50 protein-coding genes (2 of these 50 cut by a window edge) are annotated in these 57,671 nt (G+C 45.3%); 26 read left to right on the plus strand and 24 right to left on the minus strand.

Translation table 11 applies throughout. The features are described from left to right. A protein-coding gene (locus AC4IFB_RS10375) for an NAD(P)/FAD-dependent oxidoreductase (RefSeq protein WP_490778422.1) crosses the window boundary here: on the minus strand, positions 1 to 477 show its start. 873 nt of this gene lie to the left of the window's left edge; the window shows 477 of its 1,350 coding nt (coding positions 1–477); its start codon is at positions 475 to 477; the stop codon falls past the left edge of the window. Positions 478 to 675: 198 nt separating this feature from the next. Here AC4IFB_RS10375 and AC4IFB_RS10380 point away from each other — a divergent pair, with 198 nt between their 5' ends. The 3 genes from AC4IFB_RS10380 to AC4IFB_RS10390 all read left to right on the plus strand — a co-directional run bounded on the left by AC4IFB_RS10380 (position 676) and on the right by AC4IFB_RS10390 (position 2,496). Further along, the gene (locus tag AC4IFB_RS10380) at positions 676 to 1,452 is read left to right on the plus strand and encodes an SDR family NAD(P)-dependent oxidoreductase (RefSeq protein ID WP_490780134.1); all 777 of its coding nucleotides are present in this window, start codon (positions 676 to 678) and stop codon (positions 1,450 to 1,452) included. Further along, positions 1,449 to 1,886: a nuclear transport factor 2 family protein gene (locus AC4IFB_RS10385; protein WP_490778424.1), complete on the plus strand. Its 438-nt coding sequence runs from the start codon at positions 1,449 to 1,451 to the stop codon at positions 1,884 to 1,886. The genes AC4IFB_RS10380 and AC4IFB_RS10385 overlap by 4 nt, the downstream gene beginning before the upstream one ends. A 106-nt stretch (positions 1,887 to 1,992) precedes the next feature. Beyond that, positions 1,993 to 2,496, plus strand: coding sequence for a Crp/Fnr family transcriptional regulator (locus AC4IFB_RS10390; RefSeq protein ID WP_490778425.1), 504 nt, complete (start codon positions 1,993 to 1,995; stop codon positions 2,494 to 2,496). Between the two features lie 486 nt (positions 2,497 to 2,982). On the opposite strand, the gene AC4IFB_RS10395 is transcribed toward AC4IFB_RS10390, so the two are convergent. From AC4IFB_RS10395 to AC4IFB_RS10405, 3 genes are read right to left on the minus strand one after another with little or no spacing between them, the layout of a single operon-like run. Continuing rightward, positions 2,983 to 3,945: a YbgA family protein gene (locus tag AC4IFB_RS10395; RefSeq protein ID WP_490778426.1), complete on the minus strand. Its 963-nt coding sequence runs from the start codon at positions 3,943 to 3,945 to the stop codon at positions 2,983 to 2,985. Then, complete coding sequence (locus tag AC4IFB_RS10400) at positions 3,942 to 5,420, minus strand: cryptochrome/photolyase family protein (protein ID WP_490780135.1); 1,479 nt, start codon at positions 5,418 to 5,420, stop codon at positions 3,942 to 3,944. Before AC4IFB_RS10400 ends, AC4IFB_RS10395 begins: the two co-directional genes overlap by 4 nt. After that, entirely contained in the window at positions 5,417 to 6,349 is a 933-nt protein-coding gene (locus tag AC4IFB_RS10405) for a MerR family transcriptional regulator (RefSeq protein ID WP_490778428.1), read from the minus strand. The genes AC4IFB_RS10400 and AC4IFB_RS10405 overlap by 4 nt, the downstream gene beginning before the upstream one ends. A 333-nt stretch (positions 6,350 to 6,682) precedes the next feature. On the opposite strand from AC4IFB_RS10405, the gene AC4IFB_RS10410 reads away from it, so the two are divergent. Then, positions 6,683 to 7,072, plus strand: a complete 390-nt coding sequence (locus AC4IFB_RS10410) for a group II truncated hemoglobin (RefSeq protein ID WP_490778429.1) — start codon at positions 6,683 to 6,685, stop codon at positions 7,070 to 7,072. Between the two features lie 65 nt (positions 7,073 to 7,137). On the opposite strand, the gene AC4IFB_RS10415 is transcribed toward AC4IFB_RS10410, so the two are convergent. The 3 genes from AC4IFB_RS10415 to AC4IFB_RS10425 all read right to left on the minus strand — a co-directional run bounded on the left by AC4IFB_RS10415 (position 7,138) and on the right by AC4IFB_RS10425 (position 11,103). Then, positions 7,138 to 7,560, minus strand: a complete 423-nt coding sequence (locus tag AC4IFB_RS10415; RefSeq protein WP_490780136.1) for a hypothetical protein — start codon at positions 7,558 to 7,560, stop codon at positions 7,138 to 7,140. Positions 7,561 to 8,225: 665 nt separating this feature from the next. Beyond that, complete coding sequence (locus tag AC4IFB_RS10420) at positions 8,226 to 9,137, minus strand: sulfurtransferase (RefSeq protein WP_490780137.1); 912 nt, start codon at positions 9,135 to 9,137, stop codon at positions 8,226 to 8,228. 424 nt (positions 9,138 to 9,561) lie between these two features. Further along, positions 9,562 to 11,103, minus strand: a complete 1,542-nt coding sequence (locus AC4IFB_RS10425) for an SPOR domain-containing protein (protein ID WP_490778433.1) — start codon at positions 11,101 to 11,103, stop codon at positions 9,562 to 9,564. Positions 11,104 to 11,689: 586 nt separating this feature from the next. Between AC4IFB_RS10425 and AC4IFB_RS10430 the strand changes: the two genes are divergently transcribed. Next, on the plus strand, positions 11,690 to 13,744 hold the full coding sequence (locus tag AC4IFB_RS10430; protein ID WP_490780138.1) for a hypothetical protein: 2,055 nt from the start codon (positions 11,690 to 11,692) through the stop codon (positions 13,742 to 13,744). 89 nt (positions 13,745 to 13,833) lie between these two features. Further along, positions 13,834 to 14,481 carry a YdbL family probable chaperone protein gene (locus AC4IFB_RS10435; RefSeq protein ID WP_490780139.1) on the plus strand — a complete coding sequence of 216 codons (648 nt, stop codon included), beginning with the start codon at positions 13,834 to 13,836 and terminating at the stop codon, positions 14,479 to 14,481. A 251-nt stretch (positions 14,482 to 14,732) separates the two neighbouring features. On the opposite strand, the gene AC4IFB_RS10440 is transcribed toward AC4IFB_RS10435, so the two are convergent. Further along, positions 14,733 to 15,806, minus strand: a complete 1,074-nt coding sequence (locus tag AC4IFB_RS10440) for a PQQ-dependent sugar dehydrogenase (protein WP_490780140.1) — start codon at positions 15,804 to 15,806, stop codon at positions 14,733 to 14,735. Positions 15,807 to 16,060: 254 nt separating this feature from the next. Between AC4IFB_RS10440 and arfB the strand changes: the two genes are divergently transcribed. The 7 genes from arfB to AC4IFB_RS10475 all read left to right on the plus strand — a co-directional run bounded on the left by arfB (position 16,061) and on the right by AC4IFB_RS10475 (position 22,350). Continuing rightward, a complete protein-coding gene (gene arfB, locus AC4IFB_RS10445; protein ID WP_490778437.1) occupies positions 16,061 to 16,477 on the plus strand; it encodes an alternative ribosome rescue aminoacyl-tRNA hydrolase ArfB in 417 nt (138 codons plus the stop codon). A 150-nt stretch (positions 16,478 to 16,627) separates the two neighbouring features. Next, positions 16,628 to 17,164, plus strand: coding sequence for a YaeQ family protein (locus AC4IFB_RS10450; RefSeq protein ID WP_490778438.1), 537 nt, complete (start codon positions 16,628 to 16,630; stop codon positions 17,162 to 17,164). A gap of 227 nt (positions 17,165 to 17,391) precedes the next feature. After that, positions 17,392 to 17,745, plus strand: coding sequence for a metalloregulator ArsR/SmtB family transcription factor (locus AC4IFB_RS10455; RefSeq protein WP_490780141.1), 354 nt, complete (start codon positions 17,392 to 17,394; stop codon positions 17,743 to 17,745). An 87-nt stretch (positions 17,746 to 17,832) separates the two neighbouring features. Continuing rightward, positions 17,833 to 18,759 carry an MBL fold metallo-hydrolase gene (locus tag AC4IFB_RS10460; protein ID WP_490778440.1) on the plus strand — a complete coding sequence of 309 codons (927 nt, stop codon included), beginning with the start codon at positions 17,833 to 17,835 and terminating at the stop codon, positions 18,757 to 18,759. Between the two features lie 3 nt (positions 18,760 to 18,762). Continuing rightward, positions 18,763 to 18,999: a thioredoxin family protein gene (locus AC4IFB_RS10465; protein WP_490778441.1), complete on the plus strand. Its 237-nt coding sequence runs from the start codon at positions 18,763 to 18,765 to the stop codon at positions 18,997 to 18,999. A gap of 72 nt (positions 19,000 to 19,071) precedes the next feature. Beyond that, positions 19,072 to 20,025 carry a permease gene (locus AC4IFB_RS10470; protein ID WP_490778442.1) on the plus strand — a complete coding sequence of 318 codons (954 nt, stop codon included), beginning with the start codon at positions 19,072 to 19,074 and terminating at the stop codon, positions 20,023 to 20,025. 438 nt (positions 20,026 to 20,463) lie between these two features. After that, positions 20,464 to 22,350, plus strand: coding sequence for an ammonium transporter (locus AC4IFB_RS10475; protein WP_490780142.1), 1,887 nt, complete (start codon positions 20,464 to 20,466; stop codon positions 22,348 to 22,350). Positions 22,351 to 22,840: 490 nt separating this feature from the next. Here AC4IFB_RS10475 and AC4IFB_RS10480 read toward each other — a convergent pair whose 3' ends face one another. From AC4IFB_RS10480 to AC4IFB_RS10500, 5 genes are all read right to left on the minus strand, one after another. Further along, a complete protein-coding gene (locus AC4IFB_RS10480; RefSeq protein ID WP_490780143.1) occupies positions 22,841 to 23,479 on the minus strand; it encodes a hypothetical protein in 639 nt (212 codons plus the stop codon). A gap of 557 nt (positions 23,480 to 24,036) precedes the next feature. Then, complete coding sequence (locus AC4IFB_RS10485; RefSeq protein WP_490778445.1) at positions 24,037 to 25,221, minus strand: extracellular solute-binding protein; 1,185 nt, start codon at positions 25,219 to 25,221, stop codon at positions 24,037 to 24,039. Positions 25,222 to 25,300: 79 nt separating this feature from the next. Next, positions 25,301 to 27,829, minus strand: coding sequence for a bifunctional diguanylate cyclase/phosphodiesterase (locus AC4IFB_RS10490; RefSeq protein ID WP_490780144.1), 2,529 nt, complete (start codon positions 27,827 to 27,829; stop codon positions 25,301 to 25,303). A 736-nt stretch (positions 27,830 to 28,565) separates the two neighbouring features. Beyond that, a complete protein-coding gene (locus AC4IFB_RS10495; protein WP_490780145.1) occupies positions 28,566 to 29,030 on the minus strand; it encodes a hypothetical protein in 465 nt (154 codons plus the stop codon). 530 nt (positions 29,031 to 29,560) lie between these two features. Beyond that, complete coding sequence (locus AC4IFB_RS10500) at positions 29,561 to 30,253, minus strand: thiopurine S-methyltransferase (RefSeq protein ID WP_490780146.1); 693 nt, start codon at positions 30,251 to 30,253, stop codon at positions 29,561 to 29,563. A 265-nt stretch (positions 30,254 to 30,518) separates the two neighbouring features. Here AC4IFB_RS10500 and AC4IFB_RS10505 point away from each other — a divergent pair, with 265 nt between their 5' ends. Both AC4IFB_RS10505 and AC4IFB_RS10510 read left to right on the plus strand, forming a co-directional pair. Beyond that, positions 30,519 to 31,433 carry a class I SAM-dependent methyltransferase gene (locus tag AC4IFB_RS10505; protein ID WP_490778449.1) on the plus strand — a complete coding sequence of 305 codons (915 nt, stop codon included), beginning with the start codon at positions 30,519 to 30,521 and terminating at the stop codon, positions 31,431 to 31,433. A gap of 253 nt (positions 31,434 to 31,686) precedes the next feature. Further along, a complete protein-coding gene (locus AC4IFB_RS10510; RefSeq protein WP_490778450.1) occupies positions 31,687 to 32,685 on the plus strand; it encodes a serine/threonine protein kinase in 999 nt (332 codons plus the stop codon). 128 nt (positions 32,686 to 32,813) lie between these two features. Here AC4IFB_RS10510 and AC4IFB_RS10515 read toward each other — a convergent pair whose 3' ends face one another. Then, entirely contained in the window at positions 32,814 to 33,431 is a 618-nt protein-coding gene (locus AC4IFB_RS10515) for a TetR/AcrR family transcriptional regulator (protein ID WP_490778451.1), read from the minus strand. Between the two features lie 301 nt (positions 33,432 to 33,732). Here AC4IFB_RS10515 and mtoX point away from each other — a divergent pair, with 301 nt between their 5' ends. The 4 genes from mtoX to AC4IFB_RS10535 all read left to right on the plus strand — a co-directional run bounded on the left by mtoX (position 33,733) and on the right by AC4IFB_RS10535 (position 38,593). Then, the gene (gene mtoX, locus AC4IFB_RS10520; protein ID WP_490778452.1) at positions 33,733 to 35,121 is read left to right on the plus strand and encodes a methanethiol oxidase; all 1,389 of its coding nucleotides are present in this window, start codon (positions 33,733 to 33,735) and stop codon (positions 35,119 to 35,121) included. 94 nt (positions 35,122 to 35,215) lie between these two features. Continuing rightward, complete coding sequence (locus AC4IFB_RS10525; protein ID WP_490780147.1) at positions 35,216 to 37,174, plus strand: cytochrome c peroxidase; 1,959 nt, start codon at positions 35,216 to 35,218, stop codon at positions 37,172 to 37,174. Positions 37,175 to 37,351: 177 nt separating this feature from the next. Beyond that, positions 37,352 to 37,903, plus strand: coding sequence for an SCO family protein (locus AC4IFB_RS10530; protein ID WP_490780148.1), 552 nt, complete (start codon positions 37,352 to 37,354; stop codon positions 37,901 to 37,903). Between the two features lie 114 nt (positions 37,904 to 38,017). Then, on the plus strand, positions 38,018 to 38,593 hold the full coding sequence (locus tag AC4IFB_RS10535; protein WP_490778455.1) for a TlpA disulfide reductase family protein: 576 nt from the start codon (positions 38,018 to 38,020) through the stop codon (positions 38,591 to 38,593). A 125-nt stretch (positions 38,594 to 38,718) separates the two neighbouring features. Here AC4IFB_RS10535 and greB read toward each other — a convergent pair whose 3' ends face one another. Then, positions 38,719 to 39,282: a transcription elongation factor GreB gene (greB, locus tag AC4IFB_RS10540; protein ID WP_490780149.1), complete on the minus strand. Its 564-nt coding sequence runs from the start codon at positions 39,280 to 39,282 to the stop codon at positions 38,719 to 38,721. Between the two features lie 158 nt (positions 39,283 to 39,440). Here greB and AC4IFB_RS10545 point away from each other — a divergent pair, with 158 nt between their 5' ends. The 4 genes from AC4IFB_RS10545 to AC4IFB_RS10560 all read left to right on the plus strand — a co-directional run bounded on the left by AC4IFB_RS10545 (position 39,441) and on the right by AC4IFB_RS10560 (position 43,766). Further along, entirely contained in the window at positions 39,441 to 42,032 is a 2,592-nt protein-coding gene (locus tag AC4IFB_RS10545; RefSeq protein WP_490780150.1) for a S8 family serine peptidase, read from the plus strand. Between the two features lie 67 nt (positions 42,033 to 42,099). Then, the gene (locus AC4IFB_RS10550) at positions 42,100 to 42,537 is read left to right on the plus strand and encodes a protease complex subunit PrcB family protein (protein ID WP_490778458.1); all 438 of its coding nucleotides are present in this window, start codon (positions 42,100 to 42,102) and stop codon (positions 42,535 to 42,537) included. A gap of 182 nt (positions 42,538 to 42,719) precedes the next feature. Continuing rightward, positions 42,720 to 43,178 carry a GNAT family N-acetyltransferase gene (locus AC4IFB_RS10555; protein ID WP_490780151.1) on the plus strand — a complete coding sequence of 153 codons (459 nt, stop codon included), beginning with the start codon at positions 42,720 to 42,722 and terminating at the stop codon, positions 43,176 to 43,178. 189 nt (positions 43,179 to 43,367) lie between these two features. Further along, the gene (locus AC4IFB_RS10560; protein WP_490780152.1) at positions 43,368 to 43,766 is read left to right on the plus strand and encodes a hypothetical protein; all 399 of its coding nucleotides are present in this window, start codon (positions 43,368 to 43,370) and stop codon (positions 43,764 to 43,766) included. A 525-nt stretch (positions 43,767 to 44,291) separates the two neighbouring features. Here AC4IFB_RS10560 and AC4IFB_RS10565 read toward each other — a convergent pair. After that, complete coding sequence (locus tag AC4IFB_RS10565) at positions 44,292 to 45,758, minus strand: GGDEF domain-containing protein (protein WP_490780153.1); 1,467 nt, start codon at positions 45,756 to 45,758, stop codon at positions 44,292 to 44,294. Positions 45,759 to 46,175: 417 nt separating this feature from the next. Beyond that, complete coding sequence (locus tag AC4IFB_RS10570) at positions 46,176 to 46,760, minus strand: DUF1521 domain-containing protein (protein WP_490778462.1); 585 nt, start codon at positions 46,758 to 46,760, stop codon at positions 46,176 to 46,178. Between the two features lie 23 nt (positions 46,761 to 46,783). Here AC4IFB_RS10570 and AC4IFB_RS10575 point away from each other — a divergent pair, with 23 nt between their 5' ends. Further along, positions 46,784 to 47,002 (plus strand): hypothetical protein, encoded by a 219-nt coding sequence (locus AC4IFB_RS10575; protein WP_490778463.1) that lies wholly within the window; start codon positions 46,784 to 46,786, stop codon positions 47,000 to 47,002. 408 nt (positions 47,003 to 47,410) lie between these two features. Here AC4IFB_RS10575 and AC4IFB_RS10580 read toward each other — a convergent pair whose 3' ends face one another. The 6 genes from AC4IFB_RS10580 to AC4IFB_RS10605 all read right to left on the minus strand — a co-directional run bounded on the left by AC4IFB_RS10580 (position 47,411) and on the right by AC4IFB_RS10605 (position 54,912). Next, entirely contained in the window at positions 47,411 to 47,980 is a 570-nt protein-coding gene (locus AC4IFB_RS10580) for a hypothetical protein (RefSeq protein WP_490778464.1), read from the minus strand. Between the two features lie 89 nt (positions 47,981 to 48,069). Next, positions 48,070 to 50,016 carry an acetate--CoA ligase gene (gene acs / locus AC4IFB_RS10585; RefSeq protein WP_490778465.1) on the minus strand — a complete coding sequence of 649 codons (1,947 nt, stop codon included), beginning with the start codon at positions 50,014 to 50,016 and terminating at the stop codon, positions 48,070 to 48,072. 120 nt (positions 50,017 to 50,136) lie between these two features. Continuing rightward, positions 50,137 to 50,829 carry an exonuclease domain-containing protein gene (locus AC4IFB_RS10590; RefSeq protein ID WP_490780154.1) on the minus strand — a complete coding sequence of 231 codons (693 nt, stop codon included), beginning with the start codon at positions 50,827 to 50,829 and terminating at the stop codon, positions 50,137 to 50,139. Between the two features lie 2 nt (positions 50,830 to 50,831). After that, entirely contained in the window at positions 50,832 to 52,700 is a 1,869-nt protein-coding gene (locus tag AC4IFB_RS10595) for a putative nucleotidyltransferase substrate binding domain-containing protein (RefSeq protein WP_490780155.1), read from the minus strand. Between the two features lie 156 nt (positions 52,701 to 52,856). Beyond that, positions 52,857 to 54,641, minus strand: coding sequence for a sodium:solute symporter family protein (locus AC4IFB_RS10600; RefSeq protein WP_490780156.1), 1,785 nt, complete (start codon positions 54,639 to 54,641; stop codon positions 52,857 to 52,859). Positions 54,642 to 54,657: 16 nt separating this feature from the next. Next, positions 54,658 to 54,912 carry a DUF4212 domain-containing protein gene (locus tag AC4IFB_RS10605; protein ID WP_068995522.1) on the minus strand — a complete coding sequence of 85 codons (255 nt, stop codon included), beginning with the start codon at positions 54,910 to 54,912 and terminating at the stop codon, positions 54,658 to 54,660. Positions 54,913 to 55,426: 514 nt separating this feature from the next. Between AC4IFB_RS10605 and AC4IFB_RS10610 the strand changes: the two genes are divergently transcribed. Both AC4IFB_RS10610 and AC4IFB_RS10615 read left to right on the plus strand, forming a co-directional pair. Beyond that, positions 55,427 to 55,888, plus strand: a complete 462-nt coding sequence (locus AC4IFB_RS10610) for a tellurite resistance TerB family protein (protein WP_490780157.1) — start codon at positions 55,427 to 55,429, stop codon at positions 55,886 to 55,888. Positions 55,889 to 55,999: 111 nt separating this feature from the next. Next, a complete protein-coding gene (locus AC4IFB_RS10615) occupies positions 56,000 to 57,394 on the plus strand; it encodes a response regulator (RefSeq protein WP_490780158.1) in 1,395 nt (464 codons plus the stop codon). Positions 57,395 to 57,404: 10 nt separating this feature from the next. Here AC4IFB_RS10615 and AC4IFB_RS10620 read toward each other — a convergent pair whose 3' ends face one another. Beyond that, positions 57,405 to 57,671 carry the end of a sigma-54-dependent transcriptional regulator gene (locus AC4IFB_RS10620; RefSeq protein WP_490778471.1) on the minus strand. The gene runs 1,071 nt beyond the window's last position, so only the last 267 of its 1,338 coding nucleotides appear in the window; the start codon falls outside the window, past its right edge; it ends in the stop codon at positions 57,405 to 57,407.

A 57,671-nucleotide genomic window follows, 5' to 3' on the forward strand; every position in this document is an offset into this window, starting at 1 on the left:
GTTGTAACCGTTCTGGTCGAGAAAATCTCCGAGACTCAAGTCGTGATTGTTATCTTCAATGTATGCCAGACAATCACGATTAAAACGCACTATCTCCCTTAACATTGATAAAAATTTAATATCGATGATATTCCGTTTCTGAGCAAACAATTTACCAAGATTGTCTCCTGCATACTCTAGTCTTCCTTTGTCGACTGAAACGGCAAATGACATATCAGTGTTTTGGGTTTCAACATCCATATATCTGAAAAGTTGTGTTAGCAGAGGATAGTTGGGTTCGTTGTAGACTATAAAACCGGTATCAACAGGTATGATCTTTCCATCCTCTTCTACTTCGACTGTGTGAGTATGCCCCCCGACATAATCATTCTGCTCATATAGATCAACTTGATACTTGTTTCTGAGCAGCCAGGCTGCACTTAATCCTGCAATCCCGCTACCTACAATGCCTATTCGATGAGTGGTTGTCTGAGTCACGTCTGTCATCCCGATTTGTATTTGTGTACAAGTGTTGTACAAAAAAAGTCAATTATCAACTACAATAGTTGTACAAGAGTGATATTGGCGGGTGACTTTAAGTGATAAAAACAATAAATATTCTGTAAAAACAAATATATAAGATTAATCCCACTGATAATTTGTAGTTTTAGTTGTATCGAAAGCTGAGGTTAAGTTATGCAAGGTAGTCCTGAATACAGCAGATCAACACCTAAAGTTGCCTGGGTCACCGGGGGGGGGAGTGGTATTGGTCGTTCCCTTGCTTTTGCATTGAAAGATTTAGGATGGGAGGTGGTGATCTCAGGGAGAAATAGTGAGCGGCTAATTGAAACAGTCAAGGAGTCAGGTGGAGACAATATGCATCTAATTCCTCTAGATGTAACCAACAAGGGTGCAGTCAAGCAAGTTGTTGACTCTATCCAGAAAGAGTATGGGCAGATTGATCTAGCCTTTCTGAATGCAGGTGACTATTCGCCCATGAAGCTTGAAGATTTTGATTTGGATCTTTTTCATAAGCTAATCAATGTCAACTATCTTGGTGTGGTAAATTGTCTTTCAGCGCTGCTGCCTGATATGCGCAGGCAACATAGAGGTGAAATACTGATTACCGCAAGCTTGTCAGGCTATTGCGGTCTGCCGGGGGCAGCTCCCTATGGAGCCAGTAAGGCAGCATTGATCAGTTTAGCTGAATCTCTTCATCCGGAATTGATCAGGGAAGGTGTCTCTTTACGTTTGATAAATCCGGGGTTTGTGGCCACCGAGTTAACAGACAAGAATCGTTTTAAAATGCCATTTTTGATTACTCCTGAAGAAGCAGCAAAGGCGATTATGAAAAACCTTCCATCAGGTAACTTTGAAATCAGATTTCCTACTGGTTTTGCACTTATTATGAATTTTTTAAAGTTTCTACCCTATTCACTCTATTTTCTGCTTATGCGGAGGCTCTTGAAATGAGTGACATTGAAGATTGGCTTTCTCGATATAAGGAATTCTTTGAACATATAGACAATGATGGATTGAAGGACTGTGATCGCCTGTTCAGTGATCAGGTAAGATTTAAAGATCCATTCAATGATGTCAGAGGAGTTGCAGGTGTAAAAAGAGTATTTCAACACATGTTTAATGTTTGTGAAACGAGCCGTTTCGAAATTCATAACTATTGCGGACATGGTGATGTGGGTTATATCTCCTGGACTTTTCACTACCTTGTGAAAGGCAAATTGGTGCAGCAAAGAATTGAAGGTCTGAGTGAGGTGAAATTCAATCCTAAGGGAGAGGTGATTGAACATATAGATTATTGGGATTCGGGTGAGTATGTGTATGAAAACCTCCCTGTTATCGGTTGGGTGCTGAATAAGTTGCGTAATCGTTATCTTCGTGCTTCTTGAATTCAGTCATTTTTTTACTTTGATGCCTTATATTAAGGTGCCGGGTTAATAGTTTATCTAATTCCATCTAAACTAATGATATATTGTCAAAGCAATGGGGCGGCATATGCATCAATCGAGAATCAGCATGCTTCAGAGTATGCCTATCTTTGGTGGGGTTAGTGAGTCCACGCTGGATTTTTTACTTAAAAACGCCTCTCTAATTGAGCTCGAAAAAGAGCACTATTTTTTCGAAGAGGGAGATCTCGATAATTCGATCTATATCCTGGAGCAGGGACGTGTTGCTATCTATAGAACCTGGCGAGATAAGCTCTATATGCTGAGAGAGCTTAGTTTGGGTGACTGTTTTGGTGAAATGGCATTGATGGATTGCAAACCACGCAGCGCTGCCGTCAAGGCCTTGGAAAGTTGCCGTGCGATTCAGATCAAGGCAGCTCAACTGGCTGAGCTTTACGGTATGGATCATGAACAGTATCTGTTGATCTATATGAATCTGGGGCGTGAGGTGTGCCGCCGTTTGAGTGAAGCGGACCACAGGCTTTTTATCAATCGATTCTCACTTGATTCGTGTAGCGATGCCAAGCCCGATCAAGCCCAGGGCCATCAGTAACAGCAATAGAGGTTGCACCAAAGCACCGTTATTTTTATCTCGGAAAAGAGTTATACACTTTTTGTCTGCTTGGAGGGGTGTTTTGCATTCGCTACTCTTTAGTGCGGTCTTTGAAAGGATTGAAAAATACTGAATTGTACCCTCATACAGCAGGGATGGATCTGCTTGCGGGATAGGTTGATTGTCTATTAGATGGCCGCTCTGTGCCATGCCAGAAGCACTGGTTATTAAGATGAGAAATAAGATGAAATTGCGAAAGTAGCCCATATTAGACGTTTAGGCCTCTCTAGTGTGACGCACCACACTAGGTTAACGATGTCTCGATACGCTTCTCTTAGAAATTAGCTGCAAGTAAAGTGCCACAGAATATATCTGTCTGGAAATCAATAACCTGTGCAGCGTTTAATAAGGCATAAAACTACAATGTGTAAAATTTCCCGACGAGAAATCAGTCACAACGGGTTCAGGGTGGTTTTAAAAGAGTCTCTACAATCCATTTCGCAATCCAAGTTTTTCAGGATGTGGCTGCAGATAGACTTGTCTCGACATATAGTTGTCGGGATGTAATCTGAAATAGTGCTTAAACAGAGTCATCGGTACGATCAATGGGGTTTCTTGCCGACGATAAGCTTCAATACAAGCAATAAGCTCAACTTTATCCTCAGAACTGATACGCTTTTTCAGATATCCCATGATATGTTGCAAAACATTCACATGGCGACTTCGATTGACCCGCCGTTTCAGGGTTTGCATCAACTCTTCGATATACAATTCTGCAATATTATTCAGTTCATTGTCAGCGAAATTCGATAGTAGTTGTCCGAGCCTCTGATATGAAGCTTGTGAATGGGCCATAACCAGATATTTATGGTCGGTATGAAAAGCAATCAGTTCAGCAGCAGTGAGTCCCTTTTGGCGTAGTAATTGCCAATGGTGATAGACATAGATTCGATTGATAAAGTTTTCGCGTAGAACCGGGTCATTAAGCCGACCCTCTTCTTCAACTGGTAACAATGGTAATTCGTCGATCAGAACTTTTGCAAAGATACCGACGCCTTTACTAACTGAGTGCGTTCCTTTTTCTGCATAGACCTTAACCCGAGACATTCCGCAACTCGGTGAGCTCTTTTTTAGAACATAGCCACTCAAATGGTGAAGGTGCCTGGTCTGTTCCAGGGCATAAACTTGCATCTTATCAGTCAATTCTATACTTGGGTCTTTAACCCCGACAAGGCGAGGGTTTTCAGGTTCACCTACCAAGCGAATTGTGGGGCGTGGGACACCAAGACCAATTCCTGTTTCTGGGCAAATAGGTAGATAATCGACATGTTCCTGTAGATTGCTAACAATGAAATTATCTCGTTTGTGGCCACCATCATAGCGGACTTGATGTCCCAATAAGCAGGCGCTTACACCGATAGTCGGTTTTTTTGGTATCGGCTCATTCATTTTCGTGCATATCTCTTGCTGCTGAGATTTTTAATCGTTTCCCAACGTTGTAAAGCCTCTTTTCTGGATAGTTGTAAGTCAACTATAGGCTTAGGGTAGGTTTTGCCAAGTCGGATCTCTGCATTGAGTAGTACTGACATATCTGCCTCCCAAGGCGCATTTAAATATTTATTAGGTAATAAACTCAATTCAGGGAGCCAACGCCGTATGTACTCTCCCTGGGGATCGAAACGTTGTGACTGACGCACCGGGTTGAATATTCGAAAATAGGGTGCGGCATCTGTGCCAGACCCTGCGCACCATTGCCACCCAAAGGAGTTATTCGCGCAATCAGCATCCACCAGTGTATCCCAGAACCACCTTGCGCCTTGCAGCCAGTGTATGCCTAAATTTTTAGTCAGAAACGAGGCAACGATCATGCGAACCCGATTGTGCATCCAGCCTGTTTGCCAAAGTTCACGCATACCTGCGTCCACAATGGGGATGCCGGTCTTTCCCTGCTGCCAGTACTGTAATAATTTTTCGGCTCGCTTGCCCTTTGGCCACGGGTAGTTTTGGAAGCGTGGATCAAAAGGGTGTAGATCGGTATCAGGGAAGTGTATAAGCAGGTTTTGAGCGAATTCACGCCATACCAGCTGACGAATATATTGTCCGGGGCTACTATCAGCGTGGCTTGTAGGGTCAGTTTCAAATCTGCTTTCTATCCCATTGATGATCTGTAGTGGGCCAATTTCACCGAAATGGAGATGGGGTGAGAGGCGGGACGTCTCTTCAAGGTCTGGCCTGTTACGTCCCTCAGCGTAGCTGTTGATCGACTTATCAAGGAAGTGCTGAATCTGCTTCAAGGCCCCGTGTTCACCGGGTTCCCAATAATCCTTGAAATGCTCATACCATTGAACTTCAGGCAAAAGCCCCAAGCTTTGCAGTGATATTGACTTAATCAGCTTTGGTGGGGGTGGGATCTTTTTTGGGGCTGGTAATGGAGCTCTTGTCGACAATCCCTGTTTCAGAACAGCACGCCAGAATGGAGTGAAAAGACGATAGCAGCCTCCATCGAGACGACGTATCGGAGGGCCATCTGTCAGTTGGCTATTATTGAAGATATTGCAGTTAATCCCTGATTTAGATAGATGCTTACTGACCCGGTTGTCCCGTTGTATAGCTATCGGCTCAGGTAAGCTATTGAAGAAGATCTCTTTAGAAGCATGGGTAATAGCCAGTTTTTTTAAGACGGTTTGGCTCTTTCCCCGTGCGATTATCAGATTTGAACCTCGCTGTCGAAGTGATGAGTCGAGTGCAGTAAGACTTTCATGCAACCACCAGTTTGAAGCAGCACCAGGGCTCCAGGGAGCCTCTTCACCAGGGGTATGTATATAGACCGGTATCAACTCGTTGGCGTGTTCTAATGCTGCTTGTAAAGCTGGATTGTCTGTCAGTCTAAGATCCCTTCTGAACCAGAGTATGGCAACGGTCATGAGGATGGTTCTTCTGGCACTCTATCGCTGATCTGATTAACGGCTGCCGCTAAATCTGCTACCAAAGGTATAGCGCCAGCCTCTAGAATTTCAGTTTGATGCGTTTGAGCAATAGTTCCCCCGACAAACACCGGTTCAGCCAATTTTTGAACCAACCCAGGCAAATCTGTTTGTAATAGAGCGGATGGTGGTTCTAAACTGCCGTAGAGGACCAATGCACTACAATGAGACCGGTCTACTACAAGCGGTATCTGCTCCAGGGCCATGTTGGGGCCAAGCAGTATTGGCCTATAACCCTGAGTCATTGCTTTTAAACTGAACAGCAGTAATTCGACTTCGCTGAATTCGTTCGGCAAGCAGGCACCAAGCACCCTTTTTCCATGGCTATTTGTCACCTGGTGATGAAAACGCGCCCCCAGCTTATTGCGTAAATAGGTTTCAAAAAAGCGAATTTCCACCTCTCCTAAGGGCTCACTGTTTCGTCTTTGGCGAAGTTCGTGAAGTAGTGGCTGAATAAGCAGTCGCGTTACCAGTTCGATTGGGTAGAGGGAGAGGGCATCGTTGTAACTGTTATCCAATACGATCTCATCAAACTCAGCAATAGCCTGAAGCATTCTGCTGCGATAACTGCTCCACGCATCACGCTCTTCAGTTTTTACGGGCTCCAGGGCTAGAAGAGGAGAGGTGCTATCAGCAAGCATGTGCCTGACCTGACCTATTGATATGCCCTTGTCGATAAGACCTATAATCCGGCGTATCAGCTGGATATGTTCATCCGTATAGAGCCTGTGACCTTTCGGGGTTCTTTCTGGCTTTATCAATCCATAGCGACGCTCCCATGCTCGAAGAGTCACTGGATTGATGCCCGTAAGTTCGGACACCTTGCGAATTGGGTAATAACCGCTGGTATATGAGGGTTGTTCTTTCATGAACATTACACATTATCTAAAATAGTTGTACATAGTGTACAATATTATTTGTGGAATAGTAGCTAAATAATTACACTAAGAAATAGGGGCTTTGTTCAGGCAGATAAAGAACCACTACTTTTTATTAATCATTGCCAGGGATTAGCTCATAACCCGATAATGGTCCTTTCAAGACGTATAAACTATTCATCAGGCATCACTATCACAAGATGTCATTGAATCAAAATTGATGATTCTTCTTGTATCAGTTTGGCTTCTCTGTTCTATTTGCCACTCCGGCCAATGTGGCTGGAAATGTTTCTTTTGGGATATTTTTAGAAGGTGTTTTAAGTCATGCATTCCGTAACAACGCCCTATGAAAAAATAGGTGGTGAAAAAGCCGTGCGTGAACTGGTAGATCGATTCTATGACATTATGGATGAGCAGGAGGATCTCACTACATTGCGTGAACTGCATGCTAAAAGTCTTAGAATGTCGAGGGAGAAACTGTTTCTTTTCCTGTCAGGCTGGCTCGGTGGGCCTAATCTCTATGTTCAGAAATATGGCCACCCCAGGCTCAGGGCAAGGCATCTGCCTTTTAGTATTGGTATAGTGGAGAGGGATCAGTGGCTCAACTGCATGAAATCAGCCATGGCGCAGATGGGACTGGATGAGAAGTTCCAAAAGGAGTTGTTCCAGGCATTTTCAAACACTGCAGACTTTATGCGGAATCGTTCTGAATAGAGTCGTATCTACTGATACTTTGAATCTCAGTGTCATATATTAATAGCAGGATCTTTAAATCCTAATCAATTTATCCAGACACCTTTTTGAGAGTACCATGCTTTATCGATACGCCAAGTGACCTTGTCTATGTCATCACGACTGAGCACTAACTTACGAACCTTGCCTTGAATGGCTCCCAGTCGCTTTTGCGCCGCAATCATTTCCGGATCCTGCTCACTTTTCTGACTGAGACCTGGATTGATCATTGCCAGAAATTTTACCGCAGGTACAGCGTTGGTTCTTGGCGTGGATATAATGGCAGTAGTCCCTCGGATCTCAAATGCTTTGAAGCGGTAGGGATAGGCGGAAAGTTCAGCATCCTTTTCCAGCATAGAATCAATCTCACTTAAACGAAAATCGAGGGTAGATACCCATGCAAGTAGTCCTAATGCTACTACACTGCCAAGAATACCGGCATAGATTTTTGTACCTCTATCTAGACTCATTGTGCCACTCCTGAAAGTGACAGAATACGAAGGGTAAAAAGGAGTATCAATGATAATCCTCATACAAATCTGAGCATATTCAGTGGTTAATAGATATTAGTGTTAACAGGCCCTAACAGGTGGTCTGCCGGTATGGTTTATCTGCAATCTTGGTTGGCGTGGCTATAGATGCTGGCGGGTTGGCCCGAAGAGAGCCCCACTACGGGGCCAATGCTGCATTGCACTTCTTGAAAAGGGCATGCCATTCCCCACGAAGTGCGCCTTGCCTTGGCCCCGTAGCGGGGTACCGAACTTACCGCGCGGCCCACTAGGGTAATTTCGTATATACACTCTACTGGATTTTGCGTAGAAATAGGTTGTGTCCGCGATAAAGTCGCCAGGTTAGTAAGTGCGACAACTTAATATATCGGGTTCAGGGTTTAAAAGTGATTTCTGATCGAGGCTGGTATGCCGCCAAGGATAGGCAAAATGGCATCACCAGCATCATCATAATTTCACAGAAACCCCTCAATGATTTGTAATGAGGACGCAGTAAACAGGCCAATCAGTTACATAAACTAGGCGGAGGAGGGTAGGGTGACTACTCGATCCCTTGCTATGGGCCATAATGCTACGGCTGGACCCGATATATTAAGTTTTCATGCTATAAATCAGCGTTCCACTGTTTACAGTGCATAGTCTCCGCCGTAAGCCTCTTCACCCTCAACAACGGGAAGCGTCAAGCGATTCCCCCAGTGTGACCAGCCTCCATTATAGAGCCTGATATCTTTGTAGCCGAGATATTTCAGCTGCAAGTAGGCAAGGCTCATACGAAAGCCATCATGACAATATACATAAATTGTCTTATCTTTTGCTATCTCATTGTAAAGATCTGAAAGCTCTGATTCAGAACGCCATTTCTGTGCACTGGTTCCATCCAGGCTTACAATATTAATTGCTCCAGGGATGTGGCCAGCTGATATGGAGTGTTTGACTTCCTTTCCTGTATACATGGCATGGGGCCGGGCATCGAGTAATATTATATTCGGGTCCCGTCGGGAGACAACGTCGTCATAAACATCAGTCCATTCTACAAACATCTCAGGGTTTGCAGGTTTTAGGGTCACTTTGCCTGGTTTTGGTTGAGGTGTGGCGTCAGTGGTCATCTCTTCGAACGCGCTCCACTCTACTGTTCCGCCGTTAAGAATCTTTATCTGTTGTGTTTTAAAGCCATAAAGCTCCAATAGATAGTAGATGCGTGTAGTCAGAGCAGTGTTAGAGTCATCGTATAAAACCAATGTTGAGTCATTGTTGACACCCCATTCACGAAGTTTTGACTGGAATTGTTCACGTGATGGAAATCGCATTAAAGGATAACCCTGATTATCTCCCAAGTCCTTAAAGCGTTGTACTTGTATTGCCCCGGGTATATGGCCAATAGTGTAGTAGCGATGGGGATGATAGCGCACTTCGAGTATGACCAGATTATCATCATCAATGTGTTCAGATAACCAGTCGGATTCGACAAGGAATTCTGCTTCAGCCAGACAGTTGGTGGTAATAAGGTAGAGTATTATGAGCAGTATAGTTTTTTTCATATTCAAATATGGCTTTAATAAAGTTTGTTGTATATTTTGGATTTGGATCGAAAATTGAATCCATAGTATAGACATAACCTATGGAAATTAAACTTATCAGAAAGGATTTGTGGTTTAAGAAAGGGTAAAAACCTGAATTGGGTGGTCTATACCCTGAAATATGTCTCCAGTTCTTAGGGCGTCCAGGTAATAGAGAGGGGGCTTGGATAGCTGAGCGCTACCGAATTTATAGCATGGCCCAATGGTTGATGTGCAACGCAGTGAATAGAGTGCATACCCAGCAGATGCATGCTTCAGGTCGCGCCCGACGGGGCTTTACGACCCGTTCAGACTCTGCGTTGCACTTTTTCGACAGGCAACAAGCGCGCCTTGAATCTAAACGGGGTGTAAAGCTAGAGGGCACAAGCAGTTATTAGAGGTGCCCTTAATTTGCTATATAGGATTGAACCTGTTGCATTGAGTGAACTGTTGGCATTTTACGCTCGACATATCTTGGAAGAGCACTCAGATTACGATCAGCTTCCTCACGGGAAGAGTAGTTACCATATACCAATGCATATTGTCGGCTCTGGTTAACGGTGACCGGAAGATACGCCAGTTCGTCCTGTAATTGATTATGATAACGCCCAGCTATTTTATAGAGCTGCTTTTTTTCTTTCACAGTGGTCAAGTGGATCGTATAGTTTTTGGCAGGTTGCTGTGATAGCCATTGATCACTGTGAATCACATTTCCTTTACCAAATGTTGTGTTGGGGCGTATGTTGCTGACCCTGCCATCCAAGCTTTCGACCTGATCTTCTATTTGTGTCAACTGCTTGTTGAGGGTTGTGATCTCTTTCTGAATAATCTTATCTGTTTGTAAGCTTTTACTACCAAGCTCTACCATTTGCTCCTGACTATCGGCGATCTGTTGTGCGTTGTTGCTAACTCCACTTTGTAATTGCAGATTTTGTTGCTCTTCTGCTCTCCAGTTTGCATTGTCGTAGAGAAAAAAACCTAACATTCCTATGAGTAGTAATGCTGTGGCTATACCCAAGGTGCGATAGTGTTTCTTTTCCACCATAATCAGGCTGAAGAGCGCCCTGTCGGTGTGCTCAGAGCGGTCTTGTAGATCAGTGATCAAACCACTGTGTTCTTCAGTTTTATTTCTCAACTCTTCGATTGCTGAGGATAGTTCGGAAGTGCGTTTGTTCAGCGTGGTTGTAGAGCGGGAGAGTTCGCGACTTTTTTTTGTCAATTCATCAGCGGTTACGTCAATATTCGCAACGCGTTTTTCCAAGGCCTGGTCGACTGCCTGCATCTTAATTAAACGAGCCTGGCTGGATTTGATCTCCTCTTCAGCCCTTACAAGGTCACTACCGATCTTATCGGTCTTGTTGTCCAGAGTCTCATCCCGTTGCTGACTATCTGCAGCCAAGGCGTTTATCTCTGTTAATAACTGGCTCTCCAGTTCTCTTAATACTTTTGCATTATCTTTTATGCTTTTATTTAAGACTCTAGTTGTCTGTCTTGATTTTTCAGAGAGTTCCTCGGTGCGTTCAATCAGGGTTTGCACGTCACTATTCAGGGAGCCCATTTCAGACTCTGTTTTATCTGTTACCTCAACCAACTGCTTTGAAACTGTTTTGATCTCTTTGCTGATCAGAGATGATTTTTTTACCAGAGATTGATATGCCTGGTCTAAATCACCAAGTTGTTGGTAGGCTTCAGATACCCGACTCGTGAGGTCACTCTCTTTTTCGCTGAGATCCTGCAGTTTTGTTTTTACACCCTTGTTGGCTTCTCTTAAATCTGTTTTGAGATCATCGAGATCTGCATCGATCAGACCGATTTTTCGGTTAAGTTCAGTAGGTAAGGCTGTCGATGAACTAGCAGATTCAAAATTAACCAGGTTTTTTTTGTCGCTGGAAATTGTTACCTCATCCGGGTGATTGGATCGACTCTTTGCTTGTTTGGAATTGGACATGATAAAACCCCTCACTACTCTCTTGCGCCCAGGAACTGTCGTAGCGCAAATTATTATAAGAATAAGAATCCCCAGAGGCGTAAATTAGCAAATAGTAATATACAAATATAATTGTATTTATTTGAGGCTTTTACACAGGTCTATAAAAGTAACAATAAGGTGCTGTTTTTATGGGAATAATAATTATTTGAGGGGCAGTGTTCTTTTGTGAAAGTGTGACATTCAGCCACTTCATCTTATCAAGTGATTGCGAGGCTTGTGGTTTTCCTTGGTTTTATCGAAGCCTGGGTACTGATCTATGCGCCAGCGTTGCTCCTGGTGGTCACCAGGATCGACGAATCTGAGCTTGGACCAGAAGGCCAATGCGGTGATCAAGATCAATATTAAAATAACACTAACAGTTTTGGGTGTGATCATATGGCGTAGTATATAAAGAAGCTATGAATATTTCAGGATATAACCTTTCGGTAAACACCAGTTGGCATTCAGCCGATACTTAATTAAAAGAATGATTTACCTGTATACCATCATGCCCCAAATGAATTCGTTTTGTCGATTTCCAAAACCTGCTTTTTTTAAAGGTTGCTTGAAGCAGTTTAAATCCAATGCTCGATTATTGCTGTCGGTATATTTTCTATTGATAACCCTGAGCGCAGCAGCAGTAACTGAGATTACTCTGACTGCCGATAAGATATCTTCAGATGACTGGTCAGCGAAAGGGATCAGATTATCCATGAATCCAACAGAGCAGGGGCTTGAACTGAAACTCAATATCACTAGATTTGAGCATGAATCTTTGTCTGCAGTCTTAGGTGGTATTGATTTTCACTGCCCTCAGTTACAGGATGATATAGATGCCTATCATTGCGGTCAGGGGCGTCTACTGATCGCAGATTCTCCCTACGGTCCCCTGCGCGGGGTGGTCAGACTAAGCTACTATGACGCGGAAAACTTTTCACTCAGTATAGAAGATCTTAGAGTTGCAGAAGGTGTGCTGAGTCTATCGTTAGAAATGGACTCTGGGGCATGGCAGTTAAAAATGGATGCAAAACAAGTCGCCCTGAAAACAGTAAGAGAAAATCTTGATCTCGATATTCCACCGAAAGATTGGCAATTGACAGGCGAGTTATCCCTTATGGCTGAGCTGTCAGGTTCTGATCAGGGTCTTCAACGCATTGACATGACAGCTGATATTGCACACCTCAATTATGCGGATCAAGAGGGGCTGCAGGTTGCTGAAGATGGCACTGGTGACTTTGATGTGTCTGCCAGGCAAAAGGAGGGGATGTGGTTCGGTACGGTCACAGCTAATATGAAAAGTGGCCAGTTTTACTCCGACCCCTACTACCTGGATCTTAATCCAACACCACTTCATCTAAAGCTCAATGGTAAATGGTCGCCAGAAAAAAATATAGTTCTTCTAGAGCACATCCGGTTAGATCTGCCACCTGCACTTGAAGTTGAAGGAGAGGCCTTGATTGACCTGTCCGGGTTTGTATTGAAACAGGCCAAGCTAAGAGCTGAAACTGCCCGACTAGATACACTATACGAAACACTCCTACAATCAATTCTGATTGGCACTATGGTGGATGAGCTGACTGTGTCTGGCGAGGTGCAGGCTGAAATCGAGTTGACAGATGGAAAACTGGATCAGCTTCAGGCAATCCTGAAATCTGTTAGCCTCGATGACAAGCGAGGTCTCTTCGCAATGCATGGATTGTCTGGATCGTTGTCCTGGTCAAATCATGGTGAAGTGGAAGCCAGTCAAATAGAGATAAATAGGGGCCATATCTATCAAATACCCTACGCTTCAATTTCCGTTCATGCGCAAGCACAAGAGAGTGGGGTAGTGCTTCTCAAGCCAATCGATATACCACTGTTGGGTGGATATATTCAAATCGCACAGTTCGAGAGCCAAAACTTACTCGCTGCCGCACCAGTTTGGGAGACCAGTGCCAAGGTAAACAACCTATCCTTGCAGGAACTCGCCACGGCTTTTGAATGGCCTGTTATGTCTGGAGAACTCAATGGTGAGCTTCCTACCATGCGCTACCAGGATCAAACATTGAATCTCGATGGTGCTCTGCTGATTGATATTTTCGGTGGTCGTATCAGGGTGGGTCAGTTAATGGTCAAGCAACCGCTGGGAAGAGTTCCAGAGATGTTTGCTGCTGCTGAATTAAATAATCTGGATCTTGAGCAGATCACTCAAACATTCTCTTTCGGACATATTGAGGGTGGATTGGATGGCTGGGTCAGAGGGCTTCATTTGCTTAACTGGGAACCAGTTGCGTTTGATGCACTTTTTCACTCTCCGGAAGATGATGATCTGCCTCATCGAATCAGTCAGCGGGCTGTGGACAACCTCACCTCGATCGGTAATGGTATGGGAAGTGGATTGCAGAATACCTTTTTAGGGATATTTAAGGAGTTTCGCTACAATCGTATACAACTGAGTGCGAAGTTAGAAGGAACCTTGGCCGAGCTGGATGGTATAGATCATCCGGATGGAGGCTATTATCTGGTAAAGGGTGCTGGCCTGCCTAGAATTGATGTCATTGCGCGCAATCGTCGTGTAGCCTGGAAGAGTCTGGTGGAACGCCTGAAAAATATACGTGTCGAAGGCATGGAAGTACGTTGAGTATATTGCAATGCTACATCCAATATTGCCTTTAATAACAGTTAAATTGATTTGCATAGTAACAAAGCAAAAGATGAGGATAATCTTTCATGATTAAGGAATCTGGTATGTTGAAATCTTTTCTGGGATATTCATTGATGGTGTTGACACTGGCAGCTTGTGTGACCATCAATATATATTTTCCTGCTGCCGCAGCAGAAGACGCTGCGAGAACAATTGTGAGGGATGTTCTTGGTGAAGAGGCTGCACCACCTGAGAACCAAACGCCTCCTGCAGAGACTCAAGAGGGGGATGATCAATCCTCTCACGACTCAACTTTAAATAAGTTTTCGTACGTTGCTGAGGCTATGTTGAATTTTGTAGTGCCTGTAGCCAGAGCGGAACAACCTAATATAGATATTTCCTCACCATCCATTCGCAAATTACGCGCTGCTATGTCAGACAGGCAGTCTAACTTGACCTCCTACTACCGTTCTGGCGCACTGGGGTTTACCAATAGTGGCTTGGTATCTGTGCGCGAATTGAAAAAAATACCCTTGCGCGATAGAAACAAGGTAAAGAAGTTGGTTGTTGATGAGAACGGGGATCGTAAAGCGCTCTATGCTGAGATTGCCAGGGCGAATGGCCACCCTGAATGGGAGAAGAGTATTCGAGATATATTTGCCCGGGTCTGGGTTGAAGAGGCACCGAAAGGTTATTGGTATCAGAACAGTAAGGGTAGTTGGGTGAATAAGTAAATATTACAGTAGTGTGAGTCAAGCACTATTGGCCTCTCAGGCTCTGGGGCGTGGGGGATATAATGAATACTGAATTAGTCTAGGGCAGGCAGCTTATATCTCTTTTCCTGCAGAGTTCGTTATCAAAACTTGTGAGGGGGCTGCAGCGGCGCTTTGATGCTTTGCTGCAGGCCAGCACACCGTGGTTGAATGAGACATACTTAGTCGCCAGGTTAATTGCAGTCTATGTTACTGCTGGGGAAGTAGAGAACTTAGTCACTGCCACTGGCCATAATCTTGACTAATTTGCCTTGTTGCTCATCGATCAGCAAATAGATCGATCCATCATGGCCCTGGCGCACATCCCTTACTCTTCCCAGTTTGTTAGTCAATATTCTCTCTTCATGGACAATTTTGTCACCCTCCAGCTCCAATCTGACTAATTGCTGAAATTTCAAAGAGCCTACTAACAGATTGCCCTGCCAAGGTGGAAGTTGTTTACCGGTATAAAAGGCCATGCCTGATGGTGCTATCGATGGTATCCAGGTGTGTAGAGGCTGTTCCATTCCTGCTTTATGAGTGCCTTCGCCTATTTTTGTTCCAATCACATAGTTGACGCCATAGGTGATAGTAGGCCAGCCATAGTTGTGACCTGCTTTTGGGATGTTTATCTCATCACCACCCTGAGGGCCATGTTCATGGGTCCATAACAGACCGGTCGAAGGGTGAAGTGCAGCGCCCTGGATATTTCTGTGCCCATAACTGTAGATCTCGGGTCTCGCGTTTTTATGCGCTACAAAAGGATTGTCTTTGGGGATGCTGCCATCATCATGCAAGCGGATCACAGAGCCAGCATGATCCGACAGATCTTGTGCTCTGGATTTATCGCCCCGGTCACCGAGGGTGATAAACAGCTCGCCTCTTTTGTTAAAAACCAGGCGCGAGCCAAAATGGTGCCTGGAGTTATTCTTGTTCGATAATCGAAAAATTATCTCTATCTCATTAAGGCGGTGATTATTCAATTTCCCCCTGGCTACTGCAGTACCATAGCCATCATCAGACTTTTCGGCAAAAGAGAAGTAGATATATCGATTCTTTTCGAATTGTGGATGAAGCACTAAATCGAGTAGGCCACCCTGCCCATGTTGACGAATAGCCGGGAGACCGCCGATTGGGTTGGGATCGAGATTGCCATTGACGTCTAAGTAACGCAATTTTCCTGACCGCTCTGTGATCAGCATGTCACCCTCAGGCAGGAAAGCCAGGGACCAGGGGTGGGAGAGCTCCTCAGTGAGGATCTCATAACGAATACTGAGCTTTTCTGTCTCGATGACTTGCGAGGCCACTACTATCTGACAGGAAAACAACACTATAAGTGCTAACGAATATATGGTTCTTTTACTGATTGTCTTGTGCACATCAAGCTCCTTCGCAGTGTTGATTCAGCTAAGGGTTAACTGTTTTGGCATAATTAATAGCGGTGTCCTTAATTAGAGGCTTTTAAAGAAAACCTCTATATCAAGATGAATCTATCGAAGCAGATCTGCAACCCTGGTATATTTAAGGAAGCTCTGATTCCTACTGTATGAAATATAGTTCAATGTCTCTATCGATAACCAAACAGATATCAATTCCAGAAAATGAGGTTGAATTTAATGCAATCCGAGCCCAAGGTGCGGGGGGGCAAAATGTCAATAAAGTCTCATCGGCTATCCATCTACGCTTTGATATCCATGCTTCATCCTTGCCAGGGCTGATAAAAGAGCGTCTTCTTAAGCTGTCAGACAACAGAATCAGTCGAGACGGCATCATTGTGATTAAGGCTCAACGTTACCGGGATCAGGATAAAAATCGCCATGACGCACTGCAGAGGCTTCGCTCAATGGTGGAACTCGCTGTTGTTGCTCAGAAAAAACGTAAACCAACCCGGCCAACAAAATCGTCAGTACGGCGTCGGCTCGATGCAAAGAACCGGCGTGCTCAGCAGAAGACGTTGCGACGAAAAGTAATAGACTGACACTCAATCTGTTCAGTACAGACCATTTCTTAGCAAAATCTTTGCGGTTTTTGGCAATCAGGCAGCAAGGTTCGTATCATTGCGGCATTTATCAGGGATTTCCCTGGTCCATTGTAAGATCACTAACCAATCACGAGGTAGACTACTGTTGTGGCTTTAAAAGCAACCATCTTCAAGGCGGAGCTGCAGGTCTCCAATATGGATCAGCAACATTACGCTACCTATAACCTGACTCTGGCAAGGCACCCTTCAGAAACTGATCAACGTATGATGCTGCGTTTGGTTGCATTTGCCCTGAATGCAGATGAGCTATTGAGTTTTACCAAGGGCATCAGCACTGAAGATGAGCCTGATCTCTGGTTGAAAAGCCTGAGTGACGAGATAGAGCTTTGGATCGAGTTAGGACAACCCGATGAAAAAAGGATTCGCCGAGCGTGCGGTCGTGCCAGGAAGGTGACGGTATATCCCTATGCCGAGCGTAGTGCAGGTGTCTGGTGGGAGCAGATGCGAGACGTAGTAAGTCGTTTCACCAATTTGTCTGTTCTCAGGCTATCTGCGGTCGATGATGGTCTACTGCAAGATCTGGCTCAGCGTAATATGCATCTGCATGTCACCATTCAGGAAGGGCAGGTGTGGCTGGGTGATGAGCAACAAACGGTTATGGTTGAGCTTCATCAGTTGCAGTAGTGGCTGGTTACTACTGATTTCATCTCTTTTCAGGGGTGATCTACCGACTTCAGTCGATAGATCTTTTCCACCTTTTTGCTAACTCCATGTTCACGGTATCGATCACTCTTTGAGCAGATCAAGTGTATGCAATAAGTTGACGGTGTAGTGCGGCTCGAATAGTGCTCTGAGACCACCTCAACTATATATGCTTGATCGTATATACCGTTTTCCGTATATTATGTTGCATGAATATAAATCCAAAAGAGTTATTTTCCAGTCTCTCTCACGAGACCAGAATACGTTGCATCTCTTTACTACTTCAACACGAAGAGCTATGTGTCTGTGAGTTAACCCATGCAATTGGTGCTGCACAGCCCCATATCTCCCGTCATCTGGCACAGCTACGAGAAGCCGGAGTGATCCTTGACCGCCGAGATGGGCTTTGGATTCACTACCGGATCAACCCCGATCTTCCCTCTTGGGTTATGGGTGTTCTGTCTGAAACCCTGCACGGCATTAAGCAGGAACCGCCTTTTAAGCAAGATGCTGACACGCTCGCCGTGATGCCCAACAGGCCGGGCTCACCCAGATGTGCATAACCCTCATCTGCAAACATCAAATATTCAATCAAGAGATACAGCCATGATGTACAAGGCCAACAAACCATCCATGGTGGAGTTTGATTTATGATTCGCTCTACCCTGTTTATCTGGCTCGTTCTCATCTCTTTCGGGACAGATGCCTTTGAGCTGGCAGTTGAACCTGTCAGTAAAAATAGTTACGCAATAGTCGGTGAGATTGGCCCCCGCACACCCGAAAACCATGCCCTGAACAATACACTTGGTTTTGTGGTGACCAGTGACGGTGTTGTCCTTGTTGGCTCAGGCGCATTGCCTGCAGGTGCAGAGTTGATCGAAAAGGCGGTCGCAAGTGTGACCAATAAACCGATTCGACTGGTCGTTAATATTGGGGTTCAAGATCATCACTGGCTGGGTAACAGCTACTTTGCTGACAAAGGAATCACCATCAAGGCGCTTAGAAGGACTGTAGAGAGTCAGCAGCAGCAAGTTGATGCACAACTCGCACGACTTAAAGCCCAGGTTGGTGATAGGACCGACACCGTTACACCAGTGTTTGCCTCAGAGGTAGTGGATGCCGACCAGCAGGTTTTCACAATTGGCGAGGTTACTTTCAATCTGATTTGGCCAGGTGACGGTCATTTTACTGGCGATGCCGTGTTGTGGATTGCTGAGACAAGCACCCTGTTCAGCGGCGATTTTGTATTCAATGACCGTATGCTAGGTATCCATCCCTCCACACCTGTTGCCAAATGGCAGAATTCGTTCCATGTCATTGAACAACTGGAGCCTCTGCATGTTGTGCCTGGCCATGGCCATCCCGCAGATCTCGACAAAGCTCGTCGCGATACCGGTAACTATCTTGACTGGCTTGTAGTGCAGGTTGGCAAAGCGCTGGATGAGTGGCAGGAACTGAGCGACACGTTGGAAGTATTGGCGAATGCGCCTGATTTTACCCACCTGAAATTCTACAAAAGCTGGCACAAACGAAATATCCACCAGACTTACTTACAATTTGAAGCCATGAGGGAATAAGAGATGAAAGTCATTAAAGTACTGGGGACAGGATGCAAGAACTGTGAGACCACTGCCAAATTGATCACCCTTGCTGCAGAACAGGCAGGTGTAGAGATTGAACTGGAAAAAGTCACCGATATGGCTCAAATCATGAGCTACGGTGTGATGTCCACACCCGGCGTGGTAGTCGATGGTGAGGTCGTCCACGCAGGAGGATTGCCTGGGCCTGACCTGGTGCGTCAATGGGTTTCAGATTAAAAAACCTAATTCGATCCCACTATGAACTGATAAGGAGATCAGGTTCTTGCCAGGAATTAGGAGAGAATCCCGTTGTTCGATGCTTTTGCTAAAATAGTCGTTTTTCAGCTGCTCAACGTATCAGCGGATACACAGCTTGGAGCCGCTTTGCATTTTTTCGTCATGGATGTGGCGAAAATCTTTTTTCTCCTGGTTGTCATCATCTATGTAATGGGACTGTTGCGTGCATTTCTTTCACCTGAGCGGGTGCGAGAATATGTACAAAATCGGCCGGATTGGCAGGCAAGAGGGATGGCCGTCACTTTAGGTGCGGTTACACCCTTTTGCTCCTGTTCATCTGTGCCCCTGTTTATCGGTTTTGTTGAAGCAGGTATTCCCCTTGGGGTCACATTCTCGTTTCTAATCGCTTCACCAATGATCAATGAAGTCGCCGTTGTGATTCTTATCGGTATTCTTGGCTGGAAACTCACCCTGCTCTATGTGACTGCTGGATTGCTGGTGGCGTGGTTTGGCGGATTGGCAATGAAGTGGCTGAAAACCGAGCGCTGGGTAGAGGAGTACGTGTGGGATATCCAAATGGGCAAAGTGGCCCAGCCCAGAATCAATACCTCTCTCAAGGGGCGACACCAATACGCAATGGGGGAAGTTAGAGAGATTGTCAGAAGAATCTGGAAGTGGGTACTGCTTGGTGTAGGCGTGGGTGCTCTTTTCCATGGCTTTGTTCCCGAGGGTTGGGTTAGTTCCCATCTTGCTTCCGGTAATTGGTATGACGTACCTACAGCCGTTCTGCTGGGGATACCGCTCTATTCCAATGCCACCGGCATAATCCCCGTAGCTGAGGCTATGCTTGGGAAAGGCGTTGCTATAGGTACGACACTGGCACTGATGATGAGCGTTGCAGCCTTGTCACTGCCTGAGATACTCATCCTGAGAAAGGTAATCAAATGGCAGGCACTGGCGATATTCGCACTCGTTCTGGCGGTTTCATTTATTTTTGTCGGCTGGCTCTTTAACGGGATTGTGTGAAAGGTTTTTAAAACAATATCTATATTCTGCATGTCGTGGTTGCTGCTTATCCCTCCATAATTTATGCCCGACACAAATAGATATGTGGTAAGGCGATGTTACTTACCACATCAAAGTCTGAAGTTGCCTGTTGTTTTTAGGTGCATGCTTAGCTCTTTTCTCCACACCCAGAACAGACCGAGATAACCGGTAAGATTCTAATTCTTGGTATTTTTCAGAAATTCTTTGGTGGCTGCATTGTTGGGGATTGTGGTAATACACTCGAAATGTTCGAAACATGACAACGGGGGCGTTACTCAATAGCAAAAAAAGACGAAGAAATACAGTGAGATATGTTTACCCATGATTATGGAATATAAATTGCACAGTGTTCAGGCTCGGTTGTTTTGACCAGTTACACACTTAACCAAACTTGTTTGAATCGGAGAGCAGAACGAAGTGGATGCAATTAGCAGTGACATGTTATGGATCTTGACCTGTGGGTTTTTAGTTACCTTGATGCAGGGAGGATTTACCTGCCTTGAAAGTGGACTGGTCCGCTCTAAAAACAGCATCAATGTCGCCATCAAAAATCTGGTCGATTTCTGTATTTCCCTATCGCTATATGCCCTGTTTGGTTTTGGCCTCATGTTCGGTACCAGCCAATGGGGTTTGTTGGGTACTGATCATTTTATGATTGGAAATGGTACAGGTGGACATGACTTAAGCTTTTTCTTCTTCGAGGCGGTTTTTTGTGGAACGGCAGCAACCATCGTTTCCGGTGCTGTGGCGGAACGTATGCGCTTTCTTGGGTATATCCTTACAACAGTCGTTCTGGCCGGCACTATATATCCTATTGTCGGCCATTGGGCATGGGCCATGAATGAGGCTGGAGAGATGACAGGGTGGCTTGGTCAAATGGGCTTCAAGGATTTTGCCGGATCCTCTGTGGTTCACTCTGTCGGTGGTTGGATTGCTCTGGCTGCGCTGATTATTATCGGCCCCAGGATCGGCCGATTCGGTGAAAATGGACGACCTGTAGAGGGTCACTCTCTGCCAATCGCCACTGTTGGGGTTTTTCTGCTCTGGTTCGGCTGGTTTGGATTCAATGGCGGTTCCACCCTGCGCCTGTCAAACGATATACCGCTGATCATAGTCAACACTGCGATGGCAGGTGCTGTGGGTGGTATCAGTGCATTGACTGCCAGTTGGCTACGTGATGGGCAACCCTTGGTGGACCGGGTAATGAATGGGGTTATTGCCGGATTGGTCGGTATAACGGCAGGTTGTAATCTGGTGGAACCGGTCAGTGCTATGCTCATCGGCTTAATTAGTGGTTTTATCGTTGTCTATAGCACACCCATGCTGGAGCGTTGGAAAATCGACGATGCCATAGGTGCGGTCTCTGTTCATCTGGTAGCCGGTATCTGGGGTACCTTGGCTGTAGCCCTGTTTGCTCCGGATGGTAGTTGGGGCAGTGAGTTGACTCGATTGGATTTTTTCTGGATTCAACTGCTTGGAGTTACTTCCATCGGTCTCTACAGTTTTGGTTTCGGTTTCTCCCTGTTGTGGTTACTGAACAAGCTGGTGCCTCTGCGAGTTAGTGCTATGGATGAACGGATCGGATTGAATATTTCCGAGCATGGGGCCGGTACCTCAATTTTGGATCTAATTACTCAGATGGATGAACAAGCCCGTAGCGGTAATTTTTCCAGACCTGTCGATATTGAACCAGAAACTGATGCTGCACCTATTGCCGCCTTTTATAATGCGGTGCTTGAGAAATTCATGATGGAGACAAGTCGTCGGCAGACGGCGATGCAGAAGCTCAATCAGATGGCCAATTATGACCCTCTTACCGGTTTGGTTAATCGTAGATTTTTTTATGAGTCAGTGAGGCGTGCATTAATTCGAGCCCGTCGAAACAAGTCCAGTGGTGCAGTGTTATATTTTGATCTGGATGGTTTTAAAATCATCAACGACAGCTTCGGTCATGAAGCCGGAGATCGGATTTTGAAAGAGACCGCATTGAGACTTGCCCAGAGTGTTAGGGAAAACGATATTTTAGGGCGTCTGGGTGGTGATGAGTTTGCGCTACTCATTGAAGACGCAAAGCTTCCCAGAGAAAATGCTATTCAGGTGGCCAGTAAAATCCTTGAGCGTGTTGAAGAGTCCTATGACTGCCAAGGCGAGACCTGTTTTATTGGTATCTCTATTGGTATTGCAGTTTATCACTATGATAATTATCTGGAAGTCAAGACACTGATTAGAAATGCAGACCATGCTATGTATGAGGCGAAGATGGCGGGTAAGGGTACCTATCGAGTTTATGAATCTATTGACTAAATCAAACTGTGTCAGCGGCCTCTGATGAGGGGCTTCGGCTTAGTATGACCCTATGGATTAAATTATGACTAGTATAGAGGCTCTGCCCTGACCAATGCAGCGGTAGTTCGACCAGCGGTAATGCCAGGGTGAATCCACCATCTCAGCACACACTGGATTCCACTCGATATAGCGCATGCGGGTCAACTGCCGCGCTGGTGCCCAAGTCAAGAGTAAACCTGACTCAATTTGCTCATATCGTCACTGATACTCTACAGCTTCGCGAGCCAGCTAAAGCTGTTAAAACCCGGTGACCCCAATGACTTCTCGAGCTGCTGATTCCGCAGGCAGCTGATGCTGCCCCTCGACCACCCACCTGTTTTAGTATGGCCGTGTCAAAATGTTAGCCCGGTATATTGAATATGATACCGAGATATACTAAACCCTGATAGCCATCAACATCAGTATATATAAGAACCCTTTCAACTACCGGGCCAACATCGTCGATTACCTAGCTGGTCATTAACGTTTTAGCGCTCGAAAAAGAGAGATTACTTCGCCACAGCAACATGATGAGAGAAGAAGCCATCAAGTAAAATGTAGGAGGTAGAGGAACTGGAGCAACATCAGAAACATCGGAAACCAGAAAATCACTTCCAATGTTTATTGTCGTTTCCCCAATAAGAGGATTGGAGTCAGTGGTTGTGACACTTCCACCAAGAAAACTGTCGTTATAGATACTGAAGTCATCAGATAAGTCAGTGATTAAATCAAGCCCACTGAACGTCAGCTCTATCTGTGCAGGTTGAGGACCAGTTGCGGCCCCTATAGTCCAGACAGTGTTTAGACCATTACTACTCGTGCTTGTCGTAATAGGTACAGCGTCGGTCAGCTCATAGCTGGCTGGACCATTCAGATCAACCACATCGATATGCCCACCATTGACTGCACTATCAAACAGACCAGCCCCTGCGGTAGATGATGTATTTACCACTGTAGTGTCAATTAAAAAATAGCTTCCCGGTTGAACGCCTACATTATTACCAAAAATATCCTGTGTTGCACTGAAGTCAAATTGTAAAGTTGCTGCATTTACCATGCAGGGTGTTATAAACGCTAGCGAAAGAAATGATAGCCGAGACGAAATCATTTTTTATAAATCTCCATACTGATTATTAATTATTCCTGAGGCTACTGTAATATAAATCAACAGCGACCTCGTCCCTTGTGACATAATCTGATCACTCAGATTACGCGCAAGACTGCGACGTTTTAGATAGTATGTAATTGAAGGTAAAGTCTTAGTTGATACTATTTCAGCACAACAAAATTTGTATTATTCTAAATTGTAATTTAGTTCCGAAAGTCGGTTGTTAACAATCTGTCATAAATAATAGAGATCAGGGTAGTAACTATCTCTTCCATTACAGACATCCATTATGAATACATCACAGACCTTTACGCTTAGCCTAAGCCCTAAGATCAAAACCACTCTTTAGTAGTTTAGTTCCTAGCGCACTGCATTGTATTTGAATAAGCAGCACGGTCAATAGGATTTATATTCTTTTTTTGGAAAAAACTATTTATACAAAGTGTAATTAAATTGACTGTTTTTTAGTTGAAAGCGTGAGATACAGCCTTAATATGGTAATAACCTTATTGTATGCGTATATAGATCCATCTTTTGTTCTTGTATTCTAATACTTCCTACCTGTAGGGCGTAATATAGTTTTGATGTCTATCAAAAGCGGCGTTAATATTCTCAACAGCCAGATCCAGGGCGATAGCTGGTGGCATACCATTTACGATATCACTCATGGCTTTTATGTAGCTGGAGGATATAACTGAATACGCAGGAGTCGCTGGCCTAAATCTGGCGGTACGGGTCGACAATTCATAAAGAATTCGCCATTTACCTTGTACGCCATAATCTTCGCTCAAATCAGCAGTATGGCTGTTAGTCGGAAATATCCCCATTACACTGGAGCTTGCAAGGGTTTCCTCTGCTGTCATTAAAAAAGTAATTAACTCGACAGCCGCTTCTGGATGTTGGCAACTTTCCGTTATTGCCCAGTGCCAGGTGCCACCACCGACAAAAGATCCATTTCCAAAATCTGGAACTGGCAATACTGCTAAATCCTCTTTAAAAGCATTGTAGTAACTACTTAAAGCCCAGGAACCACCATATTGAACAGCAATAGTTCCTCTAATGAAGCCTTCGTCATTTGGGGGGGTAGGGTCAATATATTGTTCCTGTACCAAATATTGTATCCATTCCCCAAACTTAATTGCATTGTCTGAGTTCAAAAAGCCATCTACTGTTATATTATTGCTGCGATCTATTAGATCCGCTCCCCAGGAAAGCATCATAGGAGCCCATGCATAAGGAATCCATTCCGTTGTGTCATGTGCTCTTATATCAAATGGATATTTATATTCTCCTGTTGCTTTCACAGCCTTTAGGATCGCCATAAATTCATCTCTACTCCATGGATGCTCTAGAGTCGGATAGCGAGCTTTTATTTGATTGATTAGCGACTTTCTTGTGAACAGAGCTAATGAGACATCTAGTGGACCGATTGAATAGACTTTACCATTGTAAATCCCTTTTGCAGTTGTATTTACTGACTGCAACATCTCCTCATCAATGAGCTCATCTAAAGGTCGTATATATCCCTTCCAGGCAAAACTTGGTACTAGAGGCTGGTCTATTTCAATCACGCAAGGAAGTAGACCAGCTTGTGCTGCGGCCGTAGTAGATAAGGTATAGGAAGCCTCGGGAATAAGATCAGGTACGATTTTCCATTGACTTTGACTCTCATTAAATCTTTTTATTGAGGCAAACGACGCTGTAATTTCAATCTCTCTCGCGTCATGACGCCAAAGTTTCACTATTTTCGGATCACCGAATGAACTAAAGGGATAACAACCTAGTAGGATCAATATAATCGTTAAATGCTTCATCTCAGTTTTATTGGGAACCAGGCAGGGTAGTATCAGTGTTGTTTACAGGTTTACTTTTCACGATTCTCTTAGACAATTGCCCTATATTTAAAGGTTTATCAAGATAGTAACCTTGCAATATATCACACTCATAATTGAGTAACTTTTTGAACTGAGAGCTTGTTTCAACACCCTCTGCTACAACAACCAGCCCACACAGACGACCAGTTCCTATAATCATACGAACAAGCATGTTACTTTGGTGATTGCCTATGAATCGATTTATAAAACAACGATCTATTTTTAATTCGGTTAGCGGTAAACTAGTGATATAGTTGAGAGACGAATAACCTGTACCAAAATCATCCAGTGACAAGCCAAAGCCTTGCTCTCTTAATTGTGTCAATAGTAGCCTTACTGCATCTAAGTCTTGGATGCAAATGTTTTCTGTGACTTCTAAAGTGATCCGCTTCGGGTCAATACCTATTTCAGCACAAATTTCCAATAAGCTGTGACCCAGCTCTGGGTCCATGAGCTGAACAGGAGAGATATTAACTGATAGTTTAAGTGCATCTTTTCCATTAGGTGAAAGCTCGTAAATATCTTCACAAGCACGTCTAAATATTAATATACCGAGGTCATTAATTAATCCTGCTTCCTCTGCTATAGCGATAAATTCTGTTGGTGAAATAATACCCAAAGCAGGGTGATTCCATCTAGCCAGTGCCTCGACACTAAGAATATTCTTGTCATGGAAACTTGATTGTGGCTGGTAGAAAACCGTAAATCCATTGTCCTTTGTTGCGAGAGCTAACTCATGCTCAATTACTGCTCGACGTTTAATCTGCTCAGTAATAGAACTACTATAAAAAAGAGACTGCCCCTTTCTTTGAGATTTAGATTTATAAAGAACTGTGTACGCCTGGTTTATAAGGCCTTCAGCGTCTGTGCTGTTATCTGGGTAGATTGAAACGCCAATACTACAACCAATAGTGAGCGTTCGACCGTCTATATCAATGGGGCCAGACAATGTTTCATGTATGAGGGATGCTTTATCTTTAGCATCTTCTGTATCATTCAAGTTTGGATAACAAAACATAAACTCATCACCACCAAATCGAGATACGCTTTCACTACAACCTGTCAATAGCTCAAACTTTCTGCTAACTACTCCAAGTAATTGATCACCAACCTGATGGCCATATATATCATTGATATTTTTAAAGTTATCTAAATCAACAAACATAACTGCTAGTATTTTGTTGTCTGTTTGGCTTAGATCAATATGCTTTTGAATATTCTTTAGCATATGAACGCGATTGGGTAAATTTGTTAAGTCATCATGTAGCGCCATGTACTCCATCTTGTTTTTTGTTTCATCAAGTTCGTCAAAATCCTCACGTATCTTTTTTTGAAAGACCTCGAAGCGCCTGGCTATTAAATTACCAACAAATAAAGAACTGCCAGTAAGTAATAACATAGAAGCTATAGTGAGGTAGATCAGATTGGTTAAACTTTGTTGGTTGGCTCTGACAAGTGCTTCTTCTTTTATCTTTAAACGCCTTTCAAAACTTTGGGCGCTGAATCCTGTACCAATAATCCAATCCCAACCTTTTATTTTCTTTACATAGTTGATTTGTTTTAACTTAACTGTTCCACTCAGTGTAAGAGGTTTAGAGTAATCAACATAACCCCCCCCATTACGCACTTGTTGCATAATATTGTTAAAATAATTTTCTTGAAGGGGGGTTCCAGTATTTATATTCAAACCTAGAAAATCATGCCGATGGTGCGCTAGCAGAATTCCATTCTTATCTAATACAAAAAAATAACCACCTTCTCCATACTCATATTCTGAAAACCAATCAAGTAGGTCTTCTTTAACGCTTTCTTCAAAGTCAGATAGGTACTCGCCAGTACCAATCAACAGGTCAAAGGGTTCGAATCGTTTAACATAACCGACCTTGTCAAATTTCTTCTCAGCGGGCCCGCCAGGTTTTTTAAAGAGCCAGTGAAAAGCGCCTTCTCGATGCTCCTCTGCTATATCCAGCATTCCATTGAATATATAATTTCCTTTTTCATCTCGTGACTCCCAATTTGTTTTCCCCTCCATTTCAGGATTACCGGCATTCATGATGGTATTTCCATTCATATCCAGAATGAAATAGTAGCCTCTTCCATCAAAAAAACGAATTGGCCGGAGCGATTCTCTGATCAGCTTTTCTATTTCAGCCCTAGATTTACCAATATTACGTGCATATACGTAATTCGCGATTCCATAGGCTTCATAAACACGCTGTTTTGCGCTCTCTTTTAAATCACTTTCTAATTGGTATTTTTTTAGGATGACCTGTTTGTAGGCTTGAGAAACTTCGGAGCGTATCATCTCTTTCTGTTGAAATATAAGCTCTTCACGAAGGTTTTCTATACTCAAAGCAGCTTGCGCTCGCTTATCCTGAATTGCAATAATATTCACAGCTAAAGCAAATACAAAAACTACAGCAACCGGCGCATATCGGATTAAGTTTAGTAATTTTCTATTGTCAAGATCTGTCAACTAAACTCACCTATGTTTGTTTTAAGATTACATAAGCAATCCGTGCTTTGTTTTTGATGGAACATAGAACCTAATCATCTTGAGTGAAAATAATTCAAAACAAAAATGACTCTTTATATTAAATATCTTATTTCAGAAACCTATGAAAAACCGAGTCATAAACTTGGTTATTTAACCTTATCTTCTATTATCCATATATAGTTCACGTTCGTCTTGCTTCATTGCTTTTACGCATGCTTTAGGCACAAAAAAGCACACTTTATTCAAAACTTCACAACATTTTTGAGCTTAAGTGAATCTAAAGCAGATTGAATTACCTGGCATACTCAATAAAAAATACATATAAATCATATAGTTACAATTTAGGATTATTGGATTCTGGAGCGCTGACATCTCAACTTTATGTTCATGTACTTTGTGTTCATCAATAAATAGACCATATATATAAGCAAAACACTCGAATATACTGATTCAGTGAGCTGGACACTGATTCTGACACCGAGTATGACTGACTTTACATAACGTTCGATACAGTCAGCAAGATGTTTGGATGACAACTAATTCGCTTGGGTACTCAGCGACAGTGGACCCAAGGCGAACTATCTAGAACTGTCACTATTTACTCTTCGGCTATATGACATAGTGAGCGACCTCCACAGGACTGAGGCCAGCCCCTACAGGACTGCCGAATTTATTGATACCCCCCTAATAGAGGGGTGCTAACCTATCTCCTGATTCATAACCCAGGTCCATGCCTCGTGCCTTTGTATTGTAATTCACTGATTGCTTTTAATGCTTCATCCTTTTCAACAATATCAGCACTGTAGCCGATAGTTACCAATCCTGGATGTTGGAACTTAATAAAATATTGCTGATTATTTTTGACATTTAATGATACAGGGCCTGCTGATTTTACTTGAGAACTTATGAGGTCTGATAGCAGACGATCTCCATCATACTCAAAAGTAAGAGTGTGTTGGCCTGGCTTTAGGTCTATATAGAAAAATCCCTCTTTGTAAATGTAGTGTGCATCTTTACCATCTACTAATAATTTTGGTTGTATTACTAATCCGCAATCACCGACAGCGCAATATATAAAAACTCTTGCCATATTTGATGGTATTTTACTCAGTTTATCGGCTAATGTTTTATAGGTTGGCTCCTTGGTGGGTATGGAATAATAATTTCCAAACATACCCATTACAATTTTTCTGTATATGTCGTCAGTAAATAGTACTTTCCCTCTTACATTCTTCTTCTCTGAATAACTGTAAAATATGTAAGAGTCTTCATTATTTAATTTATTATAGTCAAGTCGTTCTGTCAGAATTCTGTCAATTAGTTTTACTGACTCTTTTATTCCTTCATCATAGGCTTGTCGGTATTTAGCTTGAAGGGATCACCTGATTTCGAGTCAGGCCCATTCGGCCACTCTGGCACCTCTCCGATCTGTCTCGATATTGAATGGTAAAGGGTAATTTGAGCATAAATCCAGCTGATTACCTAAATCAATGCCAAGGTTGCCAATTTAGATTACTGATTCACCTATTGGTCTGTTATTAGGCTATCTACAGTCGATGGTGGTCTACTACAAGATCTGGCTCAGCATAATATGCAACTGCAGGTCACATCCAGGGAGGGCTGGTTTGACTGGGCTATGAGCAACAAACTGTTAGAGTTGAGCATCAACACCTGTAGCAGAGATTGGTTACTACTAATTTTTATCTCTTTTCAGGGATGATCGGATGGCTTCAGAAGATAGATCTTCTCCACCATTTCGCTAACGCCATGTTCACGGTATCGATCGGTATCTTTGAGCAGATCAAGTGTATGTAATAAATTGATGGTGTAGTGGGGCGCGAACAGTGACCTGACCTCCTCCTCATGGACACTATAGGGCGGTCCGGCCATCTCTTGTTGTGGGTACTCCAGCGTCACCAGTAGAATTTTTGCCCGTTTTGGCAAGACCTCTATGAGTGTGCGGACGAACTGGGCTCTCTGTTCTGGGTTAAGGGCAACCAATGAGGCTCTGTCATATACTGCATCGACATCACTGTTATCTAGATGCGATAGATCGAATATATCTCCGCAAAGTAGTTCATATGGCCCCTGAGTCCAGTGCTCATAGTGCTCCGATGCCTTAATAGAGGGTTGTAGGCTGTGCTCTGTGAAAAAGTGCTCAATCGCCAGCCGGCTCAATTCTACTCCACGAATTCTATACCCTTGTTCTGCTAACCAGAACATATCCTTGCTTTTACCACATAGAGGAGCCAGTACCAGTGAATCTGATGGCAGAAAAAGGGCGTGCCAGTGATTCAGTAGATGCTGGTTGAATGAGACATGGTGCCAGCCTATGTTGTTCTCTTGCCAACGCTTCAACCAGTTTTCGTTGGGCGCTCGCAGCTCTGAAGTGAGTTTAGTCATGAGTCAGCCTGTCAATATTGTCTTTACTCCGGCGAGAGTATGTTTTTGTTTTATCTTCATGGCAAGTGACTTGCCTCATCTAAATAAGAACGATTCTTGGATAGAATTACCTAACTGCTTATCATATTTGCTTTTTTTGGTAATAAATCGACGTAGAGAATTGCTTGCTGATGAGTCTGTTGAGTATAATTCGAGCCAGTTGATGATATACGTTCATGATGTACGTGTCTTATGATCGCAAGAGGTTATAGCAAGGAGGCTGAAAATGAGCATGACAATAGATAAATCGCTTCATGAGTTTGGTTCCCAGAGTATTCAGGATCCACGAGTTCCAGATTGGGAGGCAGTCGAAATTCCCGATGCCTGGCCAGATCAGCTGGTACTGAAGAGTCCTGCTGCAATCTGGTCTTTTCTTAAGCTGGTGGCAGCGAAAAAGCGGCCTACAGTTGTGCTGCCGGAGGAGATGCCGGGGCGGGATATGATCCCAAAATATATTCTGCGTGAGTTTCATAACTTTCCCAATGGCAACTACTCAAAAGTGATGACGCAACGTTATATCAATAACTTTGACCGATTCATGCTGGGAGAGATCAAAAAACTGAGAAAACGTTTGGCCTCGGAATTCAAAGATGTGGCGCGAGTTCTTGATGTGGGATGTTCCGGAGGTGGCGTTGCTGCAGAACTGGCAGCGGTCGGTGTCGACGATGTATGGGGTATTGATCCCTCGCCCTATCTCCTTAAGTCTGGTGCTGAAGAGTATCCGAATATCAAATTTATCCAGGGCATTGCAGAAGAAACAGGATTTCCAGACAGGCGATTTGATGGTGCTACAGCCTGTTTTCTGTTTCATGAGATGCCGATCAAATATGTTGAAAAAAGCCTGAAAGAGATCAACCGTATCCTTGAACCGGGAAGTTTACTTGCAATCGGAGAGCCGTCTCCGACTCAGGCCTATAGTGGATATTGGGAAATGACTCGTCGCTATGGAATAAAAGGGCTCTATTTCAGCTGGTTTGCCAAGACCATTCATGAGCCGTTTCTGGATACATGGCATAACTGCGATCTGAAAAGTCTGTTTGACATGCATGGTTTTGATCTGGTTTTGGATGAAGTCGGTATGCCTATTCGCTATATTCTGGCTCGTAAACGGGAACAGGCAACTGAAGCGCCGGCTGAGTAGTGGAATCTCAGATGTTATGAATAATCTTGTGGTTATTTACCCGACAACCAGATAATTATCTTTCAGGCCTTAAAGCCACTAAGATTATGATTATCTTAGAGACAGGCTGCATTGAGCCTGCCTGCAGACTTGGTTATCAAAACCTGCTGTAGAACATCTACAGCGGCATTTTGATCTCTTGCTGCAGGCATTATCTCTGAGATCGAAAGCAAACTATCTGGTTGCAGGGGTAATTGTCTGGTAGTTTGTTTTTATGACTGACTCTGATTTCTCATATCAACACGCCTTTGCTGTTCTGACCCCTGATACCATACTTGATGCCATTGAATCGACTGGGGTGGTTTGTAGCGGCCATTTTCTTGCGTTGAACAGCTACGAGAACCGCGTTTTCCAGATTGGTATTGAGGAAGGGGCACCGCTGGTGGCAAAGTTCTATCGCCCTGATCGCTGGAGTGATGAAGCGATTATTGAAGAGCACCAGTTCACACTGGCCTTATCGCAACAGGAAATACCGGTAATTTCTCCATCAATCGATGTTGATGGTCTCACATTGCACCATTTCAACGGGGTGAGATTCTCTCTCTTCCCCTGTCGTGGTGGCCGCGCCCCGGAGTTGGATGATCCGGATCAGCTTGAACAGCTCGGGCGATTCATCGCAAGAATCCATCTTCTTGGTGCGAGCGACTCATTTAAACACCGACCTAAACTTGATATCGAGAGCTATCTACATCGGCCCAGTAGTTATCTGTTGGACCATGACTTTATTCCTGACCACCTGTTGACCGCTTATAAGAGTGTGCTGGTAGACCTGGAAAGCCGAATCAAGGCCTGTTATAGCAGGGCAGGGAGTATAAACATGATTCGTCTACATGGAGATTGTCACCCTGGAAATATCCTTTGGCGGGATGATGGCCCCCAGATTGTGGATTTCGATGACACCAGAACAGGGCCTGCACTGCAGGATCTATGGATGTTTCTCTCAGGGGATCGACGTTTCATGACCGAACGGCTGGGGGACTTACTGGAGGGCTATACTCAGTTTTATGACTTTAATCCCTCTGAGTTACACCTCTTGGAAGCACTACGCAGTTTGAGATTGGTTCACTATGCAGGTTGGCTTGCCAAGCGTTGGGACGATCCAGCTTTTCCTGCGGCATTTCCCTGGTTTGATTCAGTTCGGTTCTGGGAAGATCATATCCTCACGCTTCGCGAGCAGATTGCAAAAATGGATGAGCCGCCTCTGGTTTGTTAGATTTTTCTACAAATTGAATATTGAGATTGTTCGACCCATGCCGTTCTACAGAGATTGCCCTGCTACAGGTTGAGTTGCCTCATAGGGCATGCTCATGGTGGCTGAGTAGTGTAGTAGGCGTCAGTCTGTCACGCCACACTCTCATGAATAGATGTCGGCATCATTCCTTGCCAAGTGCAGTCGATAAGCTCATCGTAGAGTGTGGGCAGAGGCACGCCAAGCACGCCATCCAGTCGTAAATGGATCAAACGGATAGCGCCACCGAAAACCGTAGAGGCGATAACCCAGGGGTCACCATCACGGATCTCCCCTGAATCTATTCCTTGCTGCACAATACTGCGCATTCTCTTAAAGGGAGTAGCACTGCAGATCGGGGGCTCATCCGGCAGGAACTCCTGATGCTTGGCATGCAGCACATAAGCGATGATATTTCGTTTTGTCTCTGTGTACTCAAAAAGGAGATAGATGATCCGATTACAGCTCTCCCGAAAGCCCAGTCCCTCAGCGATAACCTCTTCCACCAACTCCTCCATCTCTTTGATCAAATGGTAGTAGAGGGCTTTGGCAACCCCTTCTTTACCTCCAAAATGGTTGTAGATTGAGCCTATACTGACATTCGACTGTTTCTGGATGTCATGTATTGAGACGTTATGAAAGCCGCGTTCGACAAAGAGATCGAGTGCGGTACTCAGGATGCGACTGTCGACTGGTGCGTTAGCCGAGGGGGCTTTTTTTAAATGGAGCATACTGGTTTCCGGAAACTGAATATCTGATTGTCAGGGATTATACCCAGCATAGTATAATATTTGACAAGAATGAATATTCATTCTATTTTCTCTATAGCCGCTTACCTCACTGCCAGCTGTATCGCAGCAGGACTAAGGAGGGTCAAGACGGTTTTCATGCCGATAGATCTTCGGCAATCAACAGTATCGAGTAGTTTATGGACTGGGTGGATCTTTATGCCACTCAAACATGGCCAACTGCAGTAGGAGGGCTGAGGTAGAGCGAAATAGTAAAAATATTAATACCACAGGAGGCCTAACTATGAGGCTGTTTAAAAATAAGCCCGCCAAATCCCTTGCCTTGGCATCCGCCCTGGCTCTGGCTACCACGCTGTTTGGTGCAATTCTCCCCGTACAAGCGGATGAAACCTGCCAATCACCCTATATGGCCAAAATTGTTGGCCAGGAAGATTTTGTCTACGTCTGGACCCTCGGTGTCGAAGGTTTGGGTGATGGGCAGGATAAGCTGGTGACGATTGACGTCAATCCAAAATCATCAAAATATGGAGAGGTGATAAATACGCTTTCCGTCGGTGGACGGAATGAAGCTCACCACTCAGGTTTTTCTGATGACAGACACTATCTCTGGGCGGGTGGTCTTGACACCAACAAGCTCTTTATTTTCGATGTCCATAGCGATCCGGCAAAACCAAAGTTGCACAAGGTTGTCACCGACTTTGTAGAGAAAAGCGGAGGCGTTGTCGGCCCACATACAACCTATGCACTACCAGGTCGTATCATGATCACCGGTCTATCTAACAACAAGGACCACGGTGGTCGTACTGCGTTGGTGGAATATACCAATGAGGGGGAATATGTTGCGACACACTGGATGCCCACTGATCAGAATCTGCGGGGTGCGGAAAAAACCGGTAAATACGCAGATGGTTATAACTACGATTTACGTGTATTACCTCGACGGAACATCATGCTTACCTCCTCCTTCACGGGTTGGTCCAACTACATGATGGATTTTGGCAAGATGCTGCAGGATAAAGAGGCGATGAAGCGTTTTGGCAATACAGTGGTGTTGTGGGATTTACACAGCAAGAAACCGAAAAAAGTGTTTGATGTTCCAGGTGCGCCCCTGGAGATACGTTGTGCCTGGCAACCAAACAATAACTGGTGTGTGACAACCACTGCACTGACTTCAAAAATCTGGTTGATCTATGAAGATGAGCAGGGTGAATGGCAGTCCAAGGCTGTAGCAGATATAGGTGATGCTTCTAAAGTACCTTTACCTGTGGATATATCTATCAGTTCTGATGACAGTCGACTCTGGGTCAACACTTTCATGGACGGCAAGACCCGTCTCTTCGATATGAGTAATCCACATCAGCCGAAGCAGGTTTATGAGAAGGTGATTGGACGTCAGGTCAACATGGCATCGTCCAGTTGGGATAGCACCCGTATCTACTATACCTCTTCTCTATTGGCAAACTGGGATAAGAAGGGTGGGGACAACGATCAGTACTTCAAGAGCTATGTCTGGGACGGCAGCAAGCTGGTAGAGAAGTTTGCAATAGACTTCAATGAACTGAAATTGGGTCGGGCTCACCAGATGCGTTTTGGTGCTTACTCACTGTATGGTGCAGTCAGGCCAGAGGATAAGGATCTCTCTGTAGCCGCACTGGAATCGATTAGTAAGTAACACTTGGCACTTATGGATCTCTAACTGACATTCGGAGGATAACAATCCTGGTCTGGCATATGCCAGCCAGGATTGTTAGTGCCTTGGAGTCTCTATGTACCGTTTGCTTATCCCTTTGCTTTCAATTACTGCAGTACTGGTCTCTACGGTAGCTGCTGAATCAGTGAACCAGCCATCTGATTATGCGCCTGGCTATGGTGAGCTGGGCTACTCCCTGCCAGATGTAGGCAGCTATACACTACCTTCCCTGGGTGATGCTGCTAATGGCGAGGTGGTCATTAGCAGTGGGGAACGTAAGAATCTTTATGATCTCTTTGGCGGTCAATATGTACTGCTTGCTTTTATCTACAGTACCTGTAGCGATCTCAACGGATGCCCTCTCACATCTCATGTTTTTTATAAGATCAAATCGGCAATGAAAAGGGATAGGGTATTAGCCAATGAATTGAAATTGATCAGTCTTAGTTTTGACCCTGAAGTCGATACACCAGCGGTGATGAAACTCTATAGTAATAATTTTCGATATGCTGGTAGTGCTGGAGAGTGGCAGTTCATAACAACCGATTCACACCAACAATTACAGCCCATATTGGAGTCATACAATCAGGTGATTCTACGGGGGGTCGACAGTAGTGGAAAAACAAGCGTTGGTTACAGCCACGTTTTACGGGTGTTTCTTATCGACCCGGAAAAGAAGATACGCAATATCTACAGTGTCGATTTCCTCCATCACGACCTGATCATTAATGATCTGAAGACACTTATTCATCAGCAACAGGGTGAGAAGAAAAATTTTAAGGTTGCACTAAATCTGGATCAGCCTTCGCAGCTCTCGAAACCTGGCGATGATAAACAGGGATATGAGACAGAGAACTATGTTACTCGTTCCCTTGATCTGGAGTTGAGACAGGGGGAGGCAGCTGATCTGATCGCCATAGCTGAAAAGCCACCACTGGGACTGCCACCCGTGCCGGTGCCGACAGATAATCCGCTATCAAGAGAGAAAATCGAGCTTGGAAGAAAACTATTCTACGATCGTAGATTGTCGTTAAACGACACCTTCTCCTGCGCTATGTGCCATGTGCCTGAACAAGGATTTACCAGTAATGAACTGGCCATGGCAGTTGGTATCGAAGGTCGAAGTGTGCGCCGCAATTCACCTACCATTTACAATGCTGCCTATGCTTCACTTCTTTTTCACGATGGACGTGAAGAGAGTTTAGAGCAGCAGGTTTGGGGCCCACTACTGGCTAAAAATGAGATGGGTAATCCTTCAGTTGGACAGGTGTTGAGTAAGATACGTCAGATCAAAGAGTACCAGGGTCTTTTTGAGCGGGCTTTCGATGGTAAGGGGGTTTCGATGGAGACTTTGGGTATGGCGCTGGCCAGTTATCAGAGAACTCTGATTTCAGGAGATTCTCCATTCGACCGTTGGTATTACGGAAGAGATGAAGTGGCAATACCAACACCAGCAAAACGGGGCTTTGCACTCTTTACCAGCAAAGCAGGCTGTGCTTCCTGCCACCTGATAGGAGATAGCTTCGCTCTCTTTTTTGATGATCAGATGCACAATACAGGTATTGGTTTTCGGGAGTCGATGGGTATCTTTCCTGAGAAAGAACGGGTAACGATTGCTCCCGGTGTGACACTCGATATAGATCGTTCTGTGATCGAATCTGTGGGGGAGAAGCCACCCACAGATGTGGGTCAATATGAGGTGACTGAGAATCCTTACGACCGCTGGAAATACAAGACACCCAGTCTGCGCAACATAGCACTGACTGCACCCTATATGCACAACGGATCACTCAGCACATTGAAGGATGTGGTTGATTTCTATGACTTGGGTGGTGTGCCAAATGAACTGTTGGATCCATTGATCAGGCCGCTAGGCCTGACTGAATTGGAGAAGGAGGATCTAGTTGTCTTCTTGCAGTCCCTGACAGGCAGCAATGTGGATACTCTGGTAGCCGATGCATTTGCTGCTCCCATTGGCGATGTGGGTAAGGGCGATCCCAGTTGGGTGCATGGTACTGAAGTCGAAGTGCAATAGATGGTGAAGCGAGGAAATGTCTGAAAAGTCATGAATCAATATCGTGCTACCAAGATAGACTGCTTTTACTTTTCTGGTTTTCGCCATGGCGGTTCATTAAACAGAAACCGCAGTTTAATGAATCGCTGTTTGTCCGTTCCTCTGTATGTTTCAGACTCATTTAATGTGTCCCTGAATATGAAGCGACTAACTCTGATCCTTTTCTTCATACTGGCTGTAACAACGGCAACAGTCAGTAGCGAGGAGATAGGTGGTGATTTCAGTTTGACTGACCATAACAATACAACTTTTAAACTTGATCAACTGAAAGGTAAGCTGGTACTGCTTTTTTTCGGCTATACCTATTGTCCTGATATTTGTCCCACCGAACTGGCGAATCTGGCTATGGTTTTCGATGGCTTGAAGTCTCAGGCAGATCGAGTGCAAGGCTTGTTTATCTCACTGGACCCTGAACGAGATACTCCTGAGGTGTTGCATAACTACGTGGATTACTTCAGTGATGGATTGCTCGGCTTAACTGGAAGCAAAGATGAAGTGGCCAAAGTGGCCCGACAATATCGTGTTCAATATCAGCGCCATGAAAAGAAGGGGGGAGGTTATAGTATTGACCATTCAGCAAACCTCTACGTGATAAACGGTGAAGGAAGACTCACTGCTGTAGTGCCTTATGGCATACCGCCAGAGCATGTACTGGATCTGGTTCGGGGCATGTTGGCAGAGGAGGGGTGAGATATTTAATCAAAGTCATGTCACAAAACCTGCTTGGAAATTGTATTACTTTCGATGCTGTTTTTCGGGTTCGACCAATTGGGCTGTCTGGTTTCTGACTGTGGGAACTCTGCTATGAACTTAAGTTTGAGACCTGCTTACCGCCTCGGGTACAGTCGTTCCAGCCTGGCTTGGTCGATCCTGTTTTTATTTATATTGTGGCTATCACTCCCGAAAGCGATTTCAGCAGATCAAAGGCTTTTGTCTGAAGCGAAGCCACTCCTCGCACTACCTTTTAGATTGAAAGACCTTGAAGGAGAGTTTCACCAGCTCCATGACTATCGGGGCAGGGTTGTTATCGTCAACTTCTGGGCGAGTTGGTGTCATCCTTGTAGAAACGAGTTACCCTCAATGAATCGAGCCTGGGATCGATTAAAGTCTAAAAGCGTCGCTATGTTGGCAATAAATCTTGGAGAGGAGGCAGAGGCAGTTAATGCATTTCTAAACGACTACCCCATCGATTTTCAAGTGCTTTTGGACTACCAGGGACGCATCAGTCAACGCTGGGGGGTAAGAGGGATGCCCACCACCTTTGTGTTGAATCGTCGAGGGAAAATTATATACAAGGTGGTTGGTGAAAGGGAGTGGGATGATCCTGTCATACATAAACAGATAGAGGGCCTCTTAAGCAGAGATGGTATTTCATACTGAACTGGGCGTAGAGCCAGAGGGCACAAGCAATTAACAGAGGTGCCCTTAAACTAACTATTCAGCGTTGATTTACAATCTTTTTGGTCTGAATCTTTTACAAAGGTGCTGGGTTTTTCATGATTAATTCAGGGTAGCTCATACCGTACATCCACAATCCAGTATCGGGTTATGCCTGCTGGAGTCTCAACCTCTATCTGGTCGTCAAGAGTGCGCTTGAGCAAAACCTGGGCAAGAGGTGAATCAAGACTGATATTTTTGGGGTCGCTGTCTAACTCATCCGGCCCAACAATTCGATACTCCCGCACATCTCCGTCCTCCGTTTCAAGTTGTACCCAGGCTGCGAAAAAGACCTGATCTGGATTTGATGGAGGTTGATTAACGACCTTTAGAATAGGAATCCTCTTCTGTAAATATCTGATGCGATAGTCAATTTCGCGCAACTCTTTCTTACGATAGATATATTCAGCATTCTCAGATCGGTCACCTTCTGCTGCAGCTGCAGCGAGTGCTTTGGTCACATCCCGTCGACGAATCCATAAGTCATGCGCCTCCTGCTTGAGGGTCTCATAGCCGGATTCGGTGATATAAGGCGATTTGGGGGGTGATGGAGGTCTGTAGCGTCCCATAATGGAGCGGTATTGTGGCTTTGTGAAAGGATTATTACCAGTAACAGAATCCAAATCCAGCATTTCATGGTGATTTAGGCTAGTCTCTTAATTCTAATTAACAGCTCATTTAAAGAAGTATAATCCTTAAAATTAGTTAAATATCACCGTTGAAAAGGTTTTCGATTACTCTAGAATCATCTGAACGCGGTGAAACTAAGATTTCTTAAAGGGAGATTGGTGTGAATAGGCTCAAGTTTGCTGAAAAACTAACAAAAATAATATTGACCTTATTCTTTGCAGGCATTATCGCTGCCTGTGGAGGTGGTGGTGGTGATGATGGGGGAGACGATGGTGATGGTGGCGGTGATGGGTCACAAACAGGTAGTGGCAGCGTTAGTGGCCGCTTAACGGTGCCTTCATATGTGGTCACCGATAGTGATGTGAATGACACTGAAACCTCATCGGTTGCAAATCATCCTGCCAACAATGCTCAAACTGTCCCAAATCCTGTGAATATTGGAGGCTACGTCAATGTGGCTGGCGCAGGTGATTCTGGTAACTCCTTTAGTGCTGGAGACCGGGATGACTATTTTCTGGTCGATATGTCCGCTGGACAGACCCTGTTGCTGAATATTGGTGATATAGGTACTGCTGGTGTGGATCTGGACCTCTATCTCTATGACTCCAATGGTGCATTGGTTGATCGTTCAATCGGTACCTCCCAATTTGAGTCATTGATAGTACCTAGCGATGGACAGTATTACGTCAATGTCTACGCTTTCAGTGGCGCCTCCAACTATCTGTTGTCTCTGGGCTTAACCCCATCTTCTGCATTGCCACCAGGTGCGTTGCGGATGTCAGATCAGTTTGTCCCTGGAGAGGTAATAGTCAAATTTGATACTGACTCATTTCAGGCTAAATCCCAGGATCCTACACTGAATCAGTTCAATTTCCAGCAGACACCAGGTAATGGTGCCGGTGTTCAATTGCTGACTATCAACGAACAGTATGCAAAGGTTGCTGCACGCACTGACACCAGTGTTCCCCTGAGCGATGATGAGCAGCTCAAGCTTGATACATTGATGGCGATCAAATCCCTCTCCAGTCGTGGTGATGTGGTCTATGCTCAACCAAACTATATCTATCAACCCAGCGCGGTGCCAAACGACCAGTACTACAACTATCAGTGGCACTATCCTCAGATCAACCTGCCTCAAGCCTGGGATATAACAACAGGTGATAACAGTGTTATCGTTTCGGTTATCGATACAGGTGTGTTGTTGAGTCATCCTGATCTCGCAGGTCAACTGGTGGCTGGTTATGATTTCATCTCAAGTACCGATATCTCTGGAGATGGAGATGGTATCGATAACAATCCTGATGATGTGGGTGATGCGGTTCAAGGTGGCAGCTCTTCATTTCACGGCTCCCATGTGGCAGGAACGATTGCAGCCGCAAGTAATAATTCCAATGGTGTTGCAGGGGTGGCCTGGGGCGCCAGAATTATGCCGATCCGTGTACTGGGCAAGGGTGGTGGAACCTCCTACGATATCACCCAGGGGATTCTCTATTCTGCCGGTCTGACCAACGACTCGGGTACACTGCCTGCGCAAAGAGCAGATATCATCAACATGAGTCTTGGGGGCGGTTCTCCCGATCAGGCAACACTTAACGCCGTTACAGCAGCGCGCAGTGCAGGCGTGATTATAATTGCTGCAGCAGGGAACGAGAATACCTCACAACTCTCCTATCCTGCTTCATACGACGGTGTGGTGTCAGTCAGTGCCGTTGATTTGAATCGTGAAAGGGCGCCTTATTCCAATTTTGGTAGTGCGATCGATGTTGCAGCGCCTGGCGGTGATACCCAAGCTGACCTAAATGGTGATGGACGACCTGATGGCGTACTGAGTACTGCCGCTGATGACTCATCCGGAACTATTGAGTTCAGTTATAACTTCTATAACGGCACCTCGATGGCTGCACCACATGTGGCTGGCGTGGCCGCACTTATGCAATCGGTCTATTCCGGCCTGACACCAGCTGAATTCGACAGTATGCTCTCGGCAGGTGACTTGACGAATGATATCGGTAATACCGGACGGGATGATCTCTATGGTCATGGTCTGATTGATGCCTATAAGGCCGTGCAAGCTGCACAGCAGAGAGGAGGGGGCAATACCCCCACAGATCCAACCCTGAGCGTGAGCCCACAGAATCTGAACTTCTCAAATACACTTCAATCATCGACGCTATACATTGAAGAGGTTGGAGGCACTGTCGGCACTGTGCAGGTGACCGAGAATATCAGTTGGCTGTCAGTAGCACCCAATCAGGTCAATGCATCGGGCATGGGTAGCTATACAGTCACTGTCGATCGAACTGGTCTGACTCCTGCCACCTATAGCGGAACCTTTCAGGTATCAGCTGGTACCTCCAGTGCAAATGTAGAAGTTATCATGCAGGTAACGGATACCTCTATTGCAGGGAATGCTGGCCGTCATTATGTGTTGCTTGTCAATAATGCAACGGGTGCTGCTGTTCAGCAGGATGCTGTGAATACCAATACTGGGACTGCTAGTTATAGCTTCAGTAGTGTGCCGTCAGGTGACTATGTTGTTGTCGCTGGATCGGACATGGATATGGATAACCTGATTTGTGATGCCGGTGAATCCTGCGGTGCCTACTCGACGCTTTCACAACCCGTTGTGATCACCGTTGGCTCAGGCGCTGTCAGTGGTCTCGACTTTTCAACATCTTATGAGTATCAAACGCCCAGCTCACTCTCTACAGAAGGTGTGCAGGAATTGATGGTCTATCCACGTTTGGATTAAGTGAGGTATTAGTATGAAAAATCTTAACCCATTAAAATGGCTTGGCCTATGTTCACTGTGTATTGTTATGAGTGCATGTAATACTGTTTCAAATTCTGTCTCAGTTGTTGAAGATGGTGCTTGCAGTCAGAATCAGGCGGCTGGTATGCACCTGGTCAAAGGTCCTTCGATCAAAAACACTGGTGGGGGCGTTATTTTGAGTAGCAAGTCCCTTGACCCAAAGGATGATGAGAAGAGTGACGATGATTCATTCTGGTTAGTGAGAGTGGATATGGGGCAACAACCCAGTGGCGGATATGGTTTAAAGTTGATGTCTGACAAATTGGCAATCAAGGATCAGACAGCTAGTTTTGCACTGCAATGGGCCAAACCTGAAGCCGGTTCGGTTCAAATGCAGATGCTGACATACCCTTGTCTCTATCTAAAGGTTGCTAAGGGAGACTACGCTCGTTTGGAAGTCGTAGACGAAGAGGGGACAGTAAAACTCGGCCTGGATCTTCCTTAACCAGCGCGTAGATACTGACGGCACATTGGATGTGCCGTCAGTACAATTTAGATTTACACCATTGAACCGCATTAAACCTGTTTTAGATGTTTTTTAGAACAGAGATAAACTACTCACCAACTACTCTGCGTCCCCATTCATTGTGCTATCAATTTAAATCTCCTTAACTCAGCGGTTAGCAGATGACCAATTCAAAGTGCTATTCAATTCGTTTCGCTATGATCTCAGATCTTGCGAAAATGGCGAAACTTCTTGAACAACTTTTCTCAATTGAGGAGGATTTTGAAGTTGATTCTGCCAAGCAGATAGCTGGCCTGGAACTGCTTATGGAATCAGAGAATGCTCAGCTGTTTGTTGTTGAAGATGTCAAAAAAGTAGTCGTTGCTATGGCAAGCCTGCAGATGGTCGTTTCCACTGCCGAAGGTGGACTAGTGGCGTGGCTTGAGGATGTTGTTGTTGATGAGTCTCATCGTGGGCAGGGGATAGGACATTCTCTACTAAAGCATATTAGGGAGTGGGCTGAGGCTAGAGAGATTAAAAGGCTGCAATTGGTGGCCGATAGGGGTAATCAACCTGCCCTGAATTTCTACTCTCAGCAGAATTGGCTAAAAACAAAATTAGTGGTAATTAGACAAAAGTAAAAAAACGTTATCTATTGCACAACTGTCAATAGTTGTTGATAATTGTTTTTTGCAGGGATGCACTCTGTTTTGATTTACGGATTTCGACCCAATTCTGATCTTAAGGGCACAAGCAGTTAATAGAGGTGCCCTTAAGGATTGGCCAGGAATATTTCAATCCAGACTACTAGGGACTCTAAAGGTAGTGGTATGTTATTAAAAAATGCTCATGTGGACTTGAATGCTCCTCACCCAGCCGCATTATGGGTTGAGCGCGTCTCGTTGGATCCACTCCAGGTTGATTGTATAACCGCACAAATGTTGGCCATCCTCGATAATCATTGCAAGCTGGGTCTGGAAGAGCAGCTGGCTGTGATGGCTATCTACTCTGTTGTAAAAGATCGCCCTGGATTGATTTTTGGTGGGGATGTTCATCAGACGATTGAAAAGGCCAGGTTACAACGAGATAATCAAATGGTTCAAAAAGTACGTGATCTTCGATTGAATGCTGAACGACGTGTTCCAAAACAGGTTATGAGCCACTTCCAACGTTTTCTCGCAGAATCGCTGAGTGGGTTCAGCGATTTTTCCGGCTCTATGAATGCCTGATATGTGAGAGCTTCCAAACTGTTCCTGGATTGAATGGTTTATGGGCCGATATTATTCGCTAAACTCTACTGTTCTCCCAAAAAATGGTGATCAACAGTAGCAGCCAAAATGTTTGCCCATACTTGGGTACAAATACCTTGAGGTTAATCTAGATGGCCAACACTTATTTGATGGTTATATGGAAGAGATCACTGTTTGAGACATGAAAAAGCATCGTAAAGCAAGAGGGTCACGGCTAGAAAAAACTTACAAGTCATCAGTATCTTAAATAGGTGTGGAGAGAAACTCCCCTCTCCCCTCTCCCCTCGCGGGAGAGGGGCCGGGGGAGAGGGGGAGAATGAACACCCTATTTTTTCCAAACAATCAGCAAGATAAATATGAACGATCAATGCAGTTTTTCTCTTTCAACGATATGAAACGCTTCGCGTACACCCTCTCCCCAACCCCTCTCCCGTAAAGGGAGAGGGGCTTTCAGAGTTGTTCTGAGAAGATTGAAAGTTAATGGGGCAGCAGTGGGAAGAGATACTATTTTTTGAACTCGGTTTCCGACAATACAACCTGATTACGCCCACTTTCCTTAGCCTTATAGAGTGCGAGATCTGCAGCTCTTATCAGTGCGGATTTATCTACTAATACGCCATCCATAAAGGAAACGCCGAATGAGGCAGTGATTTGTGGTAAGGGTTTGCCATCATGGATGAGTTTTAACTCCCCTATCTGTCGGCATATTTTATCTGCCCGTGAAATAACGGCTTCCTTAGTGGTGTCGGGCATGATGATGATGAACTCTTCGCCGCCATAGCGACAGACAATGTCGCTTGTTCGTACACTATTTTTGAATAATTTAGCAAACTCTAGGAGTACAACATCTCCGACATCATGACCAAAATTGTCATTAATCGATTTAAAATGATCCGCATCACACATAATGATGCCAAGACCACTTTTTGCTCTTGCGCAACGATGTATCTCCCGCTCAAGACTCTCTTCCATGTGTCGGCGGTTGAATAGATGTGTTAAAGGATCCCGGACCGATTGTGATTGCAGGGCTTCACGTAATTTTAAGCTCACCAGGGAGAGGGCCAAATTATCCGCTGTGATTTTTATAAGCCGTTTTCTGGAATTTATGTAGTGCTCTTTTTCCTCATCAGTGGATTCGTCAGAGGATTTGAATTCAATATGAAGCATACCCAACATTTCACCTTGGGCAATAATGGGTTCACAAATGTAATTATTTACACCTTCACCAACGTGTTTGCAACGCAGGCGCTCATCGTTGTGCAAAATAACATGCTCTTTACCCTGTCGCAGTGACCAGCAGTCATCAGGCACAATAATGGGTGAACTCATTAGTTCAATATTTCCCCAGGTTGCTTTGGATTCGACGAGTGACTTTTTATCGTTAAAAAGGTAGAGGGCACCAGCGCAATCAGGGAATATTTGTTCTGAATAGTAGGAAACAATAGGGTAGGTCTCTTCAGTTGTGCGACATACTTGTAAATATGAGTTCAGTTGGTTTATGAGATGCATCTCATAATTGTATTGAGTTAACTCTTTATGAGATTTAATCAGCTGGTCTTCTGATGATTTTTGCTCAGAGATGTCGGTTGATGAGCCTACAAAACCTGAAAACTTACCTTGATCGTTGATATAAGGAATGCCGCGGTCAATGAAATATCGATATTTGCCATCGCGCCTTCTGAGTCGATACTCCATGCTAAAGGGCTTATAAGCAATAAACGCATCTTCAAATACAGTCAGACAGTAATCTCTGTCATCAGGGTGAAGCGCATTAAACCAAGCATCGCCACCTAACTTTTCAACTTTGTCACGCCCAATGAAGTTCTTGTATTGGTTACTTGTGAAAATGACATTGCCACTGGTATCAGTAAGCCAGAGAGAGACGGGGGCATCTTCAGCAAGTGTTTGAAAGTTAATTTCTTCAAGTGTTATTGCAGGAGTTGTGGGCTTGGTATCTTTTATGTCGGTCATAGTGTTCAGCTTAATTGTTCAACTTATTCAGAAAGACTAAGCGATATTGGGATGCTCTCCGATAATAGCATTGTTTAATAAAGATTTGTTTCCTTAATTTAAAGGGATCGTAATCATTAGTGCAAACAGGCCCTAGTAGAATGCTTAGCGATAGTGGCCAGGAAAATTGGTTAATTACTAATAATTTTCCAAGTTTCTGCCACAGATTCCCATAGTCATGAATCTGATATCCACATGCCGTCGATTGGTATCTGGAAAGTGGTTAGCAATTTAGGTCAGGTGATATCCAATGATCAACAAATTCATCGGATGTGGAAAATAGAAGGGGGCTTAGGATACGTCCAAATCATTGACGTATCCTAAGCAGATCAAAGGATGACTTGAACTGGTTGTTCAAGTCACAGGAGGCATTGAATTTTAACGATCCCAATTCCAGTTCATGAAACCAGATGTCAGAAACAGACCGAGTGCGCGGCCAAAATCCTGGCAGAACTCATAGGGTTTCTCAGCGCCAGGCTTGGTAACATCAAACTCCTCTTGAGTTACCTGTTCACCTGTTTCAGGATTAATCCAACCCTCTCCATCACCATTTTCTTGAACCACGAAGCCATCGGTGACCAACATATCCATCAGGTATCCACCACGGTTGCTCTGGTTGATCTCCATGTCACCCTTTTCATTCTGGCTCAGTCCAGTTACCTGGATCACTTTGTCACCTTTGGTAATGGTGATGTCATTGGCAACATACATCTCATTGTTTTTAAACTTTTCAGTATCAATGGTGATTTTAGTGCCGTCTTCCAGTTGAAATGTTGATTTCTCCCAGAAGTTAACGTCTGTTTTTCCATCACCATTCCAGTCGACATGAGGGTCACCCCAAATGTTTGTCTCTTCTCCTGTCTCCTTGTTTTTGATGATGATCTGAGATTTATTCTCGTTTAACACCAGTTCATACTTATCGCCAAGGTCAATGGTGGCTTTACCATCGCATTGCTGCGTCACAGTCCACTCCTGGTCTACAGGACATGGCTCGGGAGGACAAGGCTCTGGCGCTGGTTCAGGAGGGCATGGCTCTGGCGCTGGTTCAGGAGGACAAGGCTCCGGTGCTGGCTCAGGAGGACAAGGCTCTGGTGCTGGTTCAGGCGGACAAGGCTCTGGTGCTGGTTCAGGCGGACAAGGCTCTGGAGGTGCTGGCTCTTGAGGACAGGGCGCTGGCCCTGGCTCATGAGGACATGGCGGGGTAGGCCCAGGAGGGCATGGAAATGGTAATGGTAATTGAGGCATGTGTGGATGTGGCAGAAAGTGACCTCCAGGCCTTCCACCAGGTAGTTGAGGCATATGTGGCCTTGGCATAGGAAGCTGGCTACAGCGTATTTTGAATAGAGATGGCAGGGAACATTTGGCGGATCCACTCTTTGTCGACAGGGGGTTGAGAGCCGCGCTCGCGATTCCATTCATCGAGGGTAATGAGGTCATATCCACACTCCTTGTTGGTTAGGAAACATAAAAAATATGCGCCTAATTGAACATTTCTAACTCATACCAACAAGCTGGGAATTTCCCTATTAGAGTTAACCCTAGTGTACCGTTGGCTGAATTCGGTAACACTCAGCCGGTTATCAGAGGCTTCTTAAGTCACTGAGTCGGTTGTCTTAAGGGTTGCTGGGTAGCATCGAGAAGGGGAGCCACATCAAAGAGGCCTCCTCATTCGTTTCCAGGCTGTCCTTCAAAATCACATGTCCATTATCAGTTGTCCAGTGCAGGACAGAGGGTCGGTTCTCAGTAGTTTGAGGGGTGACGCTATTGGGTACAGGATTACCCATTTGTTGCCAAAGCTGCTGCTTCAGATGTTCGTGGTACTCTCTTCTATAGCCGATTTTTACGCCATTGACCCACTTGTCATGGAAGAAGACCGTAATGAACTGGGCTGGAATTCCATTGAATATCCCGATGCGTGAGGCGCAAAGTCTGTTGCCAAATGGGCCGACTTCATCCTGACATTGCCATGTTATATCTGGAAAGACTTGCATGAATTCGCTTTCTGTCACCTGATTGTCCAGGGCTTGCAGATTTAACTTGATTTCATCTTCGCCCCATAGTGAGAGAACTACTGTATCCGTACGGCGTTGACCATCTTCGGTGAATACCAACCAAAAAATAGGCCCAATAACAGCAACAAATGCCAGTAAGCGCTTATATAACGGTGGCAGTTTTAAATTCATGAGGTTTTTTGCTCAGTCAAGGAAATCTTGACAGTGGGGTGGGAAAAGAGGGCAGCGTTTAACTGCTGCCCTCCATTTAGTCTACCTGCTTACTTGTTTTCTCTGTTATCTATCAGGTTGTCGACTACAGATGGATCAGCCAGGGTAGAGGTATCACCAAGGGTATCCAGTTCATTGGCTGCAATCTTACGCAATATACGACGCATGATCTTCCCAGAGCGGGTTTTTGGTAATCCTGGCGACCACTGAATCAGATTGACCTTTGCGATGGGGCCAATTTCAGAACGTACCGTTTTAACCAGTTCGGTTTTCAGTTCATCAGTGCCTTCTATACCCGCCATGAGGGTGACGTAGGCGTAGATGCCTTGACCGGTAAGGTCGTGGGGATAACCCACCACAGCTGCTTCAGCGACCGAATCATGTAATACCAGGGCTGACTCAATTTCAGCAGTACCCAGACGATGGCCGGAGACGTTCAGAACATCATCCACCCGACCGGTGATCCAGTAGTAGCCATCCTCATCACGGCGAGCGCCGTCACCGGTGAAGTAGTAGCCTGGATACATGGCGAAATAGGTTTCAAAAAATCGCTTATGGTCGCCATACACAGTCCGCATCATGGAGGGCCATGGATGCTTGATAGCCAGGTTGCCTTCAGCTGGGTTGCCTTCAATCTCAATGCCTTGATCATCCAGCAATACAGGGTCAACACCGAAGAATGGGCGTGTTGCCGATCCCGGTTTTAGTGGTGTCGCACCTGGCAGCGGGGTCAGCATATGAGCTCCGGTTTCAGTCTGCCACCATGTGTCCACGATTGGGCAACGCTCGTCACCGACTACTCGGTAGTACCACTCCCAGGCTTCAGGATTGATTGGTTCACCTACAGTACCGAGCAGACGTAAGCTGTTTCGGCTGGTTTTCTTCACCGGTTCTTCACCTGCGCCCATAAGAGAGCGGATTGCGGTAGGCGCGGTATAGAAGGTGGCTACATTATGTTTGTCACAGACCTGCCAGAAGCGAGAGATATCCGGGTAGGTAGGAATGCCCTCAAACATCAGTGTTATCGCACCATTGGTAAGGGGGCCATAGACGATATAGGTATGGCCAGTTACCCAACCCACATCAGCGGTACACCAGTAGACTTCGCCATCTTTGTAGTCGAATACCAGCTTATGAGTCATTGCCGCTTGTAGCAGGTAGCCGCCAGTGGAGTGGAGTACGCCTTTGGGTTTTCCCGTAGAGCCAGAGGTATAGAGAATGAACAATGGGTCATCGGCATCCATCTCTTCGGCTGGGCAATCGTCAGATGCGTCGGCCATCGCCTCGTGATACCAGACATCACGATCGTTGTCCCACTCAACCGGGTCACCACCACGTTGAACCACGATGCAGGTATGAACATTGGGGCATTGAGCCACTGATTTGTCGGCATTGGCCTTTAGTGGCACTTTCTTGCCGCCGCGCATGGATTGATCCGATGTGATTACGACCTTACAGTTTGAGTCAAGGATACGATCACGCAGTGCATCTGGAGAGAAACCACCGAAAACTATGGAGTGAACAGCACCGATGCGGGTACAGGCCAACATGGCTACCGCCGCCTCAGGGATCATTGGGAGATAGAGGGAGACCCGGTCTCCTTTCTCGACACCACGGGATTTCAGGACGTTTGAAAATTTACAAACCTCCTGATGCAGCTCGCGATAGGTGATATTGCGCGATTCATCTGGATTATCTCCTTCCCAAATGATGGCAACCTGGTCTCCCCGGCTCTCCAGATGGCGATCGAGACAGTTGTAAGAGACATTCAGCTTTGCACCCTTGAACCACTCAATATGCAGATCGTCTTTACCGAAGCTCCAGTCCAGCGCTTTATCCCACTTTTTGAACCAGCTGATGTATTGATCAGCTTGTTCTGACCAGAATCCTTCTGGATCTTTTATGGACTGCTCGTACATCTCTTTATATTGGGCCTCGTTGACGTTGGCCTGTGCTGCAAAATCAGCCGGTACGGGGTAGACCTTGTTTTCAGACATTGATTTCTCCTCAATGGTGGTTTTTCGTTATCAACTGCCGGGTTGGCCAAAGCTTACTATTTAAAACATGTCTTATTATTGAAGGCATTGCTTTATATCAACCCATTATTCTATTCTCAGTCACTGCGTTATAAAACTGTCCAGTTGACATTGACTGGGATTAGGAAACATATCTGCAGCCATGGCAAGAAACAGTTCTGCAGTAGCGACAGCATCACTCAATGCATTGTGTGCCTTGTAGTTAGGTAGATTGTATTGCGGCCTCAGATTAAAAAGTCGAAGATTACCTGGCTGGATAGTGTGATTTCGTCGTTCAAAGAGACGCCGTGCTAATACAAGGGTATCTATAATCGGGATCACAAATGGGGCGCCGTAGATATTGCGACAGGCCGCATCGATAAAATTTTGCTCAATCGAGGCATAGTGAACCAGCATCACCTTGCCTGCCAGTTGGTTCAGCAAAATTGGCATAGCCTCTTCCAGTGGTATTCCCGTGGCCGCCTGATCATCGGTTATCTGATGTATGACAGCAGACTCTTCGGGGATCTCATCGTCTATGGAGATCAGTTGATGCTCTGAGCTGTTGAGTTTCACGGTCATATGTTGTATTTCAACAAACCCATAGCTGAGTATCTTATCCTTTTTAGGATTTAGTCCGGTGGTTTCCAGATCCAGCGAAACGATCACCAACTCTTCACATACTGTATTCTTATTTACCATGGGTGTTGAGAGATAGTCGTGCAAAATGCCGCTCTCAACCTTTCTCAAGGCACGTTTGCGTTGTGACTCTTTGCTAAGAAATCTTTCAAACATGGTTATCTGAATCGACCGCCTTGATAGCGGGTATCTAAAGTTTCCTGCATGTCCTGTATGACACGGAATGCATCTTTAAGGTGTTTACGCTCCAATTCCGATAGGTCATCTGGAGAGACATAGTTATCCATCTTAACACCAAGGCGTATCTGTCTTGCCTGGTGGTTGCTACGCATACTGGCGATAAATTCCAGAGCATCAATAAGGTTTTCACCCATATCTTCGCTGAGGATCGATGTCTCAGCCGCAGCTCTCAGCCGATTTGTTGTATTGACCTGTTTCAGCCCTTTGGCCAGAGCGAACACCCGTGCGATATCTGTGATGGGTACTATACCCCTGTGCTTAATGTCAAAGGTGTCGTCATGGGCGCCACCATGAATCAGTACAAAAGTTCTAAAGAATCCAAGTGGTGGGCGATGTTGGAGTGCATTAGAGGCCATATAGGCGGTGAAAATGCCGTTGCCACGGGTTTTATCCAGAATCTCAGATTGTAACTCTTCAAACAGCTCCTTATCTCCGTGAACCTGTCTGAGATCGAAAAAGATACTTGATAGCATCAGGGACATTGGATCTGGTTTGTTAATCCATGTATTGAAGTATTTTTTCCAGCCTCGTAGTGTTTGACGCCATTTTGGATTCATCGCCATTGCATCTCCAGGGCAATAGACGTATCCACAAGCATTCAAGCCATCACATACCCACTTTGCCAATGACTCGAAGTAGGGGGCGTGCTCAGGTTTCATCTCATCAGAAATCAGCAGTGCATTATCCTGGTCAGAGTGAGAAGTCTGTTCTCGACGCGCCTGGGATCCACCACATAACCATACATAGGGCACCGGAGCTGGTCCGAGATTGGCCTCAGCCATCTCTATCAGTTGTATGGTGATTGAGTCAGTCAGCGAGGAGATGGCGTCGCCAATATGCAGCGCAGTTGCACTGGATATTGCAAGCTGATACTGAAGTTCAGGTAAGCGCTTACTGATGTTAACCAGGTCATCCAGTGTTTCAGCCTTGCGAATGTCGGCAGCAAAAAAGGCTGAGTTGGTCGATTGGTGTCTGGCCAGATCTGTTGCAGTAACCATACCTACAACCTTGTCGCCCCGCATCACAGGAAGATGGTGGACCCTCAATTTGGTCATAATCATCAACGCCTGGATGATCAGAGTCTCCTCCTGGACAGTTTCCAGATCGCTGGTCATGATACTGCTGACTGGGGCATCTGGTGAAAGTCCTGCCGCGACGCAGCGTTTGCGCAGATCGCGGTCTGTGATCATGCCAACCAGTTTCTCATCCTTCATCAGCATCATCGAAGAGATATTCTTTTCACTCATCACCATTGCTGTCTCACGAATGGTGCTGTCGACGTCTGCTGTGACAGGAGACTTGGTCAGTAGATCGGCAATCTCACCGGTCAGAACCTCCATTGTGTTATTGGCGCTGTTATCCTTCAGCATGCTGACAGCTTGCTTCAGACGATCCCGCATTGATTCACTGAAGTGTTGATCAAAGGAGGGTTCGGACTGTCGGAGTGTCCATAAATTGCTGCAAGACATTGCGTAGAGCAGGGTATCCTCAGTGGCGATACCTTGTTTGGCCCGACTGATATCTAGCAGTTGGCATTGGGTGGTATAGATTCCGCCCTCTGCCAGCTTTTCAACCAGGTTGTCGTCATCGTCGCGCAACTCAATAGCGCCACTGCGGACAATGTAGAGCTCACTCTTGGTTGCTCCCACAGGAGGAAATGCACTGCCTCGACGCAGGTAACGAATTTCAAGTTGTTTTGGAAGCAGATCGAGCTGCGCCTCAGTGAGTACGTCGAATGGTGGGCGTGCAGCCAGAAAGTCACGTATCTCGACCAGTTCGATTTCCATGCCTTTGACTCTATGTGATTATGAATATGGTTCAAAGAACATCAACGTATTGGGATAACAATATAACCTATTCTTAAGCCAATACGTTGAAATTCTTTCATAAGGCAAAAAGGCCCCGCCGAAGCGGGGCCACAATGCAGACTTGCTTTATTATTATTAATGATCGGTAGCAGTACCTGCACCCTTAGGTACACGAATATCCTCTACCAGATGCTGAATGTGATCTGGTGGTGGAGCCGTAACCTTGGATACGATTATGGCAACTGCAAAGTTGACCAGCGCACCCACAGCACCAAAGGCGTTTGGTGAAATACCGAGGAACCAGCTGGGACCCATGTCACCCAGGAATGAAGTGCCTGGTATGAACATGATGCCTTTGTGCTGGAACACATACAGCATGGTGACACCGATACCTGAGATCATGCCCCAGATTGCACCGGCACGGTTCATCTTCTTATAGAAGATGCCCATCATCAGCGCAGGGAAGATGGAGCTCGCGGCCAGACCAAAGGCGATAGCCACAGTACCAGCTGCGAAATCTGGTGGATGAAGACCGAAGTAACCCGCCATACCGATGGCGCCTGCCATTGCTATACGTCCAGCCATCAGCTCATTCTTCTCTGAGATATCGGGCATGAATACGCCCTTCAGGAGGTCATGTGAGATGGATGATGCGATAGCAAGCAACAGGCCAGCAGCTGTAGAGAGCGCCGCAGCAAGTCCACCGGCAACTACCAGTGCGATTACCCAGTTAGGTAACTTAGCGATTTCCGGGTTGGCCAGAACCATGATGTCACGGTCAACCTTGGTCATCTCGTTGCCTTTCCAACCCCAGGCTTCAGCCTTGGCAGAAAACTCAGCGTTTTTGTCGTTGTAGTACTGGATACGGCCGTCACCGTTCTTGTCTTCCCATTGGAGCAGACCGGTTTTCTCCCAGTTCAGCATCCATTGAGGGACATTCGCGATTTCAATATTGCCTTCGACAGATCCTACTTCACCAGTCTGAATGGTATTCATCAGGTTCAGACGAGCCATGGAACCAACTGCAGGTGCAGTGGTGTAGAGGATGGCAATGAAGACCAGTGCCCAACCAGCAGAAGAACGTGCGTCTTTTACCTTAGGTACAGTGAAGAAACGGATGATAACGTGAGGTAGACCCGCAGTACCGATCATCAGAGAGAGGGTATAGACAAACATGTTGAGTTTGCTGCCCATGACCTGAGTCGTGTACTCCTTAAAGCCCAGCTCGGTTACAACCTGATCGAGTCTGTCCAGCATGAACGTACCAGAGCCATCCGCCATAGTGCTGCCTATGCCCAACTGAGGAATAGGGTTACCGGTGATATTCAGGGAGACGAATACAGCAGGTACGGTATAGGCGAAGATCAATACACAGTACTGAGCGATCTGGGTATAGGTGATACCTTTCATGCCGCCCATTACTGCATAGATGAAGACGATACCCATGCCCATGTAGAGGCCGGTGTCATAGTCAGTCTCAAGGAAGCGGGAGAAAGCTACACCGATACCTTTCATCTGACCGATAACGTAGGTTACCGATGCCAGGATCAGGCAGATAACCGCCACGATTCTGGCAGTACGAGAGTAGTAGCGATCACCGATGAACTCAGGCACGGTGAACTTACCGAACTTACGCAGGTATGGCGCCAGCAGCAGTGCCAGAAGCACATAACCACCGGTCCAGCCCATAAGAAAGACGGAAGCGCCGTAACCGTTGAATGCGATCAGACCAGCCATTGAGATGAATGACGCGGCGGACATCCAGTCTGCGGCGGTGGCCATACCGTTTGCAACGGGATGGATGCCTCGGCCGGCAGCATAGAACTCGCCGGTTGTTGCGGCACGTGCCCAGAAGGCGATGCCGATGTAGAGGGTAAATGTAAAACCCACCACAATATAAGTTAATGTTTGCAGATCCATGGATCAGTTACCCCCGTTAATCCTCATGGACATCGAATTCGACATCCAGAGCGTTCATACGTTTTGTATATACATAGATCAGCACCAGAAAGGTATAGATAGAGCCGTTCTGCGCAAACCAGAAACCCAACCCTACACCACCGATTTTGATGGTATTGAGAGGCTCAACCAAAATGATGCCGAAAAGAAACGAGCAGGCAAACCAAATCACCAATAGAATGGATACCAGGCGAATATTGGCCTTCCAATACTGTTCAGCAGTTTTGTTCATGTCATGATCACTCCGCCGTAATTTATTCAAGTATTTATCATTTAAAGCATCTGGCTCCCTGGTCGACATCCTGTCAGAGCCTTCCTGCGCTCTTATATTTCCATTCGAGCAGGTTTTTCGGGGCAGACACCCACTTGTGTGTTACCGCAGAAAAAACGGGTTACACATCGCACTATTTTGTGGCGCAATGGTCTATAAAGTCAAATAAAACAATAAGTTAAGATGTGACCCTTTATGTTGCATGGCAGCATGAGTGTTACCGGACGTAACATTGTAGGGGCTAGGCGTTACCGATTGAATCGTGTTACGTTTCTATTGGTAAGAAATATTTTTTTTAGATGAATTCAGTTTCCAAGGATTCTTTAGCTCTCTTCCCTTGATAATGGATGACGGAATAGGCTTAGCAAAAAAAATGGTTACCTAATTGGTGGATCGCTTGGTTCGTTGTCTATAGGGTAATGATGCGTGACGGTTGGCCGCTTGCTGCCAACCTATTTAATTCAGGCTGATATGCATGCTTAAAAGTGTACTCGATTATTTTAATGCCCACCTGGTTCCAGTCTCTGGTGGTAATGAAGGGGATCTTGAGGCCCAGACCCGCTTAGCTGTAGCTGTGTTGCTGATAGAGATTGCGGAGTCCGATTTCGAGAAGGCAGCAGAGGAAAAAGCAGCCATACTGGAAGCCATTGAACAACAGTTTCAGCTTGATCCCAGTGAATCAAAGAGATTGATGCAACTCGCTGAGCAGGAGCATGCCCAGTCCACTGACTACTTTCAATTCACATCATTGATCAATAAAAGCTATTCTCAGGAGAAAAAAGTCAAGATTATCGAGGCCTTATGGCAAGTTGCTTATGCCGATCAACATCTACACCACTATGAAGAGCATGTCATAAGGCGACTGGCTGATCTGATCTATGTCTCACACAGTGATTTTCTGGCTGCAAAGCACCGGGTAATGGCTGAACGTGGTTGAAGTAATATTGGCGGATTGGTGACTCCCTTTCCTATTGCCTCCGATAGTTCATGGTATATTCCTCTTAGTGTTAACAGGCCCTAATATAACTACCCTGAAGATGTTTATACTATGTCAAACCTGAGTAAATCTGGTGGCCGGAAAGGTACTTCCTCCAATAAAGGTCGTTTGCTGATCGTGGATGACGAAACCCGTCATGCTGAGAGTCTTGCAACAATGGTGGAGAGTTGGGGGTATGATGTTGAAACTGCTTCTGATGGTGCCAAAGCTGCAGGTTTGCTGGTTACTCGTAACTTCGATTTAATCCTGCTTGATCTGCATATGCCTGTAGCTGATGGTTTTCAGGTTATGGATTTTGTTCGCAAGCGCCAGCTGTCAACCCGCATAATCACTATTTCAGGTGATCCCTCTCTTGATGATGCTATTCAATCCCTTAAAAAAGGGGCAGATCACTTTATCCGTAAACCGGTTACACCTGTGGATCTGTTGCAGGCAATCGATGAGAGTTTACGCAAGCAGGTCAAGGATGAGCAACTCGACCGGGTGAAGAAAAAGGCTGAGATTCAGTCCAGTCTTCATCGCATGATGTTCGACGTCGCTCCGAATATTCAATTTTTACTCGATACCAAAGGTAAATTTCGGATGGTGAATGGTGTTTTCACCAAGGTCACTGGCTACACCAAACAGGAGATTCTAGGTAAGCACTGGAGCGCCCTGGTGGAGGCCGATGAGGTAAAGCGTATGCACCATGTTTTCGAGGAGCGTCGCAGTAGTCCTGAGCGGTTCCCTGAGGTTGAGATGAGGTTACGCTGTAGCGAAAGTACAGAGGGTCAATCCGAGATGAAATCAAAAAGCATCCTGGTGGCCATGCAATCAAAAAGACTCTACTCCCGCAGTGGTGATAAAAGAGTCTTTTTTGGTACCTATGGTGTGGCTCGGGATATTACTCAATACAACAAACTTGAGGAGCTGAACAAGTATCAGGAGTTTCATGACAGCCTAACCGGCCTGCCAAACAGAGTGCTGTTCGATGACTACCTCAATTTCGCATTTACTCAGGCAAAGCAGGAGAGTGGCCTTTTAAGTTTGCTGAATATTGTGATTGTGGATCTCAAGCAGGTGAATGAATCATACGGTCATGGGGTAGGGGATACATATCTTCAGGCACTTGCGAGCAGGCTTAAGCAGCTGGTTCGTAAGGGTGATATCATCGCGCGGGTCGATGGCAGTGAGTTTGTTGTGCTGCTACCCTACATCAAACAGGATAAATCGGTAATCCACATCTCAGAGAAGATTCGGGTTGGCCTCAGCAAGCCTGTTGTGATCAATGGTCAAACTCTATCGCCTCAATTGAGTATTGGCACTTCAATCTATCCAAATGATGCAGAGAGTACCGAGGATCTCCTCCGTTTTGCTCAAACCAATCATGGTTTCAATACGCAGTCGAAACAGCGTCATCTCCTGCATAATTCGAACTGGATCAAGTTGATTAAATCCCAGTCCTGATAACCAGGGACTAACTCTTTTTCCCTTTCTTCTCTCGTGGTATCCCGAACCGCTGACGTCTTTCCCATAGGGCTTTTCGACTGATGCCCAGCTTTTTTGCCAGTTCGGTTTCAGTCATGTGTTCCTGATTATCCAACACGAAGTGACGAAAATAATCTTCCAGTGAGAGATTGTCACTACTATCCCCAATCCTGTTCTGTCCGGTACTGATATGGTGATCAATGGCCAGTAGTTCTGGTGTGATGTGCTCCTCTTCACAGAGAATGACGGCTCTTTC

This window comes from Candidatus Thiodiazotropha sp. AKIB8 (genome assembly GCF_058244675.1).

Excerpts from the sequence above, each read along its gene's own strand:
- AC4IFB_RS10380 (WP_490780134.1), top strand. The coding sequence starts at position 676 with ATGCAAGGTAGTCCTGAATACAGCAGATCAACACCTAAAGTTGCCTGG.
- AC4IFB_RS10385 (WP_490778424.1), top strand. The coding sequence starts at position 1,449 with ATGAGTGACATTGAAGATTGGCTTTCTCGATATAAGGAATTCTTTGAA.
- AC4IFB_RS10390 (WP_490778425.1), top strand. The coding sequence starts at position 1,993 with ATGCATCAATCGAGAATCAGCATGCTTCAGAGTATGCCTATCTTTGGT.
- AC4IFB_RS10395 (WP_490778426.1), bottom strand. The coding sequence starts at position 3,945 with ATGAATGAGCCGATACCAAAAAAACCGACTATCGGTGTAAGCGCCTGC.
- AC4IFB_RS10400 (WP_490780135.1), bottom strand. The coding sequence starts at position 5,420 with ATGACCGTTGCCATACTCTGGTTCAGAAGGGATCTTAGACTGACAGAC.
- AC4IFB_RS10405 (WP_490778428.1), bottom strand. The coding sequence starts at position 6,349 with ATGAAAGAACAACCCTCATATACCAGCGGTTATTACCCAATTCGCAAG.
- AC4IFB_RS10410 (WP_490778429.1), top strand. The coding sequence starts at position 6,683 with ATGCATTCCGTAACAACGCCCTATGAAAAAATAGGTGGTGAAAAAGCC.
- AC4IFB_RS10415 (WP_490780136.1), bottom strand. The coding sequence starts at position 7,560 with ATGAGTCTAGATAGAGGTACAAAAATCTATGCCGGTATTCTTGGCAGT.
- AC4IFB_RS10420 (WP_490780137.1), bottom strand. The coding sequence starts at position 9,137 with ATGAAAAAAACTATACTGCTCATAATACTCTACCTTATTACCACCAAC.
- AC4IFB_RS10425 (WP_490778433.1), bottom strand. The coding sequence starts at position 11,103 with ATGTCCAATTCCAAACAAGCAAAGAGTCGATCCAATCACCCGGATGAG.
- AC4IFB_RS10435 (WP_490780139.1), top strand. The coding sequence starts at position 13,834 with ATGATTAAGGAATCTGGTATGTTGAAATCTTTTCTGGGATATTCATTG.
- arfB (WP_490778437.1), top strand. The coding sequence starts at position 16,061 with ATGTCTCTATCGATAACCAAACAGATATCAATTCCAGAAAATGAGGTT.
- AC4IFB_RS10455 (WP_490780141.1), top strand. The coding sequence starts at position 17,392 with ATGAATATAAATCCAAAAGAGTTATTTTCCAGTCTCTCTCACGAGACC.
- AC4IFB_RS10460 (WP_490778440.1), top strand. The coding sequence starts at position 17,833 with ATGATTCGCTCTACCCTGTTTATCTGGCTCGTTCTCATCTCTTTCGGG.
- AC4IFB_RS10465 (WP_490778441.1), top strand. The coding sequence starts at position 18,763 with ATGAAAGTCATTAAAGTACTGGGGACAGGATGCAAGAACTGTGAGACC.
- AC4IFB_RS10480 (WP_490780143.1), bottom strand. The coding sequence starts at position 23,479 with ATGATTTCGTCTCGGCTATCATTTCTTTCGCTAGCGTTTATAACACCC.
- AC4IFB_RS10495 (WP_490780145.1), bottom strand. The coding sequence starts at position 29,030 with ATGGGTATGTTTGGAAATTATTATTCCATACCCACCAAGGAGCCAACC.
- AC4IFB_RS10500 (WP_490780146.1), bottom strand. The coding sequence starts at position 30,253 with ATGACTAAACTCACTTCAGAGCTGCGAGCGCCCAACGAAAACTGGTTG.
- AC4IFB_RS10505 (WP_490778449.1), top strand. The coding sequence starts at position 30,519 with ATGAGCATGACAATAGATAAATCGCTTCATGAGTTTGGTTCCCAGAGT.
- AC4IFB_RS10510 (WP_490778450.1), top strand. The coding sequence starts at position 31,687 with ATGACTGACTCTGATTTCTCATATCAACACGCCTTTGCTGTTCTGACC.
- AC4IFB_RS10515 (WP_490778451.1), bottom strand. The coding sequence starts at position 33,431 with ATGCTCCATTTAAAAAAAGCCCCCTCGGCTAACGCACCAGTCGACAGT.
- mtoX (WP_490778452.1), top strand. The coding sequence starts at position 33,733 with ATGAGGCTGTTTAAAAATAAGCCCGCCAAATCCCTTGCCTTGGCATCC.
- AC4IFB_RS10525 (WP_490780147.1), top strand. The coding sequence starts at position 35,216 with ATGTACCGTTTGCTTATCCCTTTGCTTTCAATTACTGCAGTACTGGTC.
- AC4IFB_RS10530 (WP_490780148.1), top strand. The coding sequence starts at position 37,352 with ATGAAGCGACTAACTCTGATCCTTTTCTTCATACTGGCTGTAACAACG.
- AC4IFB_RS10535 (WP_490778455.1), top strand. The coding sequence starts at position 38,018 with ATGAACTTAAGTTTGAGACCTGCTTACCGCCTCGGGTACAGTCGTTCC.
- greB (WP_490780149.1), bottom strand. The coding sequence starts at position 39,282 with ATGCTGGATTTGGATTCTGTTACTGGTAATAATCCTTTCACAAAGCCA.
- AC4IFB_RS10550 (WP_490778458.1), top strand. The coding sequence starts at position 42,100 with ATGAGTGCATGTAATACTGTTTCAAATTCTGTCTCAGTTGTTGAAGAT.
- AC4IFB_RS10555 (WP_490780151.1), top strand. The coding sequence starts at position 42,720 with ATGACCAATTCAAAGTGCTATTCAATTCGTTTCGCTATGATCTCAGAT.
- AC4IFB_RS10560 (WP_490780152.1), top strand. The coding sequence starts at position 43,368 with ATGTTATTAAAAAATGCTCATGTGGACTTGAATGCTCCTCACCCAGCC.
- AC4IFB_RS10565 (WP_490780153.1), bottom strand. The coding sequence starts at position 45,758 with ATGACCGACATAAAAGATACCAAGCCCACAACTCCTGCAATAACACTT.
- AC4IFB_RS10575 (WP_490778463.1), top strand. The coding sequence starts at position 46,784 with ATGGCTCGGGAGGACAAGGCTCTGGCGCTGGTTCAGGAGGGCATGGCT.
- AC4IFB_RS10580 (WP_490778464.1), bottom strand. The coding sequence starts at position 47,980 with ATGAATTTAAAACTGCCACCGTTATATAAGCGCTTACTGGCATTTGTT.
- acs (WP_490778465.1), bottom strand. The coding sequence starts at position 50,016 with ATGTCTGAAAACAAGGTCTACCCCGTACCGGCTGATTTTGCAGCACAG.
- AC4IFB_RS10590 (WP_490780154.1), bottom strand. The coding sequence starts at position 50,829 with ATGTTTGAAAGATTTCTTAGCAAAGAGTCACAACGCAAACGTGCCTTG.
- AC4IFB_RS10595 (WP_490780155.1), bottom strand. The coding sequence starts at position 52,700 with ATGGAAATCGAACTGGTCGAGATACGTGACTTTCTGGCTGCACGCCCA.
- AC4IFB_RS10600 (WP_490780156.1), bottom strand. The coding sequence starts at position 54,641 with ATGGATCTGCAAACATTAACTTATATTGTGGTGGGTTTTACATTTACC.
- AC4IFB_RS10605 (WP_068995522.1), bottom strand. The coding sequence starts at position 54,912 with ATGAACAAAACTGCTGAACAGTATTGGAAGGCCAATATTCGCCTGGTA.
- AC4IFB_RS10610 (WP_490780157.1), top strand. The coding sequence starts at position 55,427 with ATGCTTAAAAGTGTACTCGATTATTTTAATGCCCACCTGGTTCCAGTC.
- AC4IFB_RS10615 (WP_490780158.1), top strand. The coding sequence starts at position 56,000 with ATGTCAAACCTGAGTAAATCTGGTGGCCGGAAAGGTACTTCCTCCAAT.